The sequence below is a fragment of the Dokdonia ponticola genome, assembly GCF_042653865.1.
Taxonomy (GTDB): Bacteria; Bacteroidota; Bacteroidia; order Flavobacteriales; family Flavobacteriaceae; genus Dokdonia; species Dokdonia ponticola.
Genome location: NZ_JBHSFV010000020.1, coordinates 1 through 57,671, shown reverse-complemented (window position 1 = coordinate 57,671; position 57,671 = coordinate 1). Strand labels below are relative to the sequence as shown.

General features: G+C 33.2%; 44 protein-coding genes and 2 pseudogenes (1 of these 46 running past the window's edge). 23 read left to right on the top strand and 23 right to left on the bottom strand.

Annotated elements, in window-relative coordinates:
* The 3 genes in view from ACFO3O_RS21430 to ACFO3O_RS21420 are tightly spaced (at most 2 nt apart) and all read left to right on the top strand, a layout consistent with a single transcriptional unit that may run on beyond the window.
* Positions 1 to 151, top strand: the 3' end of a protein-coding gene (locus ACFO3O_RS21430) for a hypothetical protein (RefSeq protein ID WP_299213744.1). It extends 173 nt beyond the left edge of the window; 151 of the gene's 324 nt are visible here — the last part of the coding sequence; the start codon falls outside the window, past its left edge; the stop codon is at positions 149 to 151.
* On the top strand, positions 144 to 275 hold the full coding sequence (locus ACFO3O_RS21425) for a hypothetical protein (RefSeq protein WP_299213746.1): 132 nt from the start codon (positions 144 to 146) through the stop codon (positions 273 to 275). Before ACFO3O_RS21430 ends, ACFO3O_RS21425 begins: the two co-directional genes overlap by 8 nt.
* Positions 276 to 277: 2 nt before the next feature.
* A complete protein-coding gene (locus tag ACFO3O_RS21420) occupies positions 278 to 787 on the top strand; it encodes a D-Ala-D-Ala carboxypeptidase family metallohydrolase (RefSeq protein ID WP_379982718.1) in 510 nt (169 codons plus the stop codon).
* Between the two features lie 4 nt (positions 788 to 791).
* Here ACFO3O_RS21420 and ACFO3O_RS21415 read toward each other — a convergent pair whose 3' ends face one another.
* The 4 genes from ACFO3O_RS21415 to ACFO3O_RS21400 form a co-directional block, all read right to left on the bottom strand.
* Positions 792 to 1,289: a DinB family protein gene (locus ACFO3O_RS21415; RefSeq protein WP_379982716.1), complete on the bottom strand. Its 498-nt coding sequence runs from the start codon at positions 1,287 to 1,289 to the stop codon at positions 792 to 794.
* Between the two features lie 294 nt (positions 1,290 to 1,583).
* Complete coding sequence (locus ACFO3O_RS21410; RefSeq protein ID WP_379982714.1) at positions 1,584 to 2,363, bottom strand: response regulator; 780 nt, start codon at positions 2,361 to 2,363, stop codon at positions 1,584 to 1,586.
* A 25-nt stretch (positions 2,364 to 2,388) separates the two neighbouring features.
* Positions 2,389 to 3,093: a hypothetical protein gene (locus ACFO3O_RS21405; RefSeq protein WP_379982712.1), complete on the bottom strand. Its 705-nt coding sequence runs from the start codon at positions 3,091 to 3,093 to the stop codon at positions 2,389 to 2,391.
* Positions 3,094 to 3,115: 22 nt separating this feature from the next.
* A complete protein-coding gene (locus ACFO3O_RS21400) occupies positions 3,116 to 3,250 on the bottom strand; it encodes a hypothetical protein (protein ID WP_379982710.1) in 135 nt (44 codons plus the stop codon).
* Positions 3,251 to 3,815: 565 nt separating this feature from the next.
* Here ACFO3O_RS21400 and ACFO3O_RS21395 point away from each other — a divergent pair.
* The 6 genes and pseudogenes from ACFO3O_RS21395 to ACFO3O_RS21370 all read left to right on the top strand — a co-directional run bounded on the left by ACFO3O_RS21395 (position 3,816) and on the right by ACFO3O_RS21370 (position 14,550).
* Complete coding sequence (locus ACFO3O_RS21395) at positions 3,816 to 4,013, top strand: hypothetical protein (protein WP_379982708.1); 198 nt, start codon at positions 3,816 to 3,818, stop codon at positions 4,011 to 4,013.
* Between the two features lie 385 nt (positions 4,014 to 4,398).
* Positions 4,399 to 8,004: a hypothetical protein gene (locus ACFO3O_RS21390; RefSeq protein WP_379982706.1), complete on the top strand. Its 3,606-nt coding sequence runs from the start codon at positions 4,399 to 4,401 to the stop codon at positions 8,002 to 8,004.
* Between the two features lie 18 nt (positions 8,005 to 8,022).
* Positions 8,023 to 12,225 (top strand): DUF6443 domain-containing protein, encoded by a 4,203-nt coding sequence (locus tag ACFO3O_RS21385; RefSeq protein WP_379982704.1) that lies wholly within the window; start codon positions 8,023 to 8,025, stop codon positions 12,223 to 12,225.
* A 45-nt stretch (positions 12,226 to 12,270) separates the two neighbouring features.
* Positions 12,271 to 12,786 carry a hypothetical protein gene (locus ACFO3O_RS21380; RefSeq protein WP_379982702.1) on the top strand — a complete coding sequence of 172 codons (516 nt, stop codon included), beginning with the start codon at positions 12,271 to 12,273 and terminating at the stop codon, positions 12,784 to 12,786.
* A 279-nt stretch (positions 12,787 to 13,065) separates the two neighbouring features.
* Positions 13,066 to 14,013: pseudogene (locus ACFO3O_RS21375) on the top strand (RHS repeat-associated core domain-containing protein); the annotation flags it as partial.
* 42 nt (positions 14,014 to 14,055) lie between these two features.
* Complete coding sequence (locus ACFO3O_RS21370) at positions 14,056 to 14,550, top strand: hypothetical protein (RefSeq protein WP_379982700.1); 495 nt, start codon at positions 14,056 to 14,058, stop codon at positions 14,548 to 14,550.
* Between the two features lie 304 nt (positions 14,551 to 14,854).
* Here the strand turns inward: ACFO3O_RS21370 and ACFO3O_RS21365 are convergent, their stop codons facing one another.
* The gene (locus ACFO3O_RS21365; RefSeq protein WP_379982698.1) at positions 14,855 to 15,595 is read right to left on the bottom strand and encodes a hypothetical protein; all 741 of its coding nucleotides are present in this window, start codon (positions 15,593 to 15,595) and stop codon (positions 14,855 to 14,857) included.
* On the bottom strand, positions 15,549 to 16,157 hold the full coding sequence (locus tag ACFO3O_RS21360) for a hypothetical protein (RefSeq protein ID WP_379982696.1): 609 nt from the start codon (positions 16,155 to 16,157) through the stop codon (positions 15,549 to 15,551). The genes ACFO3O_RS21365 and ACFO3O_RS21360 overlap by 47 nt, the downstream gene beginning before the upstream one ends.
* Positions 16,158 to 16,482: 325 nt before the next feature.
* Between ACFO3O_RS21360 and ACFO3O_RS21355 the strand changes: the two genes are divergently transcribed.
* The 13 genes from ACFO3O_RS21355 to ACFO3O_RS21295 are packed head-to-tail and all read left to right on the top strand — an operon-like array spanning position 16,483 to position 28,234.
* Positions 16,483 to 16,893 (top strand): hypothetical protein, encoded by a 411-nt coding sequence (locus tag ACFO3O_RS21355; protein WP_379982694.1) that lies wholly within the window; start codon positions 16,483 to 16,485, stop codon positions 16,891 to 16,893.
* Positions 16,894 to 16,922: 29 nt separating this feature from the next.
* On the top strand, positions 16,923 to 17,513 hold the full coding sequence (locus ACFO3O_RS21350; protein ID WP_379982692.1) for a hypothetical protein: 591 nt from the start codon (positions 16,923 to 16,925) through the stop codon (positions 17,511 to 17,513).
* On the top strand, positions 17,513 to 18,934 hold the full coding sequence (locus ACFO3O_RS21345) for a GspE/PulE family protein (protein ID WP_379982690.1): 1,422 nt from the start codon (positions 17,513 to 17,515) through the stop codon (positions 18,932 to 18,934). The genes ACFO3O_RS21350 and ACFO3O_RS21345 overlap by 1 nt, the downstream gene beginning before the upstream one ends.
* Positions 18,935 to 18,937: 3 nt before the next feature.
* Positions 18,938 to 21,112, top strand: a complete 2,175-nt coding sequence (locus ACFO3O_RS21340) for a type II secretion system protein GspD (protein ID WP_379982688.1) — start codon at positions 18,938 to 18,940, stop codon at positions 21,110 to 21,112.
* Positions 21,112 to 22,329, top strand: coding sequence for a hypothetical protein (locus ACFO3O_RS21335; RefSeq protein ID WP_379982686.1), 1,218 nt, complete (start codon positions 21,112 to 21,114; stop codon positions 22,327 to 22,329). The genes ACFO3O_RS21340 and ACFO3O_RS21335 overlap by 1 nt, the downstream gene beginning before the upstream one ends.
* Positions 22,330 to 22,842 carry a hypothetical protein gene (locus ACFO3O_RS21330; RefSeq protein WP_379982684.1) on the top strand — a complete coding sequence of 171 codons (513 nt, stop codon included), beginning with the start codon at positions 22,330 to 22,332 and terminating at the stop codon, positions 22,840 to 22,842.
* A gap of 13 nt (positions 22,843 to 22,855) precedes the next feature.
* Positions 22,856 to 23,593: a hypothetical protein gene (locus tag ACFO3O_RS21325; RefSeq protein ID WP_379982682.1), complete on the top strand. Its 738-nt coding sequence runs from the start codon at positions 22,856 to 22,858 to the stop codon at positions 23,591 to 23,593.
* 10 nt (positions 23,594 to 23,603) lie between these two features.
* Positions 23,604 to 24,560, top strand: coding sequence for a hypothetical protein (locus ACFO3O_RS21320; protein WP_379982680.1), 957 nt, complete (start codon positions 23,604 to 23,606; stop codon positions 24,558 to 24,560).
* 3 nt (positions 24,561 to 24,563) lie between these two features.
* On the top strand, positions 24,564 to 25,040 hold the full coding sequence (locus tag ACFO3O_RS21315; RefSeq protein WP_379982678.1) for a hypothetical protein: 477 nt from the start codon (positions 24,564 to 24,566) through the stop codon (positions 25,038 to 25,040).
* Positions 25,037 to 26,317 carry a hypothetical protein gene (locus ACFO3O_RS21310; protein ID WP_379982676.1) on the top strand — a complete coding sequence of 427 codons (1,281 nt, stop codon included), beginning with the start codon at positions 25,037 to 25,039 and terminating at the stop codon, positions 26,315 to 26,317. The genes ACFO3O_RS21315 and ACFO3O_RS21310 overlap by 4 nt, the downstream gene beginning before the upstream one ends.
* On the top strand, positions 26,305 to 26,637 hold the full coding sequence (locus ACFO3O_RS21305) for a hypothetical protein (RefSeq protein WP_379982674.1): 333 nt from the start codon (positions 26,305 to 26,307) through the stop codon (positions 26,635 to 26,637). The genes ACFO3O_RS21310 and ACFO3O_RS21305 overlap by 13 nt, the downstream gene beginning before the upstream one ends.
* The gene (locus tag ACFO3O_RS21300; RefSeq protein ID WP_379982672.1) at positions 26,634 to 27,110 is read left to right on the top strand and encodes a PulJ/GspJ family protein; all 477 of its coding nucleotides are present in this window, start codon (positions 26,634 to 26,636) and stop codon (positions 27,108 to 27,110) included. Before ACFO3O_RS21305 ends, ACFO3O_RS21300 begins: the two co-directional genes overlap by 4 nt.
* Positions 27,101 to 28,234: a type II secretion system F family protein gene (locus ACFO3O_RS21295; protein WP_379982670.1), complete on the top strand. Its 1,134-nt coding sequence runs from the start codon at positions 27,101 to 27,103 to the stop codon at positions 28,232 to 28,234. The genes ACFO3O_RS21300 and ACFO3O_RS21295 overlap by 10 nt, the downstream gene beginning before the upstream one ends.
* 527 nt (positions 28,235 to 28,761) lie before the next feature.
* Here the strand turns inward: ACFO3O_RS21295 and ACFO3O_RS21290 are convergent.
* The 4 genes and pseudogenes from ACFO3O_RS21290 to ACFO3O_RS21275 form a co-directional block, all read right to left on the bottom strand.
* Positions 28,762 to 29,220: a hypothetical protein gene (locus tag ACFO3O_RS21290; protein WP_379982668.1), complete on the bottom strand. Its 459-nt coding sequence runs from the start codon at positions 29,218 to 29,220 to the stop codon at positions 28,762 to 28,764.
* A gap of 12 nt (positions 29,221 to 29,232) precedes the next feature.
* Positions 29,233 to 30,321 (bottom strand): annotated as a pseudogene (locus ACFO3O_RS21285) (RHS repeat domain-containing protein); the annotation flags it as partial.
* Positions 30,322 to 30,460: 139 nt separating this feature from the next.
* On the bottom strand, positions 30,461 to 30,904 hold the full coding sequence (locus ACFO3O_RS21280) for a type II toxin-antitoxin system RelE/ParE family toxin (protein ID WP_379982666.1): 444 nt from the start codon (positions 30,902 to 30,904) through the stop codon (positions 30,461 to 30,463).
* Positions 30,905 to 31,078, bottom strand: coding sequence for a hypothetical protein (locus ACFO3O_RS21275; RefSeq protein ID WP_379982664.1), 174 nt, complete (start codon positions 31,076 to 31,078; stop codon positions 30,905 to 30,907).
* Between the two features lie 63 nt (positions 31,079 to 31,141).
* Here ACFO3O_RS21275 and ACFO3O_RS21270 point away from each other — a divergent pair, with 63 nt between their 5' ends.
* Positions 31,142 to 32,422 carry a transposase gene (locus ACFO3O_RS21270; RefSeq protein ID WP_379982662.1) on the top strand — a complete coding sequence of 427 codons (1,281 nt, stop codon included), beginning with the start codon at positions 31,142 to 31,144 and terminating at the stop codon, positions 32,420 to 32,422.
* Between the two features lie 341 nt (positions 32,423 to 32,763).
* Here the strand turns inward: ACFO3O_RS21270 and ACFO3O_RS21265 are convergent, their stop codons facing one another.
* The 13 genes from ACFO3O_RS21265 to ACFO3O_RS21205 form a co-directional block, all read right to left on the bottom strand.
* Entirely contained in the window at positions 32,764 to 33,258 is a 495-nt protein-coding gene (locus ACFO3O_RS21265) for a hypothetical protein (protein ID WP_379982660.1), read from the bottom strand.
* A 9-nt stretch (positions 33,259 to 33,267) separates the two neighbouring features.
* Complete coding sequence (locus ACFO3O_RS21260) at positions 33,268 to 37,548, bottom strand: DUF6443 domain-containing protein (RefSeq protein ID WP_379982659.1); 4,281 nt, start codon at positions 37,546 to 37,548, stop codon at positions 33,268 to 33,270.
* 8 nt (positions 37,549 to 37,556) lie between these two features.
* Complete coding sequence (locus ACFO3O_RS21255; protein WP_379982657.1) at positions 37,557 to 41,204, bottom strand: hypothetical protein; 3,648 nt, start codon at positions 41,202 to 41,204, stop codon at positions 37,557 to 37,559.
* Positions 41,205 to 42,146: 942 nt separating this feature from the next.
* A complete protein-coding gene (locus ACFO3O_RS21250) occupies positions 42,147 to 43,469 on the bottom strand; it encodes a hypothetical protein (protein ID WP_379982655.1) in 1,323 nt (440 codons plus the stop codon).
* A gap of 27 nt (positions 43,470 to 43,496) precedes the next feature.
* Positions 43,497 to 46,904: a hypothetical protein gene (locus ACFO3O_RS21245; protein WP_379982653.1), complete on the bottom strand. Its 3,408-nt coding sequence runs from the start codon at positions 46,902 to 46,904 to the stop codon at positions 43,497 to 43,499.
* 834 nt (positions 46,905 to 47,738) lie between these two features.
* A complete protein-coding gene (locus ACFO3O_RS21240; RefSeq protein WP_379982651.1) occupies positions 47,739 to 48,443 on the bottom strand; it encodes a M48 family metallopeptidase in 705 nt (234 codons plus the stop codon).
* A gap of 5 nt (positions 48,444 to 48,448) precedes the next feature.
* Complete coding sequence (locus ACFO3O_RS21235) at positions 48,449 to 51,709, bottom strand: type I restriction endonuclease subunit R (RefSeq protein WP_379982649.1); 3,261 nt, start codon at positions 51,707 to 51,709, stop codon at positions 48,449 to 48,451.
* 2 nt (positions 51,710 to 51,711) lie between these two features.
* Complete coding sequence (locus ACFO3O_RS21230) at positions 51,712 to 52,233, bottom strand: Pycsar system effector family protein (RefSeq protein WP_379982647.1); 522 nt, start codon at positions 52,231 to 52,233, stop codon at positions 51,712 to 51,714.
* Positions 52,234 to 52,238: 5 nt separating this feature from the next.
* Positions 52,239 to 53,255: an adenylate/guanylate cyclase domain-containing protein gene (locus tag ACFO3O_RS21225; protein ID WP_379982645.1), complete on the bottom strand. Its 1,017-nt coding sequence runs from the start codon at positions 53,253 to 53,255 to the stop codon at positions 52,239 to 52,241.
* Positions 53,255 to 54,478: a restriction endonuclease subunit S gene (locus ACFO3O_RS21220; RefSeq protein ID WP_379982643.1), complete on the bottom strand. Its 1,224-nt coding sequence runs from the start codon at positions 54,476 to 54,478 to the stop codon at positions 53,255 to 53,257. Before ACFO3O_RS21220 ends, ACFO3O_RS21225 begins: the two co-directional genes overlap by 1 nt.
* A 1-nt stretch (position 54,479) precedes the next feature.
* Entirely contained in the window at positions 54,480 to 55,982 is a 1,503-nt protein-coding gene (locus ACFO3O_RS21215) for a type I restriction-modification system subunit M (protein ID WP_379982641.1), read from the bottom strand.
* Positions 55,983 to 56,042: 60 nt separating this feature from the next.
* Entirely contained in the window at positions 56,043 to 56,267 is a 225-nt protein-coding gene (locus tag ACFO3O_RS21210) for a DUF2188 domain-containing protein (RefSeq protein WP_379982639.1), read from the bottom strand.
* 214 nt (positions 56,268 to 56,481) lie between these two features.
* Positions 56,482 to 57,054: a restriction endonuclease subunit S gene (locus ACFO3O_RS21205; protein ID WP_379982637.1), complete on the bottom strand. Its 573-nt coding sequence runs from the start codon at positions 57,052 to 57,054 to the stop codon at positions 56,482 to 56,484.
* Between the last annotated feature and the right edge of the window lie 617 nt (positions 57,055 to 57,671).

Below are 57,671 nucleotides of genomic sequence, written 5' to 3'. Positions count from 1 at the left end.
CATGGAAAAGCGTTTAAAAGAGCTAGAAGATAAGAATACAGAAATGACTGAAATAATTACAGAACAGCGAAAAAAAATTGAAAAACTAGAAAAATATGTAGATCAATTAGAAGAAGAAATCAAACCTTATAGAACCACTACAGATGAATGATAAAAAAGGAAACACTTTTCTTAATGCCATTTTTGGGCTTTTTATGATTGCTAGTATTGTAAAGGTAAGTATGGATGTATGTGAGAAATTTAAAAAGCGTAATGACGGTCTAAAGAAAGAATAAATATGATATCTTCTTATAAACATATTTATGTAGGTATTGGAACAGCAGTACTCCTAGTGGGTGGTGCTGTTTTAGTACGTTATCTAACTAGATCAAAAACAAAGAGAGTGACAAGAACAGTTGACTTTTCTGTTTTTGACAGCAAGGATATCATTGGCTCTGGGCGCTGCATTGATAGGTCACTTTTGAAGCGATTACAACTCCTAGAAAAGAGAACAGGCTATGCAGTGCTTAAAAATATCAACTCGGCAGTGCGTAGTCATTTTTGGAATAAAAAAGTGGGCGGAGTGAGTAATTCCGCCCACTTGATTACGAAATGTAAAGCTGTTGATATTCACGCCCCCACGCGAGCCATCCGTAATCTACTAGTGGTTCAAGCATACAATCTTGGTTTTACCCGTATTGGGGTTGGTAAAACATTTGTACATCTGGATGTAGATATGTCCAAACCGCAATATGTGGCTTGGGGATATCCTTCAGGGACAGCCCCTGAGATTAATCCTTTCACTTGACTCTTTAAGTTACATGAAGCTCTTTTTTAATAAGAAGCTTGATGGTAATACCGATCTGTCCTAAATGATACATCGTGTGATGAATTACACCCTCTAAAGCAAATTCAAAAGGGTAGATGCTTTTATGGTTTTCTTCTCTATATGTCTTTTCTAACAGAGAATCATCCTTATCTCCAATAAGAACAAGGATAGATAGAATACTTTTCTCATAATCTTCTTTTAATTGCTTCCACCCAATGGTTTTGAGTTCTTCATTAGATCGCCAATGCTCAGGTTGATATCTTAGTTGTAAATTAAAATGTACCCTTAGTTTATTAATAACATCTATTTGTAAAGCAATCAAATGCCCTAAAATCTCTGCGACACTATGAAGCTCTGGTATAGGCCGTATAAATGCAGTATGTTTTGAAATACCATCTATTTTTTCCATCATATTTTGACCTACCCACAGTGCTTTATAATTAATGGCTTCTAATTGTTGTGCGTAAAACTGTATTGTCATGTTTCTTTTTCTTTCTTTAAAATATCATAGAACTATACCCAAAACTCCAAATGAAAATGTGGTGCAATGACTTTGGAAGAGATGGGCAGATAGTTCTACTTTTCGGGGTGAAAAACTCGATAAAAACTATATCCAATAAGCGCTTTTTCTTCCCCTAAAAAGACAGACTTAAAGGACATAGTATCAACTACTGAATTGAGTGTTTAAACTACTAATCAATAACAAAACTATATATATAAATTTAAAATATGATAGTTAAAAACCTCATTTTTAGAGGGGTTTTTGAATGAATTTTCAGATAAAACCTCGTCGTTTAGCTTCAGCTAAAAGTTCTTTTAAATTGTTGTTTTCAACTTCTAAAAGCTCAAAGAGACCTTTTTTCCTTTTTTCAATGCTGGTTTTACCATAGGGTAATTCTTCTGTCAAATTTTTTGTAGTTGCTCCCAATGATAGTTCGTATAATATTCTTCGATCTATATCATCTAATGTTTGCTTTTTTGAGAAATTTCTTCTAACCATATTTAGTACAGTATTACTATAATAAGGAGGGGATTCAAGTACTGTTACTATTGCATCTAGTAATGAACTTGAATCTGCTTCAAGTTTGGTTAGAAATCCGTCTGGATTAATATTTTTATATAAATTATAAAGCCTATAATCATCATGGAACGTCGTGTTTATTATTATTTTAGGTCGATAAGAAAGATTTTTATCAATCCATAAGATAATATCTTCTCCAGAATAAATATTGGCTTCGGAAAATGAAGGTAAACGTATATCTAAAAAAATAATATCGTATGTGATTTTGCTTTTCAATTTAAATATAGCTTCCTCACAAGAAGTTGCTAAATCTAACACAAAATCATAGTTAGATATTTTTTCTGAAACCATTCCAAATATTAAAGCATAAGATTCAGCAATTTGTATATGATCTTCTATGATCAATACATTCATTTGGTCTATGTCTAATTCAGAGTCTATCTTATCCTCAATAAGTTTTAGACTCTCAGTATTATTAATAAAACCTAATAATTGTATTTTTTTTAAAAATAAGTAAGCCCCTTTTTTTTTCATTTTCCCCTTTATACACCTTAACTAATTAAGATATGATTTGATCGACACTTTCGATAGTTTCTTCTAGATGTCTTTTTTTGTTTTTTTTCCTTTCAATATACTTGTCGTTAGTTAACACTAAGACAATAAGTTTTTCAATTATTAGGGAAGATTTTAATTGAAAAGCTTTCTTATATGATATAAAATAAACAGTCGCTATTGAAGATATTATAGAGAATAAAACAAAAATCCATCTATAGGTTTTTAGAGGGAAATCCTGTGAAGTCCAAAAAACCCAAAACATGAAGTAAAAGCTTATTGAATAACAAGATATTTGTAGCCAGAAAAAATATCTTTTAAGACTTTTTTCTTTGGTATTAATCTTGAAAATTAAGAAGCTTACTATGAAAGATAATAGTAAATATGGAAGTCTTACTCCAAGACCTAGAATAAAATCTCTAGTTGTTCTCCAACCAAAAACTCTATTTTTATCTATAAAGAGATTTAGAGCTACCTCATTTTGCTCAATGATATTTTTCTTTTGGGTGTTTAATGAATCTAAATTATATAAATAACGATCTTTTTTTATTATGTTATTCTCTAAATCACAACGGTTATCTGTTATTTTATTATCTACATCTAAAACTGCTAGTACTAATTCTTTTTTATAAGAGTCTACTTTAGGATTTGTCTTTGAGAAAATCATGTGTGATAAAGGCGCTGTAAATATCAACACAGCGCCTAGAATCATTATTCCTGTTAAGAAATATTTTTTAGTCTTTATCTTCTTTTTCTTCGTCTTTGTCTGATAATGATAATTCTTGTTCTTCATCCAGTGATACAGGTGTGCATGAATTAAATAAAGGTGTAAGTACGGTTAATACAGATACTACGAATGCTACTTTCAATGCTTTTTTCATGATTCTACTTATTTTAAGATTAAACATCTTAGAAGATAAATGAATGATGATTTACTTACATAAATATAGTATGCGTAGTTATCAAATTTTATTAACCGATTCTTATCGTGAAAGCAACCTTAAATTTACATTTTTAATTTTACTTTTTATTATGGTATAACCGTAAAAATTTTATGGTTATATATTTAATTATCTTTAAGTTACAATATTTTTATTTTACAATTTTACAAAAAAACAATGTATTATGTGTGGTCGAAAACCTCTCATTTTTTACGGTTTTTAACCGCCTCTAATAATTTATTTTGACATAATTTTGAACCTACATAAAAGAAAATTCTAATTTGAAAAATGAATTTTAGTAGTTAGGATTGACTTCTAAACTAATCTAATGTCTAATTTCATTTTTTTTTAAATTAAGTAAAATCATTCTAATCCCTAATTGGATCAGTCACTTCACTCATTTACATGATATTGTATTCGTTTTGGGTCTATATTTGAACTTTCTTGAATTTTTTTAAACAGCATTTTATTGAGTATTAATTAAAAACCACAAATGAAAAAAATGATTAAGAATGTAGGATTATGGAGGGCTAGAATATTTCTAGTGCTCACAGCAATGACACTTTTTATATGTTGTCAAAAAGATAATGAAACTCCAACACAGCTATTGGGAGATTTACATGAACAATTACAAACAACCACTATACGTGTTTCTTTAGATAAAATTCCCAAAGTGGCTGAGTATACCTAAAAATCAGGGGATCATATAGAACATTTTACTATTGAAAAATCTATCATTACAAACAATGCTGTGTATTATAATTTATCTTAACAAAAAGATAACAATATATAGTTTGTTTTAAATCAATAATTTAAGGAATTTAGACATTAGTTTTTTAGTAATTTCAATATTTAACTGTTAAAAAAACTTTGTAATTATCTATTTTTGAAGTTGTAAAATGAAAACAATAGCTTAGCTACCTTTTATTTGATTTTTACAAAAAGCACCACACCCTCTATTTATCGAATAACAGATTCGTCTGCGAATACCTTTATTATGCAACTCTTATAAGTTGTATGGTATAGATATTTATATACGTTTCGAAAAAAAAATTAGTAACCATCATACAATTATTATGAGTAGAAAATCATTGTTTTTATTTATTTATTTCACATTAGGAGTAGGGTTTTATTCCTTGCAGTCACAGATAGGAAATGACGGCCCTAATAACTCTTCTGAATATCAAGCTCCTGATATCACTCCCATTAATCCACAGACCGCAAGTTTGGGACGTTATGGGAATGTACCCATTAATAATGCCACTGGAAAGATGGGCTTTAGTGTCCCTATCTACAACATATCTGTTGATGGGGAGAATATGCCAGTGAGTTTGGAATACAGTTATGGTGGACTTATCCTAGAAGCTGCTCCTTCATTGTGGGGTCTCGGTTGGAACTTAAATGCGTATGGATCTATAACCAAAGAAGTAAGAGGACTCCCTGACGGGCATCCTGATGGATATTATGGAGCTAATAATAGAAAAGGAACCATATTAGAACCTTTCTTTGCTTCTTGGAATGATCATGCTACCGCTACTTTAGGAGATATAGGCATTTATGATTTTATTGCCATTCTAAATAATGAATATGATTCTGAGGTCGATAAATACACCGTGAATGTAGGAGGAATGCAATTCTCATTTAAACTTCGTTATGAAGGAAATACCGTAGTTCCCTATTACCTATCACAACATAACTATACTGTTGACGTCACTATGAGCACTGTCGAATACTTTTCAGTAGCTTCTTTTGTAGTTACAAGTGACAAAGGTGTGAAATATTATTTCGATAGTGATAATACAGAATCTGTATACACTGAACCCGTAGGACTTACTAAATATACTGAAGATAAAAATACATCATGGGTATTAAGTCGTGTTTTGTACCCTAATGGAGAAGAGATTGAATATACATATAATGAAGAGTTATATGACTTATGGGGATATGCTGCTTGGGGAACAACACTTATCACAAATTTTGAAGAGATTCCTCCTGGTCAAGTAGAATCTTTTGTGACGGGTTATGGAGAACGCATCAGTAAAACGGTGATGCGTCGTATGAACTTAAGTCGAATAGATTTTCCAGAAGGTTCTTTAGATTTTGGAATGACCACTAATGCTGATGGTCGTAAACTTTACAATAGTATTACTCTCCGAAATTTACAAAACTCGATAGTTAATCAATATGATATCAATTATTTAGGAGTTAGAGATGGGCTTGTGAATATTCAAAAAAATAATGAATTATTATATGGCTTTGAATACTATGGTGTTCAGGCAGTTGGGGGTATGCCTAACTTCTTTCAAAGTGAAAATGATCTGCCCTTAGATCAAGATTTCTGGAAATATTATAACGATGCTAATAATGAGTATGCTATTAATCTAGAACAAGGAGGTTATATTGCTGATAAATCTCCAAAGTTCACAAGTACTCGATTAGGAGCGATGCATCGTATTATATATCCTACAGGTGGATATTCTAAGATTGAGTATGAACAAAATCAAATTGTCGATGATTATAACGAAGCCGTTGGTAATAACAACACTCCTTTTAATAGACAATTACTAGTTCAGTTAAACCCATCGATAGATAATAATGAGCGAGAAGTTACTTTTCAATATACCTTTAGCCAGCCTACCGAAGCCTATATCTCTCATAAGTTAGAAGGAGATGCTTTTGGAAATTTCTTAGAAGCAAAAATTTCAAAAGTAAGTGGCGGAGCTTGTCCTACATATAATTGTTATAGTGGTGGGTATGATCAATCAGGTTACTATTATCAGCAAGCCCCAAGTATGCGTCAAGTGCTTAAAACTGATTGTTCATTTTATCCACTACCTGTATTATGTCCTACACTAGTCACTTCTATAGGTCCTGATGACACACCAAGCGGATATGGTTATAAAGAAGAGAATTCGGCTGGACGAGTAGTGATTGCTCCAGGAACCTATGAATTTAAAATAACGACTCGTCCTAATAACGGACAATCACCACCGCTATTTAATACAGGCTCTATGCATGGAGAAATTAGAATAGGGTTTTATGAACCTCCGACCGATCAAAATAACGAACCTCCTTTATATGCCAATGTAAATATTGGAGGGATTCGAGTAGCAAAAATAAGTCATTATACAGATGGTGCTTTATCAAATCAAACTATCTATGATTACAATAATGATCAAGGATTTTCAACAGGACGAAGTAACCATATTCCTGAAGAAACATTTAGTCAGTACCTAACACGATTAAATTATAATGGTGGGAATTATTATCAGGAACAACGAGTACATGATTTAAAAGCATTTAGTTTTTTAAATGAAGCTAATGGTGTGCCTGTCTACTATTCTCGAGTTCGTACTTATTCAAGAGAATCCGAAATATTTACTCCTGTTTCTGGGGAAGAAGCACTCTCTGTCTCTTCTATTCCATTAGATACAAATCCAAATGGCTCTAGAATCATAACAGTAAGTGGTCCAGTTCCTAATGCCGTTCTACTTGTAGACGGTGTATATGGAAGATATATAGATGTTTACCCCGAGGGATATACTACACAGGAATTTACATTTCCTCAGAATTATAACTATTATATATATCCAGGAATTCCTAAGCAAGAAGATCTTACTAAAGCAATGCCTAAAGCAAGCGAATCTAAAGCTTACAATTTAGAAAATTTTGAGTATGCAACGGTTTCTTCAAAAGAAACACAATATGAGCTTTTTAAAAAACCAAGTGCTAATCTTGAATATTTTAATAATGGACGAGTCTATAGTTATGATACTAATACTGATCACCCTTGGAGTTTCAAAATTGCTATTAAGCCACATCGTATCTTAGACTATAGTGAGCATTGTTATTGTTTTGAATATCCTTCAGACCCTGATGAAGCTCAGGCCCTCAAAGACCTTCATGATGTACACCCTTATAGAGAACTACCAATTAGTAGACGTCCAATAGAAACAGTGACGTATACTCAGGGGATCACTACAACACAGGAAATAGAATATGATAGCCATACACAAGTTAAAAACCAAACCACCACTACAAGTGAAGGAGAAGTTATTTTACAAGAATTATTCTACCCTTACAGTAGTGAGGTAGCTTCTGAATCACAATATCAAAGTATGGTAAATAGTAATATTATTACTACTCCTGTGATGACAAAAACATTACAGGATGGAGTGTTGTTAGCCACCAAAAAAACAAATTTCATCAATGTTCAAAATGGATTTAAACCAAGAGCTATTCACAGCGCCAAAGGGAGTGAAGCTATAGAGGAGCGTGTTTCTTTCGATCGTTACAGCAACAAAGGAAACATACAAGAGGTCAGACAGTCCAACGGACAATATATTTCTTATATCTGGGGATATAACGGTAAATATGTAGTAGCTAAAATAGAAAATGCACGTTACTCATCGGCTAGTTCTGGGCTTAATTTTTTTATACTTGATAATCCAAGTTCTGATGTAGACTTACGTTTGGAAATAGAGAAAGTTAGAACTAATGTTCCAAATGCTCTAGTAACTACCTACACCTATAAACCACTGGTAGGGGTCACGTCTGTGACCGATCCTAGAGGATATACGATGTTCTATGAGTATGACGCTCAAAATAGATTAAAACTCGTCAAAGATCAAGATGGAAAAGTCTATTCTAAAAACGAATATAACTATAGCACTTCTAACTAATATAAACCGGAAAAACAGATGAAAAAATATATAATAACCATCGCATTACTCCTTCCGATGTTTGTAATTGGACAGAGTCAAGATAAAAACTACGTAAAAACAACTTCTTATCAACAAGCAGTAGATGAAGGGCAAGAAGATAACCTTGATCCCTCTCAAAAAATAGAAGCAATAAGTTATGTCGACGGACTCGGACGACCTATTCAATCCATTGCTATAGGAGCAGGAGGCCAAGGACAAAACATCATTTCTTACACAGAATATGACGAAGTAGGAAGAACACCTAAACAATATCTCCCTTTTGCTACAGCTTCAGGAGTCCCAAATCCATTGGATTTTGTAGACCCTTTAACTCTAAAAGCAGACATCCATACCTTTTATAATACACCCAAGTATGAGGACACCCAGAATCCGTACTCAGAAATGGTGTATGAAGCCTCTCCTCTAAACAGAGTTCTAAAGCAAGGGGCACCAGGAAATTCATGGGCTGTGGGTCAAGATGATACAGATCATACCATTAAGTTTGACTATACAAGTAATCAAGCAGATGAAGTACGGTTTTTTGATATTACATACGCAGGAGGCAATACCATAGACCCCTCCCTTTCAGTATCTGGGTATTATCCAATAAATCAACTGTATAAAAACATCACTAAAGATGAAAATTGGACGCCTACTTCTGGAAACAATCACACAACAGAGGAGTTTACAAATAAAAGCGGACAAGTACTCTTAAAAAGAACTTACAATAATGGTCAAGCTCATGATACCTATTATATCTATGACGATTATGGAAACCTGTCATTTGTGCTTTCTCCAGAAGCTAGTGATCAAATTATAGATGCTAATGATAATCTTGTAACTAATTATCAGGATATTCTTGATAAACTAGGATATCAATATAAATACGACTATCGCAATCGTCTTATTGAAAAGAAAATTCCAGCTAAAGGATGGGAGTACATTGTATATAACAAGCTTGATCAACCTGTATTAACACAAGATGCCCGCTTACGCGAAAATAACCAATGGCTCTTAACCAAATATGATGCTTTAGGAAGAGTTGCCTACACAGGAATTGCTGTATCATCAGAATCAAGACAGTGGCAACAAAATACAGCAAATAATCTTCCTGCGTACAGCGGTAATGTATATGAGCAAAGATCAGCTAATACACAAAATATAGCAGGAACGTTGGTAAATTATAGTAATCAGAGTTTTCCTGTTACAAACATTACAGAGGTTTTAACCGTAAACTATTACGATTCCTATGTAGATCACAGTGGCATTACACTGCCTAGTTCAGTGTATAACCAAAATATCACAAGCGCTACTCAAGGACTCCCTACGGTGTCTAAAGTACGTGTATTAGGAACGGGTGATTGGATCACTAGCGTGACTGGATATGATGAGAAAGCACGTCCTATTTTTGGAGCAACGATAAATAATTACTTAAGCACAGAAGACACTTCTGAATCATTATTAGATTTTACAGGAAAAGTACTAGAGAGTAGAACCACTCACCAAAAATCGGGACATCAGGAAGTAGTAACTAAAGACTACTTCACCTATGATCATCAAAATAGATTGATCACTCATATGCAACAAATAGATAACGAGCCTGTGCAATTGATTGCTAGTAATAGCTATGATGAATTAGGTCAATTAGAATCTAAGCGTGTGGGAGGACAGCTTTTTGAATCTGGATATACGGATCTTGTGAATGTTACTGTTTCTAATGATGGTCATTTAATCACAAAAGCAGATCCTTCTGACTCATACAACGCTGGGCTTGCTACAATTGGTAAATTAGAAGATAATGGTGGAATTTCTTTTACTATAGAGACCATAGGTTCAGAACTACGTGTGGGGTTAAATAATATTAATACGGATCCTAGCGCAGGAGGAATGAATTACTACTACCTCTTCACAACGAGTTCTAATGCCAATGGCTATTTATACCGCGTGTATACTCGTGCTATAGCAGGAGGAGGTTCTACATTGATATATTCAGGACGTTACCTATCTGATACCAATAATTTTAACATAGAAATAGAGCAAGGCATTGCATACTTTAAACAAAATGGAATTACTAAAGTATCTACACCACTAGAAGATTCTGAAATTCCTCTTATCGGCGATATTAGTCTTAAAACACCAAATTCACAAATAAGCAATCTTAATCTCTATGCTACTACAATTGATAAAAGCCTTCAAAAAGTAGACTATCAGTATAATGTACGTGGATGGCTAACCGATATCAATGATGTTAATGATAATTCAACAGAACGTGACCTTTTTAATTTTCATATCAACTATGATACTAAAGAAGGTATGACTTCTACTGGAAGTATTACGCCTCTGTACAATGGAAACATTTCTCAAACGATGTGGAGTACGGCTAATACGGATTCTCAGATAAGAGCTTACGGATATGCCTATGATGATTTAAATAGAATCAATGGAGGTTTTAGTAGAAAAGGAACAAATTATAACACTGTAGATAGTTACACACTGTTTAATATAAACTATGACAGAAACGGAAATATAGAAACCTTAAAACGTAATGGATATATACCAACAAGTCCAGGGTATCAATTAATGGATGATCTCTCCTATACGTATAATGGAAATCAATTACTCAATGTTACAGAAGGAAGCACTTCAAGTATTAAGAAACAGGGATTCTATGATGGAAACACATCAGCAACTTTGAATGATTATGAGTATGATGTGAATGGAAATATGATCAAAGATCGTAATAAAGGGATTACTGATAACATTGAATATAATCACTTAAATCTTCCTGAAACTGTTAGAATTAATACTGTTGATGCTCAAGGTGATACTCAGCAAGGAACGATTTCGTATATTTACGATGCCACAGGAATAAAACTTGCTAAAATAATGAATGATGAAGTTCAAAATAGCACCATTACTACCTATTATGCAGGAGGATATATCTATGAAAACAACAATAATAACGTTGAATCTCTAAAGATGTTTCCGCATCCTGAAGGCTATGTAGAGCCTGTATATGGTACGTCTAAGTCTATTGGAAAATTTAGTACACAAACGCAAACAGCAAGTTTTTCTAACTATCAGTACGCCTTTAATTATACCGATCACTTAGGAAATGTAAGGCTTACCTATGCAGACAGTGACGGAGATGGCGCTATTGAAATAGGTACAGAAATCATTTCAGAAAAGCATTACTATCCCTTTGGTCTTCAACAAAAAGGGTATAATGACGTAATAACCAGTAATTCTAACTCCGTTGCAAACCGATTTGGATACAATGGGAAAGAATTTGATCCATCACTAGGATTGAATACATACGATTTTGGAGCTAGAAATTATAGTCCTGATCTTGGGCGTTGGATGAATATTGATCCTTTGGCTGATAGTTACCCTACAACGAGTCCTTATACCTATGCACTGAATAATCCAATAAGTTTTGTTGATTTTGATGGACGATCCCCTGACCCTATCTTATCAAAAGTAGTTCAAGCTGCTATACATAATACGGCAGCCTCAAGAGCTCTTCAGATAATAAACGGGGCTCATTATAAAGTGTTCAGAAAATCAGCTTTTGATTCAAATCCTGTACTAGCGAGTATTCCAATTAAAGATAAATATCTGTTTAAGTCAGGAGTTTGGAATTCTATGTTAGGTAGGAATGAACTTAATTTCACAGCTGACTTTAGTGCTTTTGGTCGAGATTTTGATGCAGATGGTTACTTTAGTAAAAAACGAAGAGGCAGTCAATTTGTAATTACTGGTCTTGAAGTCGTAACTGGTTCGACTACTGGTTCACGTTATACATCAGATATTCATGGGCAAGGAGGTTATTCCGTAGATTTAACCAACGGAAGTTCTACAATTATTAGATTGTCATTACCTGATGAACAAACTCATGTAGCTTTTGAAAACTTACTTAATGATGCAACAGAAGCTTTTCTTCAAGATTTAATTGACAATAATGGTCAAATAAAAGATTTATTAGAGCTTTCGGAGTTAAATGAAAAAGTTTATGATGCTTATAGTGCTTTTGGTAGTGATAACCCTTACGATGAAAATTCTAAAGAGGGAAAAGAATATTTGAAACTTAGAGATCAATATTCAAGAAAACTAAATGATTATAAGAAAAATTATGAAGATAGTTTTTGGCAAAATATACACCAACAAACAATAGATCGCTTTGAAAACTCCCCAAAATAATATAATTAATATTTTAATAAATTTGTTCAACAAAGATAAGGGCCTATGAAAAAGATGATAATATTAATAGTAACTATAATAGCATTAGGGGTTTTAATAAATTTCTTATTTGAGAATTATAAAACAAATGAAGAGATTAAAGCAGATAATTCTCTATTTGTTTTTTCAGATGATAATTTTCGTTTTTTAATGAACGTTAATAATGATAATGATTTTGATCTTGGTAATAAGATTTTAAGAGAAATGAAGGAAGAGAAGGAAAAAATAATACAATCTTTTTTGACAAATTCTAAAGAGAAAATTGTTTTTAATCCTTCTAATATAGATACTCTAAAATTAATTATAGATAATAATAATTATAAATATTCCTCTACTCTTGATAAAGGAATAATAGACAAGAGTTATAATGATCTATTGGCAAGAAAAATTTTCAATTACATTAATGAGAGAATGATTACCAAAATAGATATTTATACAGTGACTCCAACAGAAGCTGGAAATATTCCCTTACCTCCTGGGATTTTAAGTAATATTGAAGTAGATAGTGATGATAATAGATGATGTAAGGCTCCCTCTATTGGGTAGTATAATAAACTGGTTCTTTTGAAAATGGAATATTTTGATAATTGATTATCAGTATAATAAATAAAGAATGAGTCTCTGAATTGAGACTCATTCTTGTTCATTGAAATATAAATACCCAAACGAAAGAATAGTAATTGTGAATTAAGGATTCGCAATAAAACCTTATGTTATTTGATAATAAAATATTAAAAATCAATTAATTACATTATATTTTACATTATTTTAAAAATGTAAAAGCTAGATTATTATCCCTTCGGATTGGAACACTCTGGTTACAATGACGTAATAACTTCAAACAAAAATGACGTCGCGGAACGTGTTAAGTACAACGGGAAAGAAAATAATCCAGAGCTTGGATTGGAATGGTATGATTTTGGTGCAAGAAATTACGAAGCTTCTTTAGGGAGATGGATGAATATTGATCCACTTGCGGAAAAATATATGAACCTTTCTTCTTATAACTTTGCTATGAATAACCCTATGTTCTTTATTGATCCTGATGGAAAAGAGGTTGATGTAAGTACTTTAGTTCAAAGTAATAAAAATGAAGATAAATGGATATTATTAAACTTATTGATTGATTTAGCAGACATTTCGGGTCAAACGATAAAAATAGACACCGATAATATTGGTAAGTCTACATTAGTAGGTACAGGTTGTTCAGAAGGAGGTAATTGTAGTGATGAAATAAGCTCTTATGTTGATCATCTTTTAACTAGTGAAGAGTCTGTAAAAGTTTTTAGGTCAAATAACTCTACTAGTACTTTTTCAAAGGGTGGAGTTACATATATAGGTATAAATGGTAAACAAATTCATGGAGCTCAACAAGCTTTAGAAGAAAATGGGATTGATTCAAAAACTTTCGGTACTGGTATGGTTTTCCTTCACGAAACCTTACATACAAAACTAGGAGGTAGTTATTTTAATAGTTCATTTGATGAATCAGAAAAAATAGATTCTGGATTTTTCCCAGATCCTATAGGTAAAGATAGAGAAACACAGACTGGTCCAACAGTTGATCGTGTTAATCAATTTAGAGAAAGTTTAGGGTTACCGCAAAGATATATTTATGGGAATGTACAAGGAACTCTATACTTTGAAGTTGATGGAACCCGAAGACAGATTCAATACGAATATATCACAGTTCCTAATGTGTCTGAAGCTGATTATAGTAAAACGAAATTAGTAAACGATAATAATTAAACTATGAGAATAAGTTTGTTTTTAATGATAACTCTTCTAATAATGAGTTGTAAATCTAATGAAACTTGTATAGAAGAATTAGAAAAGAATGATTATTTGATAATTCAAAAATGTATAAATAAGGTTTTAGAAACTAAAGAAGGAAAATCTATAAATTCTTATTTAGTAAATCCTTATTTAGATCAATTATCATTCACGCCTTATTCAAAAGAGGAAATTGAAAAAACTTTTAAAGGACTTGAAATGAGTTTTGATAAGGTTATTTCAATGAATGAAGAATCTTCTAACTGTAAAAAACGATATTATAAAAATTTGTCTTCTTTATCTAGTGCTAATAGCGATGCTGTAGTTTTTAGTACTACAAGATTATATGGTGATTTAATTCAAATTAAATTAACGAGTTATTATGGAGAAGTAGATAAGGATAAAATCAAAAATGATGAGAAGCTAAATATAAATCAAATGTATGAGTACCTTTTTAAGGTAGAAGATGAAAATGTTAAGATACTTTTACAAAGTAGTACTTTTTATGACTAGAAAATCAAAATTTAGATAGCTATATTAATATAAAACGCCCACTCAACGTGGGCGTTTTGCATATTCAGTGGCACTAATCGTTAGAAACGCGATAAATGTGTTCCAATATTCGAACAGACACTAATCGTTAAAAACGCGATAAAAGTGCTCCAAAGATGGAATATGATTGAAATAGAATGAGTTAGAGTTAAGGCAGTTTTTATAAAGCTGTCTTAATTCTTTTTTAAGTTCATTGATATATTGAAAATTGATTTTTACATCTAGTTTGTTTGAAATTCAAATTTTAAGAACTTGGATTGAATGGTTATGATCTATTACATCCGATTTTGACAATACATTGATTAAAGTTTCTATTGACTTCTAGCCTATTGACTTTGGCGTTTTTGAGTATTTCAGAAAACATAGTTTTATCGATGTTTTCTCCATTGATAATTTCCATAGGGGTTCTTCCATATAATCGGCAGGGATATCTGTGATGGTTGTAATATTCCATAAAGGCATCAAGACTTTTTAGATGTGAGGCTTGATCTTCGGAATGTTTCCCTCCCATAAATTCAGATTTATAAATACTATGGGTAATTTCAGAAATAGCATTGGAGAATGGAAATTCATCTGTCATGGCTGTTATTTTCTTAACGATTGGAGGTGCATTAATATGTTTTACCCAAGAGAGTACTTCTCCTTTGTTTTCAGAACCGCCATCAGAAAGAATATGAATGTCTTTTATCTGGTTATAAAGATTGTACTTTTCAAAAGTCTCTTGAAGGAGTTCTTTAATAAATTGGCTTCCTGCTTTTTTAGAAGTAGATTTATAATGTAATAACCCTGATGAGAAGTTATCCTTTACAAAAGCTACTTTTTGAATACCGTCTTTGACAGTTTCTACATTGGTAATATCAATATGTAACCATTCAAAAACATAGGACGCTTTAAAACCTTCTTTAGCTTTAGCTCGAATAGGTTTAGATTTTACATGCCCTAGTACTTTGGCATATTTTCTAAAGGTAGTAAGTCCACAAGCGATAAGATTTTTTAAGAATAGCATTGTAGTAAATAGTAGTGATTGGTTTTTTAGTGTTTTCAGAACCTTTAACTAAAAACTCAATATTAGTTACTTCTTTTAACGTTAATTGATTTGGATATTGACGATAACATTGTTTGAATAAACTAGTGGAACAACTAACTTTTCTTTTCTGAGCATAATACCAATCTTTAGAAATACCATAGAATTTACATGCTTTTATAATGGTAACCTCAGAGAATTTCGCCATGTCTTCTATAGAAGTCACAATACTATTTGCGTGTTGCTTGAGTAGATTTTTATGATGTACTAACTCACCAAGCATATTGTAAAACCCTCTTCTAGTTTTCAAAATGGTTTTAATTGCACGAGCGGTAAACTTACTTTGAAAGACATCTTTGATATCATCAAACTGTTTGATGTATGAAGATGCCCATTGATGACCATAATAATTATCGTGTTGAAATTGCTTCCAGTTATGTTTTGTTGTTCTAGGAATTTTATTCAACTCATCAACTGATAGCATTCCACTAGTAAAAAGAATGATGATAAGAGGGTGATAGTTTCTTTTGGATTGATGATTCAAAATAATTCGTGGTATATTTAAAGTATGAGTACAACCTATTATAATTATGGATAGGTTATACGTAAAGTATATTTTGATAAAGAACGCTAATGTATTTTCAAAAAATGAATAAAAGAATATAAAAAACAGATTGTTATATTATAAAAGTATAGTAAAGTCGTTTATTATTTTTCTAAATATCTTTAAAATTCCAACTAAATTGAAACAATTTAATTAGTGTTGAACGTTCTAAAATTGGAGATAAATAGAACTCTTTTTAGTTGCAATTTTAAGCTATCTTTTTGGTCAATTTTCAGTATATTTAAAGGCTATTAATATTTTCATTTTGAAACAAACATCTAAACATAAAATTCCAGCATTCAATTTACAAGAAACACTTATTGTATTAGCGATTATTGGGATATTACTTTTGCTATCCATGCCTAGACTAATGCCTTTAATTTCCAAAGCCAAGAGTATAGAAGCGCAAGCACAATTAAAGCAAATCCATAATATGCAGACGTTGTATAGTTATTCCTATTCTAAATTTTCTGGGGATTTTAATGAGATTGATTTTGAAGCTCCAAAAACAGTAAAAGAAGGCGGCACAGCAAATTATGAATATGCCATCATCTCCGTTGATGGCGACGGCTTTAAGGCAAGAGCTACTGCGATTACAGATTTTGATAGAGATGGTATCTTTAATGTATGGGAAATTGATGAAAATGGAAACCCTAAACAAATCATTAAAGATTGATCATTTCCATGCTCATAAAAATAATTTTAATGACTAGTTTACTAGTCATTTTTTATCAAGATCAAAAAGAGCGTATGGTCTATTGGTGGCTATTTCTCATAGCAATCACGGGATTTTCCTCATTACACATCGTTGAAGTCGGTTGGTTACAATTTGGAATTCATAGCGCTTTTAATATAGGTCTTGTAGGGCTTATGTTATTGATTTTAGTTGGATACGTGAAGCTACGCTTTCAAACATATAACTTACAAAGTGTATTTGGTATTGGAGATGTTCTTTTTTTAGTAGCATTATCCGTAGGATTTGCAACAGTGTCTTTCATTACCTTGTTAGTATTTGGACTTTTATTTTCTTTAACCATACATTTTGTATTAAAGAAGATGAAATCTAAAGTCACCATTCAAAATTCTGAGTATACGCTACTTCGACAAGCTCAGCATGACATTTCGCGAAAGCGTATAAATTTGCAATCCAGCTTGCCGAGAAGGCAGGAGCGTACCCAAAACGAATCAAAGTACATGTCAGCGACCATACCCCTAGCTGGTTATTTGTCGCTATTTTTTGCAGGGGTATTACTAGTGCATTGGTTAGGTTTTTATGATGAGTTATATCGTATGTAATGATAAGAGACACAAGAACGTATATCATCTCTGTTGCATTACAACAACGCATTAGTGCAGAACAAGCCTATCAATATCGTATTGTACCTATTGAAGAGCAAGGGACTACAGTTGTATTTTATTCCGACACCACTACACCTGAGACCTTAGCGCAAGAACTCTTTATTTTTTTAGGGTATGCTGTAGAAGTAAAACAGATAGATACAGAAACCCTTGATATTTATTTAAGCACCAATTTTAGAAAAGCGTTTGGCGCAGAAAAGCAGCTCCTCACCTATACCCAAGACTTTTTAGAAAAAATCCTATTAACGGCTAAATCCATAGGCAGTAGTGACATCCACTTTGAGCCTTTTGAAAACACCTGTCGTATTCGTTTTCGATTGGATGGAAAATTAAAAGAACAATACAGCATCCCAAAAGAAGAATATCCTGTCATTATTAATAAAATTAAGAATCAAGCAGGATTAGATATCTCTCAAAACCGTTTGCCACAAGATGGTCGGATTACTGTGAAAACACAAACAGAAGAATTTGATATTCGTGTTTCTACACTACCTACAATGGATGGCGAAAGCATTGTCCTTCGTATTCTGAGCAAAGACACCTCAAACATACAGCTGGATCAATTAGGGTTTACAGAAAAAGAATTGCAGATTTATAAAGAGGGGGTGCGTAACCCTAATGGCATTGTACTGATATCTGGACCCACAGGATCAGGAAAAACTACTACACTATACGCTACCCTTAAACTATTAAATAAAATAGACACCAAAATCTTAACCATTGAAGATCCCATTGAATACACCTTGGAAGGGGTCATGCAAATGCAATTAAGGGAAGATATAGGACTAGATTTTGAGACAGCACTCAAAACTTTTTTACGTCAAGACCCTGATATTATTATGGTAGGAGAAATACGCGATGTAAAAACAGCTAATATGGCGATACGTGCGGCATTAACGGGACATTTGGTATTATCCACCATTCATACTAATTCGGCTTGGGGAACGATTTCTAGACTTATCGATATGGGAGTGCCTGCACATTTAATTGCAAGTACTTTAAACTTGAGTGTAGCACAACGATTAGTGCGTAAACTTTGTGTACACTGTAAGAAAGAAGTTCCCATAGAGAAAGATACTTTTTCCATACAGTATAATGTCCCTAAAGAGCTGAAAAAACATTACATTGCGCAAGGCTGTTCTCATTGTTATCACACGGGATATTCAGGGAGAAAAGCCATCTATGAACTATTACCTATAACTAAGGAATTATCGGTTCATATCAAGAATAATGAAACACAGATTGATACATATCTAGAAAAAGGAAACATAAAAAAATTAAGCGATCAGGCGATACATTTAATTCAAGCAGGAGAAACATCTGTAGATGATGTATTTGCATTATTAGCAAATCAATAATTCATGATAAAAAAGATAATATTTGTATGGATGTGTGTCTTTATGACACAAAGCATCATAGCACAGGAGTATGATGAAGAGCGCATACGACAATTAGAAAATAAATTAACCGCTATTTCCACCGATGTCCCCGGTCTTTTAGAAAAAATAGACATCACCATACAACAAGCCAATCTGCCTACATTTCTTTTGGCGATATCAGAGGTGCATCAGATTAATATTGAGGTAAATCCTGAGTTAAGTGCTATACAAATTTTCAATAATTTTAAAGATGTATCCGTTTCTGATGTCCTCTTGTACGTTTGTAAAACGCATAACACAACCATTGATTTTACAGGAACTATTTTATACATAAAACCGTATCAAAAAGAAGTTGTCCCTGAAGAACGCACTATTGATATTACTTATGACCCAAGTGACCAGAAACTCTCCATTGATTTAAAAAATGATTTGCTATCAGAAGCTTTCACATTGATTTCAGACCAAACAGGAAAAGGTATTTTTTATAGCCAAGGTTTGAGTACAAATAAAATCTCCGCTTTCATCAAAGAACTCCCTTTTGATATTGCGATGGAGAAAATAGCGTTTTCAAATAATCTTGTGGTATCTAAAACAAAAGATGGCTCTTTTGAGTTTGAACCTGCCATTTCACAGGATGCTAGTCAACCTGATGGACAAACTACGGTGGTGCGACCTATTAGATCAAGAAGTACTAATTTCTTTTTTAAAGTATTAGATCAAGAATCAAAATTACTTGATGTTGATATTCAAAACGTAGCTATCTCAGATATTATCTATGATATTGGGAATGAACTTCAACTAGATATTTTTACCGCTTCTCCATTAGAAAGCGCTGGCTATGCCACAGTGACTGCCAAAAATATTTCTTTTGATCAACTGCTTACGAAGATTTTTGAGAATACAACCTTTGCAAGCCCCGTTATTGACCCTAACAACGGATCTTCAAGATCAACGAGAGGTCAAAGTCAAGATATTGCATTCACAAATCCATCAGATCGTTTTACGTTTAAAAAAGAAGAGGGTGTTTATTATTTTGGAACTTTTAAGCAACTTACACTTCGTTCAGCAGAAATAGTCGCCTTACGATATCGATCTATAGGTATTTTAGAAGACCCCCAGCGCTCAGGTAGAAGTGCAGGGAGATCAAATATTAGTTTTGGGAGTAGTACAAGTTCTAGGTCAAATTCAAATTTTAGGAATTCCGGAGGTAATGACACTCAAAGTCAACAAATAAGCCAACCTATACAAAGAGATAAAGATGACAAAAGGACTGATTTAAGCACCCTTATTCCAGATGACATCAAACAAGACCTAAATATCATAGCAGACAAAGAACTTAATAGTTTCATCGTCAGTGGTGCTAGTTCTGATATTGAACGTTTCAAACAATTTATACAAGAAATTGATAAAAAAGTACCTATTGTGATCATTGAAGTAATGATCTTAGAAGTAAGCAAAAACTCAACGCTGGATGCAGGGATTGAATGGGGTATTGCTTCAGAACCCACGACAACACAAGGGGCTATATTTCCTGAAACGAATATAAATTTGGGAGCCACAACCATCAACCGAATTTTAGGACGCATCGACGGATCAAGTTTTTTTAATATTGGACAGGTAGGCCCTAATTTCTTTGCCAATATTAGAGCCTCTGAATCTAATGGAAATTTTGAAATAAAATCATCCCCTCGTATTACCACTTTAAATGGACATCGCGCCTACTTTTCAAATGGACAAACGAGTTATTTTCAAATCACTAATAATGAATTTGTAGGTACACAAAATCCTATCGTAAGCCAGAGTATTAATTTCATTCCTATTGACGCAGAACTTTCTTTAGAGGTACTACCCTTTGTATCCGCCGACGGAGAAATCACAATGGATATTAAAGTAATTCAGTCAACTTTTAATGGAGAACGTATTTCTGAAAATGGTCCTCCAGAAATCAGTTCTCGAGAGTTTAGTTCCATCATCAAATCACGTAACAATGATATTGTCGTATTAGGAGGATTGGAAGAAAATCGGAAGAGCAATTCAGGATCAGGTGTCCCCTTCTTAGCACGTGTCCCTATTATTAAATGGCTTTTTAGTAAACGGGTTCGTAACGCTTCAAAATCGAAACTAACGGTGTTAATAAAACCTACAGTTATTTACTAATGTTAGACACGCTTTCGCGAAATATCATCTACGGTAACACCTATTGTTCGCTCGAACATACAGGAACAGATACGCATGGCAAAATCATTATTCTTATTTGCAAACAACAAAAAGGAGAACTCAAATTAATAAGTAAAGAAAGTGTATCCTCCATAGAAGGTGTTAAAGAATTTCAACCGAAACTAAGATATGCCCACTTGGTGATTAACAACAATCAAGTACTCCAAAAAACAATAGAAACTATAAATACGCTCTCTGATACTGTTCTTTTAAACCAAACATTTCCCAATATTGATTTAGAGGCTTTTTACCATGAGATCATTCGCTCTAAAGAGAAAGCCTACGTCTATATCTGTAGAAAAAGCTATATCGATAGCCTTCACAAAGAGTATGAATCACAATCTATTTTTATTACCCATTGGAGTTTAGGAAGTACCCCTTTGGTATCATTACTTCCTTTTCTAAAAAGAGAATCTCAAATACAAAGCCCTACCACTACCCTAAAGCTTAAAGAGGGAGAGATTACTTCTATAGATCGCATGGCATCAGAAAACTATCCAAATGAGACGTATGATGTAACAGGATTGCAAATAGATGGAGAATATATAAACGGCTTAGGAAGTATTATTAAAACAATCGCAGGGGTAGATGAAAAGTATGTGTCAAATAATTTTGAGACCAAAGAAAAAGAACAACAATCCTATTTTAAACAACACAGATTATTTACCATTGGATTACCCCTTGCCATAGGCGTATTGTTCACGATCTTTTTAGTCAACTTTTTATTCTATAGTTACTATTATGATGAAGTGGCTGTTTTACAAGAAATAGGCAGCACCAATACATTACAAAAAAAGCTATTGGTAAAAAAAGATTCTATTGTTGACCAAAAGCAAAAACTCTTTGAAGATGTGATTGCATCAGCATCCTCTTCTGCTTCCTATTGTATAGATGAAATCATCCAAGAAATGCCAGAAACCATTCTTTTGGAAGGACTTCAATATCATCCTTTACAAAAGAAAATTCGCAAAAATAAAATCGTTGAAATTGAAGAAAATACGATTGTCATTACAGGGGAAACCTCTGAAAATGCTGATCTATCCTCTTGGATTTCATCCCTAGAAAATTTAGAATTTACAGATAGCGTATCTATTGACAACCTAGAAGAAAAAGGGAAAAATATACGTTTTAGTATCGCACTTTTAATCAAAGCATAAATGACCATAAAACAAAAAAATACCACCTTAGTGATTAGCTTCTTTGGAGTGCTACTCTTGGGGTATTTTTTGTCTATTTCTGTGACGCTTTCGCTAAAAAAGAATTACGATACCCTAAAAACACAAGAACAAATCTATTCCAATATCCCGAAACGATTACAGATATTAAGTCAAAAGGAGAGATATTATGATTCCCTTTTGCAACATTATCAGATTACAGAAACCTCTTTGCAGAACAATCTGCTAAAGACCATAGATCGATATGCTATTAATCATAACATTAAAATTATTTCCTTTGATGAGCCACATTCGGTAATCCAAAATGGAAAGAAAACTAATTCCTATGCCTTTAGAGTATCAGGAGATTTTAATGCTATTTTAGGGCTAGCCTATCAATTAGAACAACGCAGTAAATTTGGGATGATTGCCTCCCTAGAATTTGAGAAACTAAAAAACTACCGTACAGGACAAACAACCTTAGAGGGTGCATTTGTATTACAGTTAGTTCAATAATTTATTAGCTACTATGAAGTATATAAAACAATCTTTACATAAAGTACACTCCAAGGTGTTGTTTGTCGTTGCTGTAGCACTCTTTTTAGGCTGTAGTTCGACAAAACAATTCCAATTGAGCAAAGAAAATACCAATGCGATCACCTTAGGTGCGATTGTAAAAAAAGAGGGTACCCTTAAAAATAATATAGAAATAAAAGGGATGCCTGTGCTGGATCAAAAGTTACGTGTCTCTCTTGTTGAAAAAGAATTTACAAAAGCATCCTTTGCTCAATACAAAAAGGTGTTTAACCTTGAAAAACCCACAGTCTCTTACAACGATACTATTGCCAAAAAGCCAATCTACCTTGAAGTAGAATTGATAGATGATATTGGATATGCTTCTGCTATTAATCAAGATAAATCCACTAGTGAATATATCAGAAACTCAAAAAAAGCGGGTGTCATTAGTAAAATTGCTGTGATACCCCAAAAAGCGATTGATATGACCACAATGACGGCTGCCTTTTTAGAGCCGATAGGCAATCAAACCTACGCCCTTACACTCTATAACGAGAAAGAACGTTTAACGACCATTCCTTTTTCTGACATGGTGATCTTTGATTATCAAACCTCATTTTTCTGCTATGGGAAAAATCAGCGGAATCAAGTGGTGGTCATGGATATCACCGAAGAAGGGAAAGCCTGTAAACGACCTTTAGAGCGAAAAGTAAAAAAGCTAGAAAAGATTAAAAAATTAGTGGATTATTAAAATGGATGTTATGAAAAAGCTAATCATACTTATTTTCGCCGTAGTGCTTATCTATAGTTGTGAGGAGATTATAAGTGTACCCGATATATCTGAGGACTTTATTGTGTTAATTGCTCCGGCAGATGACACGGTTTTGGAGGATACAAACGTTACATTTTCTTGGGAAGAAATAGAATTTGCAGATCAGTATCAAATTCAGGTGGCACAACCAAACTTTGCAAATGCCAATCAAGTGGTGCTCGATACGATTTTAGGCGATTCTGTACAGAGTTTTAGGAGTTTTAGCACAGTATTACCACCCAATATGTATCAATGGCGTGTAAGAGGGTTGAATGATAATTTTCAAACAGACTATACCACGCAAAGTTTTAAGGTAGATACGCTACAAAGCGATATAGATATCTCAGATCAAGTAGTAACAACCATCGCACCGGTTAACAATGCTGAGATCACCGCAGGCACTATCAGCTTTAATTGGGAAGCGCTTACAAATGCTACGATGTATCAACTACAAATTGCCTATCCAGATTTTCAAGCGCCTATTCAGATCGTAAGAGACACTTTAATCACAACACCTTTATACACCACTACCCTAGAAAGTAATGACTATCAGTGGCGTGTAAAAGCGATCAATATGTCTTCTGAAACAGCCTACACTACACAAAGCCTCTCTGTTATAGACGATATGATGGATCTATCAGATCAGACAGTCGAAATCATAGCCCCAGAAGATGGTTTTGAAACCTCAGAAACCATGGTAAATTTATCATGGCAAGGGATAGAAGAAGCGACACTCTACAGAATCATCATTACCGATCTATCAGATAATAGTGTCTTTTTAGAGCAAACGGTAACCACCACAGACATCACCATTGAGTTTGTCTCAGGAATGTACTCTTGGGCAGTACGCGCAGAAAACGATACGCAAAACACACCCTATACAGAACAAACCATTACCATTCTATAAACGATGAATAAAAAGAAGCGAACCAAATACTTACTACTAGCCGTTATATTGATATACGGCGCTGTCATTGTTCGTTTCTTTATGCTCAGTGATGACGGAGTAAATACCGTGGTTATCTCAGAGCCCATTGGCTCGTTTAAACCCACTAGCTATACCGTTAAAGAAAGTTTTACCATTGATAATAACTATAGAGATCCTTTTTTAGGAACACTTACTAAAAGAAATCAAGCATCTATAAAAAATACATCAAGGAAAAAGGAAGCTAAAGAAGAAGATACGTATTATCCGACCATTCGATATTTAGGGCTTATTTCTGATGCGGGTTCAGGTAAAAAAGTACTCTCCCTTGAAATCAACGCAAAAGAATATATTGCCAAAGAAGGAAGTGTGGTTGATAGCGTTCAAATTATTTCAGGAAATCTAAAAAGCATTTCCGTTTCTTATAAAGGAAAACGAAAAACCATCAATATTTCAGGTTGATGTTAGTAGTAAATACAAAAATAAAAGCAGGAGCCTTACAATTTGCTATTTTGATAAGCGTAGTGATCGCTGTGATATTAAGTGCTTTTATACTCATTAGTTATTCCCATTTACAATTTGCAAAACAACTAGAGCGCTCTTCCAACACCATAAAACTGAGTCATGATGGTATTGGGTATGCAAAACAAAAGCCGATTGCTTATGGAGATAGTATTAGCATCAACCTAGAGGAGGGAATTCAAGAAGAAGTGATCATTTTCAAAACACATTGGGGCATCTTTGACAAAGTGGTTTCTATAGGAAAAAGCAAGAATTTTAAAACGCAAAAAATAGCCTTATTAGGAGGTCAAACTTCAGAAGAAGAACGACCTACTATCTTTTTAGAGGATACTAACTCCCCTTTGGTCGTGGTAGGGGAAACGAGTATTTATGGCGATGTATCACTACCACGACAAGGCATCAAGCCAGGAAACATTGCAGGGAATTATTATCAAGGAAAAACACTGGTGAACGGAAAGATCAATCAAAACAATGCTGCAAAGCCCCAGCTATCAAATAAGAAAAAGGAATATATAAAAACCTTACTCTTCGGCAATCTGCCACAAGAAGACTCTTTGTTTATTCGTTCGTTTGCTTCAGAGATTTCTTCTACGTTTAAAACAGCTCCTAAGTGGATGTATAGCCCAGATGTGATAGAGATCGATGATCAGTCAATCTCTCAAAATATTATTGTAAAATCGGATACGCTTATTCGTGTGTCCGCTTTCGCGAAAGCGGAAAATATCATACTCATAGCACCATATATTGAAATAGCTGATAACGCGAGAGGAGCTTTCCAAGCATTTGCCTCAAAAAGTATTACCGTAGGGAAGAATGCACGGCTGACCTATCCCTCTGCTTTGGTCTTTCAAGAAAAAGAAAATCAACTACAAACCTCCAATAGGGAACTACGAAGAGGTATTACTTTGGAGGAGGGAAGTATCGTTTCAGGGAGTGTGATACATCTAGAAAATCCTAATGATAATTATCAAAAAGCGCTGATCACGATTAAAGAAAATGCCATGGTACAAGGCGAGGTCTATAGCGATCATATTGTCCAATTAGAAGGGGTCGTCAAAGGCTCAATATATACCCGTCAGTTTGCTATAGAAACCAAAGGCTCAATCTATAAAAACCATCTTTTTGATGCGGTCATAGATACGAGAGATTTTCCAGTAGCCTTTTGTGGTATAGAAACCAACCAAACTCAAACCAATCTCGTGCAATGGGTGTATTAAAAAAGAAAGTATCCGCATCGACTCTCATGGAAACCCTTGTGGCGACTAGCATCATTCTCATTGTGTTTGTTGTAGCTTCTTTGATTTTATTGAATACCTTCAAGTCCGTTGTACAAAGGGATACCTTCTCCGTACAAAATAGATTGGAAGTCTTGCAATACTTAAACGCACATCAAAAAATTACCCTTCCCTATGATGAAACCTTTGAAGCCTATGAAATAACGATAGAAACCGTAGAAGAAGAGGGCATACAGTACACGATCTACGAGGCAAAAAAAGCAGATCAGAAAACACCTTTAATTTTGCGAGAAATCCAATGACACAAAAACACAAAATACCCGCTTTCACATTGAGCGAAATCTTAGTGGTTTTGGCCATTACGAGCATTGTGATTGCCATTGCATTTACAGTGTTACGTCTGGTAACCAAACAATTTACAACCATGCGTGCGCGTTACGAAGAGCGTACGGAAGTAACTAAATTTAAACAGCAGTTACTTTTTGATTTTGAAAAAGGGTCTATTGCCTTTTGGGATGAAAAACAACAAGAGTTAGATATTATCGTTCAAGACGAAACGATTCAATATCAGATAGCACCCGATTATGTTCTACGAGATCGTGATACGATTCCTTTTACAATTCAAAATACACGTTTTTATTATAAAGGAGATCAAATAGAAGAGGGAGTCACCGATGGGCTTGAACTAACTCTGATGATCTCAAATAGTCCTATTGTCTTTTTTGTGTCTAGGAAAGTAGATGCTCAACAAACAATACAAGAGGTATGGGACTAAAGATAAACGATCTTAAAAAAGGAAAGGAGCGTAAAGAAGAGCCGTCCTCGCTTGATAGTATTCTAAAAAAGGAAATAACCCTTTTTGGCAGCTCTTTTGGCTCTAAAAAGAAAGAACAGTTTTATACAGAATTAAGTGTATTACTCACTTCGGGCATTCGTCTGAAAGATGCGCTATTTCTTATTGCTGAATCCCAGAAAAAGAAAGAAGACATTGAATTCTTTCAAAAAATTGGAGATCGTATCGTAGCAGGGGATGATTTTTCTAAAATCTTAAAAGAACATAAACACTTTACTACCTATGAAGAGCATTCTGTAAGAATTGGAGAAGAAAGTGGGGCACTAGAGAGAGTCTCAAAATCATTAGCCGAATTTTACAGACGTAAAAATGAACAACGACGTAATATTGTCAATGCGCTTACCTATCCCGTTATCTTATTAATTACTGCCCTCTTAGCCGTTACCTTTATGCTTAGATTTGTGGTGCCGATGTTTCAAGATATGTTTAGGCAAAATGATATAGATTTACCTATCATTACCCAATCTGTGATTGGAGTATCTAATTGGTTAGGAAGCTATGGTTGGCTCATTTTAGCCTCCTTACTCCTATTTATCATTTTTCAAAAACAACTCAATAAAAGGAAATGGTATAGAGCTAGAAAGGATGTTTTTTTACTAAAGCTCCCACTGATAGGTTCTTTTATTAAAACATCTAACATTGCACGTTTTACACAAGCGGTTTCTCTGCTAGTAAGTACTAAGGTATCGATTGTTCAGAGTATTCATTTAGCTAAGGAGATGATTGACTTTTATCCCTTAGAAACCGTATTAGAAAAAGTAGAAGCGGATATTCAACAAGGAAAAAGTCTAAGCGAAAGTTTAAAGGAGCATTCTTTTTTTGATCGTAAGATGATTGCACTTGTTCGCGTTGCAGAAGAAACCAATAAAACGGAATATGTCTTTGAGAGACTGAGCGAACAATACAATCAAGAGGTTTTACAAAAATCAAAAACGTTCTCTACGATTTTAGAACCCTTCATTATTTTGGTTGTAGGGATTATGATAGGTGTTATTTTAATAGCCATGTACTTGCCGATGTTTGAAATAGGGAGTGTCTTAAAATAACAAAAAAAGGGTCAATCACTGCGTATGTGACTAACCCTTAATTAAAAAATAGCTAGTTAGTTCTTCAGAAACCTTCATGAGTAAAAAGAACTTCTATTATGAAAGAAAGTACAATAGTAATTTTTAGTACCTTATCCCACAACATATTTTGTGTGATGTTTCAGTAGTTTCAGTTTATTAGAAATGGCTTTAATCAGGTAATGATAATCTTAAAACTTACCCCCAGAAATAGCTTTGATTGGTCTTTTTGATTTTAAATGATTGGTTTAGTCTTTTGATAAGATCAATTTATTGTTCAAGAACTTCATTTATACGGCTCAATTTAATCCAGCACAGGTGGCTCGCTTTACCCAAATTTTGCACTAAAGTTCTTAAAAAGTAACTTTCAAGTTAACTTTATGTAAAAATCAATTTTCAATATGCCAATGAACTTAAAAAAAAGAGCAAGACAGTCTTTTCAAACTGTCTTGACTTTAGCTTGCTCTATTTCGGTCGCGTTTCATCTTTGGAACACATCTGTAGCGTTTCTAACGATTAGTGCTAGGTGATGTATCAATTCCAAGATATTGATTAATTATTAATGCTAATTCTTTATTTCTATATAATCCACCTTTAAAGAAAAATACATAACCTCCATCAATCTTACTCATTTTAATTAGGTATTTGTCTTCATGATAATTATCAAAATTGATATAAACACTATAATCTCTTACTCCTCTATGTGGAGCATTAATATCAAACTCTAGTTTTTGAATTAGATTGTGGAAATCTTTAATTTCTTTTTGATTTTTGACTTCTATTTTATTTACTGTTGTGGAGTAATTAATATTTCCTCCTTCTTTAAATTCAATAAAAATATTACTTTCCGTATGTTTATCAGAAAAATATGTACGAGGTGAAATAAAATTGTTAGGAAAATATAAATAGATTGACATTATCGTAAACAAAACGATTATTAAGGGAATCCATTTTTTTGGTAGTTTCATTTTTTTATTTTTTTAATTATCTGATCTATATAAAAAATCAGAGACTCCTATATAGCCTGAAAAAGTAACTGGTGATGGTACTGGACCGAATGAAACACCAAAAGAGACACCTTCATATAATGTCCTAGTTAGACCTCGCCATTTTCCGTCTTTAATAGGCCATTGGAATTCAGTTCCTTGATGATACGCTCCAGCTATAGAAGCTAAGTACGGAGTCCTTACATCTCCTTGTAAACCTAATTCCACTCCCCTAAATAAGTCTAAATCAGGATTAGGTTGAGTAGAATGAAATCCTGTTATGGTTGCTGTTATTCCTCCTTCAAGACCAATCAGACCATTTCCTTGTAAGGTTATTCCAAAATCTCCCTTATTTACTCCGTTTAATATTACTATAATTGATAGTTCTACTTGTAATCCAGCTTTAAATGCAGCTTCAGCGCTAACATTCACAGAAAAAGCGTCTGGCAACAATTTGTTATCTATTAATTCTAAGTATTCTTGTATATTATCATCAAAATAAATGTGAGTTGTTTCATCCTTATTATAAACTGCATTTACATCCAAAGAAATCTCTTCCTCTAACAAATCAGTATGAATTCTATATGCTTCAACAGATTCACCATCTTCATTTTTCATATTAATAACTATATCTTTTGAAGTATTACTAGAACTTGATGCTGTATTTCCAGCACCACCATCAACTTTCGTCAAATCATTAACAAGTACTGCCCCAGTTTCTCCACTTATTAAGGAAGGTGCTCCGCCTGAAATTTGGTTACCACCAAATGCACTATTTTGAACATCAGCTTGTGATATTGATCCTCCATTCATAAGCGTCACTGCAGGGCTAAGTCCATCTGGATCAACAAAATATACGGGATTGTCAAAAGCATAGTTATATGGACTATGACGTCTCATTTGCTCTGCCAGCGGGTCAATATTCATCCATCTCCCTAATGCAGGGTCATAATTCCTTGCTGAAATATCATACCAATCTAATCCTAATTCTTCTCCTAGCTCTTTCCCACCAAAGGCAAACTTCTCTGCCATACTATTAGAGTTAGAGGTAACCGTGTTATTATACCCCTTGTGTTGCAATCCGAATGGATAATAGTCTCGCTTTTACATATTTTGGATAATGCAAAAATAATCGTATCATATTGATATTAAGTGAGTTGTTCTTAAGTAATTGATTGTTTTATTACGAATTTTCAATTTCATATTAGTATCCCTTTCTATTTCAACGTTCAAAACCTCTATCTCTAGTACGCTCAATTTCTTGCTCTAATTCGTTTCTCTTACGAATATTTCCAAGTTGCTTTACTCGCTGTTGTAGTTTTTGATCTTCCTTTTGTTTAATTTGATGTACTTGTTCCATTTTAAGTCGCTCTTTGATTACTTCAGGATACATACTTTGATGTAACACTCCGATAATTTTAACGGTTTTAGTTTTCTCATTAATTAAATAATGAACGATATATGGAAAAGAAGAACTTAAAACAGCTCTTCTATGATTAATTTCTATTTCTTTAAATATTTCAGGATTCTCTTTTAAATTAAGACGTACTGTACCGAAAGCACTTTTAAATCTCTGTCCTAATTCTAATTCTTTAGACCTATACCAGAGAAATGCTTTATTCAACTCTGCAATAGCTTCCTTCGTATATTTAATTTTGTAATCCACTTAGTCTGCCATTTTTTCTAATTCAGCTAAATAATAATCCAAATCTTCATCATCAATTAAATCTTCATCATTTTCAGCTTCTTTAATACGTTTTGCTAGTATAAGTTTGCGCTCTTTATCAAACTCATCTTTACTAACGAGTTCACCTTTTATGTTATAGTAGCCTTCTTTCATAAATCAAGTCTAACATGGTACTTATCAGTATAAAAGTAATTCTATTTTTGTTCGCTAAAAAACATGAATGAATTTTCTTGTCGAAAGAATTGGGATACCGCTATTAAACACTTGGTAAGAAATGAATTATTGAACGATATATTAACTCCTGAACAAATAGCTCTCATTCCAAGTTCTAATATCTCTCGTTGGAAAAACGAATCTGATGATAAGTATCACTATTGTGAAATTAATCAGATTGTTAAAGAAGAGATAGCATTTATCAAGCGTTTTAATTCATCTTCTCGTATTAAGAAAATTAATCAAAGCTATTTTGATCTTGCCGATACCTTCCACGAAGTGATCTCAAAAGTAAAAGGAGTGAAATCACTTATTAAACAACAGAAAGAAATTATCGTTGACACCATTGAAAAAGTAAAAGATTCCATTCCTATCAATAAAGCACTCAAAGTCTTTAATATCTCTAGAAGCACTTTTGAAAATTATAAATCTATTCTGATCTACAAATGTGAATCTTCTTATTTCAATTGGTGTACAAAACGTTTTCCAAATCAGTTATTGCCAAAAGAAGTACAAACTATCAAAACTTATATGCAAGATCAAGATTATAAATTCTGGTCAAAATCTTCGGTCTACTTGAAAGCACTTCGTGATAAAAACCTACAATGCGGTATTTCTACATTCTATAAATATTGTCGCCTGCTTGGCTTTAAAAATAAACCTAGACGAAAGAAATCTGATGACTATCATCCTGTAAGAACTTCAAAACCTAATGAGATTTGGTGTGCAGATGTGACTATTTTTAAAACAGTTGATAACGTAAAACACTACATTCATTTTCTGATTGATCATTATTCTAAAATGATTCTTGGATATCGTATAGAAAAAAGCGCATCTGCCATTGCTATCAAATCTTTAATCCAAAATGCGTGTATAGAACACCAACCTGAAAAATTACAGTTTCTTACCGATGGCGGGAGTGAAAACGTGAATGCTACGGTAGCTAACTTTATCAATTCTCCAGATATTCCTATTAAACATATCATTGCTCAAAATGATGTGGTGTTCTCCAATTCTATGATTGAAGCTATCAATAAAATTATCAAACATCAATTCTTACATCACAAAGAAATTAATAATGGAAATCAGCTTATACGTGTAATGGCAGATACGATCTCCATATATAATACGATACGTCCACAAATGAGTCTTGGTGGAAATACACCCGAAGAAACTTTTAGTGGATTATCTATTGATATTTCTAAGTATACTCACAATTTCAAAGAACTAAAACAACTAAGATTAACTCAAAACAAGAAAAACGCTTGCAAGGTATGTTTCTAAAATCAATCAAGTTGTAAAAACATTAAAAGCAAAGCTGATAAAACAACTTTACTTTCAATGTAAATTCTAGTTTTCAAAAACTATTTGCAACCATCTCATTTTACAATAATGTATCCCATAAATGGGACACATTATTGTAAAATGGCCATAGAGGTTGCGCGGCTTCTAAGAAATCTTCACTATGTCAATGAACAGAAATAAGCCCTCTTTCGAGAGCTCATTTCTTTTATAACTAACTGATATTCAAAATCAAAATTAACTTCGTTTTTCAAAAGCACAATTCTGACTCATTACCATCATGACCTAATTTGATACATCACCGTTTTAACGATTAGTGCCCCTTACAATATTTCATATACTATTTTTTTTATTTCATTAAACTCATAACTATCTTGTTTATAAGTATTAGAGTATAAAAAGTATATATAATTACCTCTAACTATCCATTCCCAATTTTGAGGTCTTATGTAATGAATTGTTGTCTCTGGTATTTTTATTAACTTTTTATAAGAATCCATTGCTATACTTTCATTAGATGCTTTTAATTCCGTTATGTAAATACAATCTAAATATCCCTCTTCCTTATATTTATTATTGCAAAAAGAAAAAGATATTTGTCTGTTATAATTTAAAGAATCAAAAACTTGAGTCTTTAAATCCTTTCCTAATATATTTAATAAAGGCTTTATTTCGTCATTAGAATATTTGTCTAAACAAGGTCTACAAATATTTGTTTCTCTTTTTATTTTTTCTTCTAATATTTTCCAATTATCATTTTGAGCACAACTAGATGTTATTGCTGATAATACTATAATAAGTATAAATATATTTTTCATTTTATGAATCTAATTATGGTTATTATTTCTTCTCCTTCTTCTTAATGCTGGACTTTGAGCAGATTGATAAGTAACTGTAAGAGTTCCAGAGTTACCAATTGTACTTAAACTGTTACTTCCTGAAAGAGTTCTAATGGCATTGTTAAAGTTATCCCAAGCATTGAGACCGCATACTTCTATACAGCCAATTGCTCCCCAAGCTTGAGTAGTTGGGTCAGCAGCTCCTCTGTGGATTAACCAATTTCCAGTAACTCTCCAAGATCCTTCACCTCCCATAGTTCCAGGATCCCAAATAATTGAATAGGATTGCGCATCTGACAAGCCTACGACTCTTGGACCACTATTTCTAGATTCATTTCGTTCAACTCCATATCTTAAGACATCAAAATTATATGATTGCGTTTGCCCATTTTCATCCTCACCAGTTACGGTCATCCTATACAAAGGTACTACATATTCTTCTCCATCACTATCAGGGTATGGTTTAACTATACCTTCTCCTACTATTGTATTTGTAATAGTTATTTCAACTGGTCTAATTTCATTTTGATTGTCATCATCCCTATCACTTTCTAAAGATTCAGCAGTTTCATTAAAAAACTTTTCAAAATTTGCAGCAGAAGTCCCACTACTATTACCTGTAGAACTAGCACTTGATGATGCACTTCCAGAACCGCCACTAGCCTGTGTTAAATCATTGACAAGTACTGCTCCTGTTTCACCACTTATTAAAGATGGTGCTCCACCTGAAATTTGATTACCACCAAATGCACTATTTTGCACATCTGCTTGTGATATTGTCCCTCCATTCATTAGTGTTCCTGTAGGACTGAGTCCATCAGGGTCTATAAAATACACGGGATTATCAAAAGCATAATTGTACGGAGAATGTCTACGCATTTGCTCAGCCAATGGATCAATATTCATCCACCTTCCTAATGCAGGATCATAATTCCTTGCGGATATATCGTACCAATCAAGTCCGAGTTCTTCTCCTAATTCCTTTCCTCCAAAAGCAAACTTCTCTGCCATACTATTAGAGTTAGAAGTAACAGTGTTATTATATCCTTTATGTTTTAAGCCAAATGGATAATAATGTTTTTCTGAAATCACTTCAGTTTTAGGTTCTATGGCTCCATTACCATCACTATCTGCATACGTAAGTCGTACATTACCTAAATGATCCGTATAATTAAACACATATTGATAACTTGAGTAACTACTTGTACCACTTTGAGTATTAAATTTCTCAATAGATTTAGTCGTATTTGCAACAGGTTCTACATACCCTTCAGGATGTGCGAACATTTTCAACTCTTCTGCACCATTCGCTAGCTCGTAGATATACCCACCAGCGTAACGTGTAAATACAATGGGTTGTGATTGTTTTGTCACTTGTTTCTCTAATTTAACTCCTGTGGCGTCATATACGTATTGTATAGACCCTTGTTGCGTTTGCCCTTGTCCGTCGTCAGGGGTGTTTATCGTCACAACTATAGGTAAATTTAAGTGATTATACGTAATATTACTAATTCCTTTATTACGATCTATGATCATATTTCCATTTACATCGTATTCATAATCATCATTCTGCGTGGTATTCCCATCATAAAAGCCTTCATTTTCTATAGAATCTGTACTCAAATCAGTTACATTTTGTAATTGATTCCCAAGGTAATTATAAACAAGCTGATCCATCACTTCGGTAGTATTTGCCGTATATCCATAACGTAAAAGCGTATTGATATTTCCATTTTTGTCATAATCAATCCCTTGAAGTCCGTATTTATCTAGCTGCGTAAGCGTAGCTCCTTTATAACTATACGCAGCTTCCAAACGGTTTAATGCATCATACTGATATCCATAACTGCGTTTTTGTGTGTCCGGATCGGCACTCAGTGTTTTCCAAGTGGTTTGAGAGATATTTCCGTTGTAGAGTGGCGTAACTCCTTGACCAGATGAAGATCCTTCTATAGCTTGATTATAGTTGATTCTAAAATTAAAGAGTTTAGTATCCCTAGATTGGTCATTTATATTATTAATATCAGTCATCCAACCACGAATATTATATGTATAATCTACTTTTTGAAGACGTTTATTAATGGTAGTTGCATATAAATTAAGGTTACTAATTTCTCCTCCAACGTCTCGCATCGACACATCTCCCACCAGCGAAGAATAATTTTCTGTCATGGTATAAGTAGCCACCTCTGCTCCATTATGGATGAAGTGTAATACATCATCTTCTCGTTCAATGGCAAAAGTATCTCCAGCACTATATATAATAGGGCTCGTAATTGGATTTGTAGTACCCCCATTTTCTCTTACTTCCACTCGATATCTTGGAGGGTTATTCCAGTAAAATCCAATCCTATAGTCAATATCTCCACTGCCCCCAGTAGTATTTAAGTTATTAAGGCCTACTAAATGGCGTGTATTTTCTGTTTTAGTTTTAAAAGATATACCTCCATTACCTTCAATCTTCCCAATAGTAGCTAATCCTGCATCATAAGCATCTCCTCCAGCGATTTTCTTAATAACTCCATCGCCAGATATATCTATCCGATTTGGTGTTATATCTGTATATCCGCTTTCAAAAAGTTGCCCCCCTACATCCTTAGTCACTAATTGTCCAATTTCATCATATATATTATTAGAAATAAGCTGTACAGGTTCATCATCAATCTGTTGCATGTGGGTAAGTAAACGCTGTTGATGGTCATAGGTAAAATAATCTTTAGTAACAATGGTAGGCTGATTTGTTTTTTGATGAATCGTTCTACTTTCCAACACTTTTCCAGTAAAATCTAATAAGGATTCGGAGGTGTCATTGGTATTGAGATACGTATTTTCGGTAACTCCAAAAATAGGGCGTCGTTTATAATCGTATCCTGTTACCGTGGTGATCCAATCCGTAGTACCTAATACACGCACTTTAGATTCTGTAGGTAAACTTTTAACAGTTGTGATGATATTCTCGTTGTAGACAGATGACGGTAATATAGTTAGAGCTTCAGTAGTATACGCATCAAAATAACTCACCGAATGAAGTGTAATATCATTCGTAGGAAATACAACATTCGTATAATACACACTCCCACCACCAGTGGTACTGGAAAAAGAGGTACGTGATTCATTCAAATTTGATTGTGCGTTCACTGTATTCTGAACACTAGTGAGATCGGACCCTCCTGCACTGGGTTCATACAATCCTGTATAAATAGGGCGTCCAAAAACGTCATATTTTGTAAATAACCACTGATCATTGAGACGCATACGTGCATCTTGAACCATAACTGGTCTATCTAATTTGTCATACACAATGTATTCCCAACCTTTGCCAGGCACTCTCTTTTTGATAGGACGGTTACGGTAATCGTAAATATACTGATAACACCACTGTTCTAATTTTTGTGAAGTAATTGTTACGGTACTTCCATTCAATATAGCCGCACTACCTTCTGGTGATAATACGTATGAAAGATTATTAAAACGATCATACACATAATACGTGTCTAAAGAAACGCCGTCAGTATAATTTCGTTTTAGAACAAGCTGTCCTCTATCATTTGTAAACGTTTCTGTCGTGTGATCTTTTCCGCTCGTTGGAATCCAATTTTCATCTTTTACAATACTCTTTCGCAAAAGATTGGCTTCGAACACACCTCCATAAACCAATGAAGGATTTAAGAGGTCATTGCCTGTATAATCAACGTTAAAAATCGCTACATCATCTCCTGTTTCATTAGCATTTGACTTTGTATTGGCACCATATTCGGTTTTTATCGTATGATCGGTATCCGCAGTAGGATTTATAAGCCAATCAGCTCCTGGTGATCCCTGTTCTATAGGGCGACTATCCCAGGAATTTTCAAATCTTGTTTCACTATATGCATTAATAACTCCCGCACTAATAGCATCCTGAGGATATTTTGCGCTGTAGTAGGTATTGATTTCATTTTGAATGTTACCTGTTCTATACGCTCCGTTTGCACTTGGAATAGGAAGTGGTAAATATTGTTTTGGACTTCTTCCAAATCCATCATATTCTTGGATCGTGATAATATCTTGAGTATCACTTCCTGCTCTTTGGGCAACACTTTGGGTGGGTCTTCCTAAACCGTCAAAATAAGAAACATTTTCTATTTTTTGAAGTGTTTGCACATTTGCTTGTTCGCCATCTTGAACAGGAACAAGGTAAGTTGTATTTTTTACATAATTTTCTGTAGTGGTTTGTCCTACTAAAATTGCTGGTAGTGCTAATAGCACTGTGATGATAAACTTTTTCATGGGTGCTATTAGTTTTTATAGTTATACTCGTTCTGACTCAGTACATTTCCTTGTTGATCTTCCACCCGCTCAAGTCGTTGGAGATCATCATAGAAGTACTGCATACGATAGCCTGTTTCATTAGTCATTGTTGTGACACCTATATTAGGAATATAGGTGTAATAGGTCATCATACTATTTGCTAATGCCGCATCGTTTTGAAGCGTTTCAAGACTAGTCAAAAGTGCTGATTGATTTAAGTTGTCAGAATTGTTTTTAATTGCTGTTATTAATGTTGGAGGAATACTGTTGTAATCTATATTACTAATTTTTGCTACTACATACCGATTATTGTATCCCCATATAAAAGAAACGGGTGTTCCATCTTCCTGACGCGCTTGTATTAGATTATTATTTTCATATTGTTCAAACGACATTCTAGGTTCAAAATCTTCATCTACTGTTTTTGAAGTAAAAATTGTTTGAGGTAAGAGACCTTGATACTCTGTGAGTACTCTTGAAGTTAGTTTTTCTGCAGATCCTATACCGTCATATTGCTGGATAAGAACAGGTTGATTAATCATATTGGCATTTACCAATTGAGGATAGGTATATGTACCATTGGGGTTACCACTTTGATCACAAATGTAGATAATTGTACCGTTTATTATGACATAGCATTCCTCTTCATTAGGATCTACTGAGGTCACTTCAAGGACTTCAAAAGGATAGGTATACACCGTCTTTTGTGTTGGACTTGAAGTAGCAGAGGTAATCATCGTTTTTGGATATCTTGTATCTCCTTCAGTGTAGGTATATTCAGTTGATGTAATTACTCCATCTACAGTTGTTGTGGTTTGAGATACTTCTCCTCCGTGATAGCCATAAACATTTGTTTTATGCAATTTTAGTCGAGCTAATTCTGGTCTGCAATTTTCTTCTCCGTTACATTCATCAGGTGTAACTGGTGTAGGTGGCCCACCTATAGTGGTTACAAATTTCGCAGGAGCCATGATAATTTTCCATCCACCTTGATTAGTATTAGGATTAGGAGCTACAGTGGGATATAAAACGCTATTACTACCTATAGGTGCTACTGCTAATCCAAAAGTTTGATAATGTAATCTTGGACTACTAAATTCACTTGATGATTGCGAAGTAGTTGTGCTTTCACTTTTAACACTACCAAAGGATGGAAGCTTACTATAATGTGAAGATGAAAAGTACCCACCAGTTCCAGAAACTACTAACTGATAGTTCCCCTTACCATAAACCGCTTGTGAAGAGTTGGGTGTATTGAAACTATAGCTCTTTGAAAGACTATTAGATGGATCGTTAATATCTATTATATGTTCAGTAACCGACTTACCTACAATATGTTCAATATCTCCATTAATAGGCTGTGCCATTACATGTAGTAATTGATAGTCTTCTGGAGCTGGGCTAGGATCGCTTAAATCTGTATCTGGATGACGTTTTTCACTGGTGATATACTCAAATATTGGATTGGATATTTGAACAGTATGGTTATAAGTATACTCTTTTTGTTTAACTAGCGTAGTTGCATCTATATAGTCCTTAATTCTTTTTACACGAATTCCAGCTTTAGGTTCTTCAACGTAAGTAGTTACTTGTATTGGATCTGGTCCATCAATGGTAATCATTTTAGAAAATCCTGTATCATAAACAGGAATTAGTACTTGATAATGACCAACACCCAGAGAAAAAGAAACATTTTGTATTCCTATTTCATTAGTTGCTTCCCATATTAAAAAAGACGGATTAATTAAAATTTCACAATTTGAATCAAAGACATCACTCCAAGTATAAGTTATGGTTGGGTCTTCTTTCTTTATTAAAACAGCCTGTCTTGGAACACTAAATAAAGAAGTAGTATTAGGAGTGCCGGATTTAGAGTATTCTAAGAAATGAGTACCATCTTCTCCATTTGCTATTTCAAAACTTTGAGTAGTAACATTAGCAGTAATAGCGGTACTATTATTTTGCATATTACATTGATTAGCATTATAAGGAGGCAAGCTACTTGGGGAATGTATTAGATTAATCTTATTAATGGTTTGTGTTTGCTCATTAACCTCTGGGTACCTTAGTTGTGCTTGTTCATACTCAAAAATTGTATGCCCACCCGTAGGATATGTTATTTTATTGAGAAGTCCTTTTTTAGCAAATATGAAATTAGCACCTCTATAAGCATTATCTCCTGCATTATTGTTTAATGACGAGCCTGGAATTAAACTAGAATTATTAACATTACCATTGTAATAGCCTAAATAATCTTGATTTAAAGAACTAAGACTAGGCATTAAAAAGGGATCTATATAATCAAATGTATAATCATAAACTTCTTGGAGATTATCATCTTTTACTATGACGCGATCTAGTTTTAAACGTAAGTTGAGTTCTTGTGTGGTGTTTATTGGGACACTTGTGCTTGTTTTAAAATAGCTGTATTCTAACTGATAATTTTTCAGGAGACCAAAACCTGTGTTAGTATCTCCGTCTGCATAAGTAGAAATACTTGTAATTGCGACATCTGGTCCACCATCAAATTGAGGAGTAGCATCTACCCTAACGATTACTTTATCATTATGTATGATTTTATTTATTGTTTTTCTATCAAAGAACCTAGTAGAGGTATTAGCCCTACTATATTGAGAAGTATTATCCTCAGGTGGGCCCGTAATAATTGTAGTTTTTTCAGTCATCACATTGGAAATTCCAGTATTCCTATAATCTACGTAAGGAATATATTCAAATTCATAAGTGTCCTTACCTAAAGGAGAAATAATTTTAGTCAGATACCAAGAAGAAGTGAAACGAACTCTAGCACTATTTTGAAAATGTGATTCTGTATCATTATCTTTTGTTGTTTCTGTTTGCTCTACAGCATCAAAAAAATATTGAGTGCCATTGTCTGTTATTACCTTGAAAGTAGTAACTCCTCCAGCATTTGTAAGAGTAAGGTTGCCAGAAACAACTTGAATTATTGTATTAGGATTATTTAAAGCGTAAGGTGTTTGAGAAGTAAGATCAAAAACAAAGGTTTCACTGAGTCCAGGTGCATTAACCATGAACATATCAGGCTGAGTATCATATTCTTGTTTGTGCAATTTATCCAAAAACTCTATATAGTTTTTGGCAGCCTGTTCACTTGGATATGTTTTAGATCCACCAAATGCATCTCCAAAAGAATATGAGATGTCAGAGTAAGTCATCATATTACTTCTTACAATACCGTCGTACCAAGACTTATAATTAGCAATAGAAGTTGCAGAAAAATAATCATCTGGAAGCCCATTGACAACTCTCGAAATACGCCCACCAACATCAAAATTCCAACCAAGCCCAACAGGAGTAGGAAGTTGGTTTACCCTTATTCCTGAAGCATCATAAGTAAGTCCCATTGATAGATCAAATTCTCTACCTTTATGGGTATAAATAGGCACCGCTATATTAGGAGTTCCTGAATACATATTTACAGCTACATCTCCATAGCGCCCGAAAGCTGCCGCTTCTGGAGATTGAGGAATACCTGCACGTTGAGAAAGTTCATTCGCGTAGTTGAAGCTTCCTCCTCCCCCATCTTGGGCATTTAGAGGGTAAATACTTATTAAAAAAACAAGCAGTAATGTTCGTATAAAGAATGTACGATTCATAAAATGATGATTAGAAAATTAAAAAATTGGTGTTTTGATTCAAACCTAATGAGTTATCTGTTCTATAAAAACAATGAATTAGGCTGTGATACTTTAGAATGCGTAAACAAGACGCTAAAATGAGTAAAAGAATGAAGATAGTTCCACATATGTACTATTGTTTAAGTTTATTTTGACAAATATGTAACTACTCTAATTATCAATTACTGATATTAAAGGTAAACTACAGATTTGTGTCTGTTATTTCAATAATAGGGGGTGTGGTGCTTATTTTAATAAAATTAAAATAATGAATTATACTACCATTTTAATTTTATGTTACAAACATAAATAATTATTACAAGTAATTTACCCTAAAGTACTGATCATACACAAAATAACAATGTCAATATTTCTTAAGTAATTGATTAAAAATATTTTAACCTATGTTATCTTTTTGTTAAAGTTGATTTATCATAATTACTTGTTATCCATCATATAATACATCCTGAACAATTATTCTTTATATAAAAATAATAACCCGCCTAATTTTCTACTTACGCACTTTATTGGACACTACCTTTTACAAAAATCAAAAACGTTCTCTACGATTTTAGAACCCTTTATCATTCTCGTTGTAGGGATTATGATTGGTATTATTTTAATCGCGATGTATCTTCCAATGTTTGAAATAGGGAGTGTGTTAAAATAGCAAAAAGGGTCAATCACAGCGTATGTGACTAACCCTTAATTAAAAATAGCTAGTTAGTTCTTCAGAAACCTTCATAAATAAAAAGAACTACTATTATGAAAGAAAGTACAATGATAATCTTAAAAGTTAGGTCTAACAAAATTGTAGGTTTGGGTTTTCAGTAGTTTCAGCTTCTTTCTCCGAATGTTTAACAAGTTAGTATTGAAATTCATAGTAACTTTTAGTGATGGGACACAAAGTGTCAATTAATTTTAAACACCACAAATTTCACCAAAATGGTCTGTTTTTAATTCACAAAACTCATACACAGCCCACCATTCCTCACGTGATATAGGGACTGCTATTTTCAATTTAGTAATTACTGATTGTAGGTTAATGTCATCATGCTCAAAATAGGTGTCATTACAAATAATATACGGAAGGTCTTTGTCTTTCATCTTAGAGTAGCTTTCAGTTTCTATTCGCTGTTGGGCAATGCCTACAGCATTTCTCGAAGCACTGCCCGTAGCTACCTTAGTCGTAAATAGATTAAAAAAAGTATTTTGCTCTAAACCTAATTCTTTTGAAATATTGAGAATTTCATTATTAACGTCTGTTTCTAGTTTTTCAGCATTAGGAAGCCCAGAGGCTTCTAGCACACGTTCTATATTAAAGGTTTTTAGATTATAAGCTCCATATTTCTCGGCATAATTCATTAAAAGGCAAACAAATGCAAATCCACGATCTTTTAACTCCATTAACTTTATAGGTCTATCTTCCCATTCTTTCACTTTGAAGGATTTAGGAATAATAATTTTTTTAAAAGATTCGGTAGTTAAATTAAGTGATAACGTAGCAAACTGTGAGGCTATTTCATACCCTTTAATGGCATCTTTAATGTTTAATATGTTTGTTGTGGTATGGACACCTACTGTGTATAATGACAAATCAGAATTATATAGTTTTTTGAAGATTTTGTCCCCAAATAATTTTAACTCAATTTTGAAAGAAAACTCATCTAAAGAATGAATATCAGTTAAACGTGAAGCTATTTCTGCAAAAGTAGCTGTTGTTTCTAATAATGAGGCAGTAGAAAGTGGTACTCTAGCGACAGGAAGATCATTATGTGAGTTGAATTTTGCAAAAAAAATCGGCTTACTTTTATCTATGTGTCCTAAACTATCATAACGTAATCCCATAGAGAAGCTATATCTCCAAGGTTCTCTTGCGCTTCCTTGTATCTTATTATATATTTCAGAGTAATAAACAGCAAATTTATCTCCTTTAAAACTATCGTGTAATTCTTTAACCTTAAACATTTCTGATTCATCTCCGTGAAAAATACTATCAAAGGCTCTGTAAATCTTTGCTAGTTTTTGCACTCCCCATAGTGTTCCTATATGGTCTAACCAATGTTGCATTTCGTGAACAATGATACTTTGATGTTCTGAAAATTTACTTGGATTTTTATATACTTCAGCAAATTGATCTTTACTTATTTTATTAAATGAAATAAAATTTCCTAAAGGATGATAATATGCTACAGTATCTACACTTGGAAAAATCTTCCAAAAATTACTATTCCCTAAATACATACTATTGTTAAGCCTTTTTTAGGTTATTTATTGTAGTTCAACTTTAATTTTGAAAGTAATATTTGATGTTTCATTTCCATAATAATGGTAAATTCTAACCCTTTCGGTATAACCATTATTACCGCTATATGTTGTAAAGGTTTCCGACCCACCATAACCATTATCATTAGCGACAAAAGAATTAGAATTAGATTGTTCATAGTAAATACCATTACAACTTAATTTTGTTCCTATTACTGGGTCAAAATTTGCGCTTACATCATAGACTTGAATTTCTATATCTCCTATATATCCACTAGGTTGATTAAACTCAATCCAAAAACCTCTAACATCGTTTCCATTATCGCTTTCTCCATCAATAGGCTCTCCGAATCCATACATGCTAGTATTTACATTTACAATATATTCAGTCCCAACTTCGAGAGTAGGAGCGTCATAACAAGAATCTGTTGGAGTAATTGGAATAGGGTCATTTCCATCTTGACCTTGGATATCAATGGAAAAATTATCAGACCAAGAACCTTCATCTGAGGTAAAAGTAATTGTAAAATTAACTGTCTTTGTTGGACAATTTGGTGAAACCTGAAAATCTAAATTTCCGCTATTCCATTCATAAGCCCCTTGTGACACATCTCCATAGCCTTGACTATTGTCAGATATATTAATGTCAGTATCATTTGTGTCAATGTAAACTTCTACATTATTAGCAGTAGCGTTCCCAATATTTCTTACTTGAATATCTAAATCTATATCTTCTCCAGCTTCAACTATTTCATTATTATTGTCATCATTATCAATTCTAAAATCATTAAAGATTAGGTTTGGTTGACTAGAATCAGTTAATGTTGTAAATACTTGTTGATCACCATAAGCGACACCTTCATTATTTATAGCATACGCTTTAATATAATAAGTTGTACTAGGGTTTAAATTATTTATATTGCTAGTGAAATTTCCTGTTCCACCGCCATTATTTGTTATATTATCATTTATAGTGGGATTGGGGTTATTACTCCAACAAATCCCTCTTAAAGTAACGTTGTTACCTCCATCACTAGTTACATTTCCACCACTAGTAGCAGAAGTTTCGGTAATATTTGAGGTAGGGTTGGTTGTAAGTGTTGGAATTGAATTATTATTAGAATCTGTTGTGAAAACTTGTTGATTACCATAAGCAATACCTTCGCCATTTATAGCATAAGCTTTAATATAATAGGTAGTGTTAGGATTCAAGTTATTTATATTACTGGTGAAATTTCCTGTGCCTCCACCATTATTTGTTGTATTATCATTTATAGTGGGATTGGGGTTGTTACTCCAGCAAACTCCTCTTAAGGTAACATCATTTCCTCCATCACTAGTTATATTTCCACCACTAGTAGCAGAAGTTTGAGTAATATTTGAGGTCGGATTAGTTGTTAGTGTTGGCGTTGTGTTACTATCAGGATTTGTTGTGAAAACTTGCTGATTACCATAAGCAACACCTTCATTGTTTATAGCATAAGCCTTTATATAATAAGTTGTGTTAGTATTTAGATTATTTATAATACTAGTGAAATTTCCTGCACCTTCACCATTATTTGTGGTGTTGTCATTTATCGTTGGATTTGGATTGACACTCCAGCAAATACCCCTTAAAGTAATATCATTCCCGCCATCACTTGTTATGTTTCCACCACTAGTAGCAGATGTCTGAGTTATATTTGAAGTTGGGTTAGTCGTCAGTGTTGGAATTGAATTACCGTTAGAATCTGTTGTGAAAACTCGTTGATTTCCATAGGCTATGCCTGAACTGTTTATTGCGTATGCTTTAACATAATATGTGGTGTTAGGATTTAAGTTATTTATATTACTTGTAAAACTACCACTTCCAGTACCGTCATTAGTTATATTATCATTTATAATAGGATCGGGGCTATTACTCCAACAAATACCTCTAGAAGTAATATCACTGCCCCCGCTATCAGTTATATTACCTCCACTAATAGCTGATGTTTGAGTGATATTAGATATGGGCTCAGTAGTTAAAGTTGGAATTGAGTTACTTGTAAAACAGAAATCAGGAACACTAAAGTTATTATCTGTTGTATAAGATTCAGAGTATAATACTAAATCTATATCAATACTTTCATTATTATTAAATAAAGTTGAGATTTGAGCTTCAAAAGTTGCTTCCCATTTATTTTGTTGAATAATATCTGTTTCAAAACATTGGGTAGAAGAATTATAATCTATAGTCGCATTAACTTTTTGTGTCCACGGATAAATAAAGACACCTACAAATGATGGATTATTACCCTGTAATAAAAATTGTGGGAAAGCTATAATAGGTCCCACAGCAAAAGGGGTCGCTTCTAGTTCTATTTCAGCTGTAGCACCATAATCAAAATTCCAACTATCGTCTAGTACCTCTTCAAATGTATTATCCCAACCATTGCCTGTTGTAGCACCTAGATAAGATATGTTATAATTATATCTAAATGTCTTACTGAATTCAATACTTATTTTTCCAGTAATATCTACTTGAAATCTTGCAAAGATTATAATTTCAGGTTGTGTTATTATATCACTAGGAGTGTATAGACCTGTTAGCGGAATACTAATTAATTCAAAACTTCTATCTATTTCTAATGGTTGATTAGTATTTGCATTGACAAAATCATCTTCTATAAATTCATAAGATTTTTTCCCACCGTAAGTTATTTCTCCTCCAAGAGTAATATCTGTTAATCCTGTCAAGGATAAGACATTATTACTAGGGTTGAATAAATCAAAATTATAAATTAAAGACGGGTTAACAATATGGGATATTTCTACAAAACCAGAGAGATCTAGCTGATCAGCTTTTGTTTGAAAATTATTATCATAATCAAACTTTAAAGTAATATCTACTCTTTCATTATTTACATTAAAATCAACGTCAACTGATGGGCTTTGATTATTTCTTAGATCAACATTATCATTTCCTAAAAGGTTTTTAATATTATCAAAATCTAAACTTAAATCTTCTTTATATCTTACTTTTTCGAATACATCCTCAGCATTGGCTTGTGATGTAATAATTCTTACAGTTTGATCGTTTTTTTCTACCAATAAAATTTTTCTAGCAAAACCATTAGGAGCAAGTTCAGTTTTCCCTGAAAATAAAACATCACCTTGTTTTAATAATTCAAAAGAACTAGAATAATTAAAAATTAAATAGTTTTGACTAACTTCTAATAAGTTATTTTTTAATTGATTATTTAAGACTACAGTTTTGTCCTGATAAATAATTTCCCCGTAATTATCGTTCTTTATTTCACCAAAAACGATGTTAAGAGGGTTATCAGGTGTTAAATCAGTTTTTTCACTATTCTCACAACTAACTGTAAATAAAATAATTATTAAGAGTAAGTAACTATTTAAATTTATAATGACTTTAGTTTTTTCTTTCATTTTTGGTTGGTTTTATCACACACAAAAATCTAGTATATATAATATTATATAATTAAGAGAAGTTTGTTTTTAGATTAGTGTATAGTTGAATTTTTAAATCTTAATACAATTAGGTTGCTAAAAATTAAAACTCATGTAAAAGTGTAAATGTACTTAAATGTTAATTAACTATTTGATATTCAGTATTTTTATTTATTCGTGATGTAAAAAATGGCTACTGGTAAGCGAGCATAAATAATGTAGAATATCTATTTTTCAAATACTTAATGTTGTTTTTATAACTTGGAATTAATTGGAATTTAAGTAATTAAAATAAATTCTAAATACGGTTTTCCGTAAATCATTAAAATATTTGTGCCTTCTAATAAAATTAACCTGTATTTTTAGGCTTCCTTGCTATCGCCCTATCTCTAGGTCATTTTACAATAATGTACCCCAAATTAAGGTATATTTTTGAAAGTGAGATAGTTAAATAATTAGCTGAAATCAGAGCTATTTGTTCTTCAGTGAGTATATCTTGTAAAAGTCCGTGGCGAGTAATACCAATTTAATCGATGTATCATAGGAAACTCTTTTCATTTTTTAGCGTTTGAAAGAACAAAACTTTGATAATTTAGAATTATACAAAGACCATACTTTGAGTAACTTCCCTTTTAAGGGCTGCTTCATTTCAAAAGTGTCGTAGAAATAGCAGGTCTGCCGTAATTCAGCCATATCAGCACTATAAATAAAGTGAAAGCCGAGATAAATCTCGGCTTTTTATATAAAGTACAGCGTATAAACTACCAATTTGAGCTTTCTTAAGCGTAAATAAATTTGATGTATTTCATAAATTTACACCATTATTCGCTCAAGCCTATCCTTAGTGGCTTTCCAGTCTGGATACGTATTGTTTAGTAAATTGTAAAAAGAATTACTATGATTTAAGTATTTTAAGTGGCAAATTTCGTGTACAATTACGTATTCTATACATTTTTTAGGTGCTTTTATAAGTTCCAAGTTCAATAGAATTTTGCCATCTTTAGAACAAGAACCCCATCTTTTCTTCATCCATCTTAATGATAACTTAGGTTCTTCGTTATGCAAGCTTTTCGCGAAAGCTAGATTTTCCTTAAATAATTGTTCAAAGTGATACGTTGCTTTTTCTCTGTACCAGTTATTTAATAGTTTTTCAATTCTTGCCTTATCTTCAATATTATCAATGTATACGTTAATAAAGCCCCCCGCAAGCTTCACTGACGATTGTAGATCTGTATGTAACTTTAATCTGTATTGCTTTCCAAGATAGAGGTGAGTTTCGCCACTTATAAATTTTCTAGCAGGAGTTAATGGGTGAAAAGACAGGAAAAAGTCTTGCTGTCTTACTATCCAAGGAGCTTTCTTCCTAACTTTTTCTCTAACTTTTTGAATGGAGCTACCTTTAGGAGCAATTACATTAACACTTTTATCAGGATGCACTTTTATAGCTAGAGACTTACGCTCTACAAAATCAAGTTGGTAATTAATTAGTGTATTTCCATATTTAATTTGATCTTTCATATGGTTTACTTGTACTTGAGGATAGCTACTTTCATACACTCTTCTATTAGGTGGTCTATCTTATCCCAATTTGTATCTAAATCAAACTTCTTTAAAAGCTCATATAATACATCTCCTAATGCTATATTTATTTTACCTGTAATATCTTCATTTCTGTGCCATTCAATAATTTTATTTTCGTTCAGATATATATTATCCTTCACAGTCCTGTCTATTGCTAAACTGGTTTCAATATGAAATGCTACTTTTAATAATTCTGAATCATCATATACAGATTTACTAAAATTATAAAAAGCAAGTGCCGCATCGTTATCTGCAAGCTCTGGAGGAGCGTCATTAGATCTGCCATTAAGGAAACTATCTTCTTGAGCTTTGGCTCTTTTAAGGAATTCGGCTTCTGTAATGCGCTTCAGGTAATATAGTTCAATTGTTTCCTTGATAAGGTCTGCCAGTTTTTTATAATAGACTGGGTCTTCTTGCATCTTAACGTTTATAGCCTTGATAGTTCTACTTGCTATATGGTCGGCTTGAGCTGCTTTACCTGTAATCTTTTCTATCTCAGCTTCACGCTCTTCTTTGTCAAAAATGTTTACTAAGTCCGTAACTTTCATGATCTCTCCTTCTGTTGAGATATGGTTATTGATTAACTTTTGTATTTGAGGTTCAAACTCTTGATAGGAAAGGTCATCATTATATCTTCTTTTGACATCTACACGGAGTTTTAAAAAGAATTTAGCATCTCTTTTGTACATATCTACTTTTTTCTCTTCAGTATCGGTAATAAAATCAAGAGATGATAGTGCCATTTTCAAAAGGCGTGCGAAGTGACTTAGTTTCTCGTAAAACTTATTCCTAACATCTTCAGGAGACAAAAGTTCTTCATAAGCTGTAGGTTCTAAGTTTTTATCTTTAAGTGTTCTAAAAATATCCCAAAGTTCAGAATGTGCTTGTGGAAGTTTTTTAACCTCATCATTTATTTTTATAAGTGATGACTCCAGATCTTCTTCATTAAAATCTGCAAGGCCAGAATATGTACTTAGCGCATCATCAAGATTTTCAAGATTACCATAATAATCAATGATATATCCATAATCTTTACCTGGGTAAACTCGATTTACTCTAGCAACCGCTTGCAGTAAAGTGTGTTCTCTTAAAGATCTACATAAATATAGAACGGTATTGTTTGGGGCGTCAAACCCTGTTAATAATTTAGCAACAACAATCAGTATTTCTGGATGCTCACGTTTTTTAAATTGGGTAATAACACTTTTTTCAAAACGTTTTAAATCTCCATATTTATCAATCATTGCTCCAAAGTAAGCGTCTTCTCTTTCTTTCTCCTCATTTACATTATAAAACCCGTCTTCAATTCCTTCTCTTGGGTCAGATTGGGTTACAACGACCTCAGAGGTTACAATTCCTATATCATCAAGAAACTCTTTATAAAGTAATGCTGTTTTAATCGTTGGAGCAACTAGTTGCGCTTTTGGTTTATACTTATCTTGATGCGTTTGAAAAAAGTCTCTGTAATGCTCTGAAATGTCCCAAGCTCTTTCATAAACTACTTTTTTAGCTTTATTTAGTTCATTAATCGTATTGAATTTCCTTTTCAAATTTGCTTTCCCATAATCCGACAATGGTTCTGAAACTTTATCAAAGAACCGATTTATTGGTTTTTCGTCAACTGTAATTAAATTATGCCTTCCTTCATAAAGTAAAGGAACTACAGCCCCATCATCAACTGCATCTTTTACAGTATACGGAAGCCCTATATAGCCTCCAAACTTATTTGCGGTACTCTTCTCTTTTTTCATCAAAGGAGTTCCTGTAAATGCAAGAAAACAGGCGTTAGGAAACACTCGTCTCATACTAACGTTGAAACTCCCATATTGGGTTCTATGCCCTTCATCAATCATTACAAATATGTCAGATGATAGAAAAGGTGTTTTACACTGTTTTACTGCTGCTTCAAATTTATTAATTATCGTGGTTATGATAGCATCACTTTTATCAACCAAAAGGTCAGAAAGATGAGCTCCCGTTTTTGCCTGTACAACTTCTTTCTGGCATTTTTTAAACGTATCTGATATCTGGTCATCTAAATCTATCCTATCAGTAACCAATAAGATTTTAGGATTCTTTATGTTATCGCTTGATGCTATCATTTGAGCAAGCATCACCATTGTTAAGGATTTACCACTTCCTTGCGTGTGCCATATGACACCTCCTTGTCTTTTACCCGTATTATCAAAACGCGAAACACGACTTAATGTATCATTTACCGCAAAGAATTGTTGGTATCTCGCTACTTTTTTAATTCCCTCATCATAAATTGTAAAATTTCTAATGATATCTAGTATGCGCTTTGGTCTGCACAAACTGTACAATAGTTCATCTTGCTTGGTAAGCGTCCTTTCTTCCTTTTCTATACCATCAAAATAGCGTCTAACATAATTGAACCCAAAGGTCCGTTCTCCGAATAATTTATCTTTTTGGGATTCAGTAAGTGGTGTGTTTTTTAAGCTAATAAGATCACCGTAGTATGCATCTTGCTCTTTTTGAGTAGGAAACTGCTCTTTCCATTTAGCCCAAAACTCTTTACTAGTTCCAGTTGTTCCATAGCTTCCATCATTCGTAGCGATACTTAGTAATAATTGCGAATACACATATAACGAGCGTATTCCTGTTTTACTGAAATTTCTGATATGTTGTTCTATAGCAAGATCTGTTGGAGACTTCGTACCACCAAGAGAAGGACTTTTGCACTCAATAATAACAGTTGGTATACCATTAATAAATAACACGATATCTGGTCTATATGTATCTGTCCGCCCTGTGCGTAGCACACTATATTCTTCACTTACGTGAAATACATTGTTCTCAGAAACCTCCCAGTCTATATATTGAAGCGTATGACTCTTTTTGTCTCCGTCTATACTTTGCTCCATTGCTTTACCTAAAGTAATAAGGTCGTACAAAGCTGCATTTGCATTTAAGAAACCTTCATTTATAGGTAAATCCTTCAATGCAATTACTGCTGCATTTATATTAGAATCTGAAAACTCATATTCCTCACCTTTACGATGAATGGTATTAATGGTCTTAAGTTGTTTTTTAACTATAGAATCTAGTAATACGTGAGACTTTTTACCTCCTCTTAATTCTAATGCTTCCTCTGGAGAGAGATAGTTATAACCTAAGCTTATGAGCAACTGAATTGCAGGGATCTGTGATATGTGATCTTCTAAAAATGATGGTGTACTCATACCTATTTTTTATAAATATATCCAGCAAAAATCGCAGCTATGATAAGTGATACATAAGCTGATACAGTTATCCAAATAGCAATAGTAAATAAGCCATATTTCCTTCTAGCTACATTTGCAAGTGAATGTATTTGAACAGCAATATCAGTATCTATCTCGGAGAATTCATCTTTTACTCCTTTTTCTTTTAAGGATTTTAAAATCTGTTTTGGAGTACTTTCTCCAAGATGTTCAAAGAAGAAAATATTATTCTCTTCTTTAGAGTTCGTAATGCTTAAATACATAAACTTAAGACGAGGTACAAAGGATATTAAACAAGTAGCGGTAGAGAGCACTAATAAAATGGTTACAAATGAAAAATAGCCATCTATAAAATTTATCCCTTCAATTTTATTCAAAAAAGAGAGTTTAGAAATTCCATAAATAGAGCCTGCATTAAAAGCTAATAGCATAGCATTTTTTGCTTCTGCAAATTTTAGCCATTCTTTTGTTTCGTCTAATATTTTCACCAATACTTCATTCATATTTCCTAATTTATATTCCAAGTTAAATTTGAACCATATACCTCATCGGTAACGTCCTTAACGTTGTATTTTTCTTTTTCCCACCATTTATTGACAACATCGTTTGCCTTTGGCTTTTCTTTTTTATATCCATTGTAAACTGTCTTAGATATGAGTATGGCTGGATATTCTGTTTTTCTAGTCTTCTTTAGAAAGCTAATGAATCTACCTCCCGAAATGTAAACACTACCTGTAGTTGATGTTTTTATAGAATCTGCAAATTTTTCTGGTGTCATTTCGACGGTTTCTATTTTGTCTAAATACGTAGGTTGTTCAGCTCTGTTTATTGGTGTTCCTCCTAATGGGCTTATGTCGAGTAATCCCACTCCTCCAAATCCCATTCCTCCAAAAAATTTAGCGTGATTAAAAGGATTCCTCTTTACTTCATAGTAATCTTCTTCGACAATTTTATTAGCAGTATCTGTGAGTCTAGAGGCAAGATTCGCGGGATATCCTGTCCAAACAAGACCTCTGTTTTCATTCGCCTCTCTACCTTGTTTTGGAGTTCCTACCTTTATAACTTTTAACTCTCCATAATCTACACCAATACCACACTTAAAATCCATTCCAGTAAATTGTTTATCTATTATATTAGCGCATACGTGGTTAATGGTTATAGCGCAGTTTACGGCATTTAAGTAACAATTGAATGAAGGAAATACAACCATCACACGATCACCTATAATATTACGTACATAGCCACTATGGTGATGTGCTGCTTTTAATACTGCTTTCGCGAAAGCGGAATACAACCTTCCCATTGTTTTGGTATGATGTTTTTTAGTCAAAGCCACCGAACCTCTTATGTCTACAAACAGAACACAAGTATTTATGACTTTAGCTTTCTTTTCTTCTGTATTACCAAAGGTGAGTGCACTATCATCTAAATTAGGAACATACTTAGTATTAGTATATGAAAACTCAGTATTCAAAATATCTTTAATCTCTCCGTCTATTTCTTCTATGATCTTCTTCACTGCCATTATAATTTAGTTCTAATCTGTCCAGTCAACAATTGTTGCATTAATCCTTTTTTTTGAGTTTGTAATTGCTCTAGTCGCTTTTCTTGATATGCAATTTCTAAATCTATTTTGTCAAACAAACTTGCTATTTCTTTTTGCTCTTTGATAGATGGAATATTCACAACTAGAGTCTCAAATACATTCCATCGTAAACCACCTCGTCTTGCAATAGAGCCAGACATATTACTTTGATATTGATAAAGCATTCTATCAGTCTTGAGTAATCTGAAGAAAAATGAATCGTCTATTTCTTCGCTTGTTTTAAATACTGTGTACATAGGACTAACTAAACCTCGGTTCATAAGATTTTGATATCCTATTGAGCCTTCTTCAATGTGGTTTGTGGCATATGCAAAATATCCTTTGGGGACTAATTTGTATTTTGACAAATCATCACCGAACACTTTTCTTCCGAAATAATCCAAAGACCTAACTAATCCATCATACTTAGTACAGGATAAAACTTCTATGACTTCATCAGCTTTATTTTTATCTGTAAATTGAGTTGCTATTTGTCCTATGTTGACCTTTTTCCATTTATCTTCAAACCCATCTAATCGCAACTTTCCAGTTAATAATTGCTGCATTAATCCTTTCTTACGGGTTTCTAATTTATTAATTAGCGTTTGGGTCGTTTCAATAGCATTATCCCAACTAGAAAGGATAGAGGCTATTTTTTGTTGTTCAGGAATCGATGGTATAGGAAAAGGATATTTTTTCAAAGCATCCATTTCTATCCCTGTCTGTCCTCCAGATCGTTGTGATAGAGATTCTAGGAAAGCTCTTAAATCTCGTCTATTCAGAAAATACCAAGCATAATCTCTAATCACTTTATTTTCGTTAGGGATAGCCTTAATTAGTGCGACATTATATGCACCTTCCAATCCTTTAAAAAGTTGAAAAATTGGAGGTCCATATCTACCAATCATAATGTCATCTTTGTTGCAAACCTTTTTTACAACACTCTCTTTTACATATGTTTTGTATTTATTAGTGCGATAATCCCTAGTTTGTATTAATCGAATATAACCTTCACTTTCTTTAAATTTAAAGGTGCTTCTAGGTGGTTGACTTCCTCCTGAAAATTTAATCAAATCACCAATAAAATAATTAGCCCAATCCTTGGGAATCCAACCTAATTTAGTCTTCTTATATCCATCTTTTTTTTGTTCGACTATTCCCATATTAAAACCCTAATTCAGTTAAGTGTTTCGTTAATTCACTCTCAACCTCATCAATTTGTTGTTTCAAGATTTTAATCTCTTCTTGTGTTTCTTTAATATCTATAGGTTCTTCCTCCTCAAATGTATCTACATAACGTGGTATATTAAGGTTATAATCATTCTCTTCTATTTCACTATGTTGTGCGACATAGCTATATTTATCAATAGTCTTCCAACTGGTATACGTTTTTAGTATCTTTTTAATATGGGTGTCTTCATCTAACTTGTTTTGATTTTTCGTACTGTCAAACTCATTACTCGCATCAATAAAAAGGACTTCTTTTTCTTGTTCTGTTTTTGGGTGCTGTCTGTTCTTATCAAAAATTAAAATGGTAGCAGGGATTCCTGTCCCAAAAAACAAATTAGGAGGCAATCCAATGACTGCTTTTAATAGATTCTCCTTGATAAGCTGCGTTCTAATTTTCCCTTCACTACTTCCCCTAAATAATACACCATGAGGTAATACTACGCCTGCTTTTCCAGTCTCGTTCAAAGTCTCTAGCATATGGGTTATAAAAGCATAATCACCTTTACTTTTAGGCGGTACTCCTCTATGAAAACGATTATATCTGTCTGCACCAGCATTATCCGCTCCCCATTTATCTAGAGAGAAAGGAGGATTTGCTACTACAATATCAAATTTCATTAGGGCATCGTTTTCCTTTAATAATGGGTTATTTAATGTATCACCCCATTCTATAGTAGCGTTGTCCATTTCATGCAGAAACATATTCATGCGAGCCAATGCCCATGTACTACCATTTACCTCTTGTCCATTAAGAGAAACGTTTTTGCTTCCTATCTCATTAGCTACTTTTAATAGTAGTGAGCCAGAACCACAAGTTGGGTCACACACACGGTCGCCAGCTTTTGCTTGCACCAACTTAGCAAGTAATACAGATACATTTTTAGGAGTATAAAACTCTCCTGCTTTTTTACCAGCGTCAGATGCAAACCTATCTATTAAGAATTCATAGGCGTCACCAATAATGTCATTACCTTCCAGATTAGATGGTCGCATATCTAGATCTACAAAATCCCCTAGAAGGTTTTTTAACCTACGATTACGGTCTTTGGTTTGTCCTAAGTTAGGCTCTGAGTTGTAATCAATATTTCTAAATACCTTTTCAAGCTTAGAGCGGTTAGCATCTTCTATGTTTTCTAATGCAATATTGATGAGCTCCCCAAGGTTATCTGCGTTTCGCTTTTCATAGAGAAATTCAAAAGAGCTTTCTTCAGGAATTTTAAAGCGTTCGTGCTTCATGGCTCGTACTACACGTTCTTGATCTCCATCATATTTTAAGAGATAATCTTCTCGCTTCTCTTTATTCACATCACTGATGTATTTAATGAAGAGCATTGTAAGGATGTAATCTTTGTATTGTGTAGCATCTATAGTACCTCGAAAAGTATCACAGGCTGCCCATACTTTATTATTGATTTCTTCTTGTGTTAGTTTACCCATTCGTATTTTTTAATAGGAAGAGCGTAATTGTTTTTACGCTCTTCCATTTTTAATTAATAATTAGCCTCTAGGAGGGAACTTGTCGTTTCCGTGAGAGTCCTTTCTTTGAATTTTACCATCCTTACCATGGATGAATAACTCAGAGCCTTCGCTTCTTGATAAATCTCTACTGTACTTTTCAGCATCAGCTTTTTTTTCAAAATGTTTTGAAGCTCTACTAGCTCCTCCTTTTTTTGAGTCCCAACCACCATTAGGGTTAGGCACTACATGTCTTGTATCTGCCATTGCGTATACGTTTAAAAAATGTTCAATCTTTTTACGGAGTAGAACAGACTTGCCGAGTCTAGACAAACCACTGTTTTGATTTGTCATTAATAAGGCATACATTCGTTTTGTCACAAACGTTGTTGACTTCAGTTCGGTGACAAGCCACTGAGAGAAAACAATACCTTATTACAAGTCTTAAAAAGCGACTAACTTTTTAAGACTTTTTTCTGTCCTACACTTTCATTTGGTTATTAATTAATATATTCACTACACCTTTCTTTAAAGCTGTTTGCTTCTTTAATAGTTCTTGTATTAATATCACTTCTTTATCCATAAGCTCTATGAGATTAACGATACGTTGCTGTTCTTCTAGTGAAGGAATAGCAATCGTTATTTGCTCTAATTCTTTTTTTGGAATAGAAGTAATCGTAGCCCCAGCTCCTATGAGTTTTAAATTATATTGTACTTTTTCTGAATTGAGATACTGAGCTAAATAAGTATTCAAAATCTCTTGAGAATTTATTCTGATAATAAAAAATAGAGATGATGGGATTATTTTTCCAAAAGATATATCATATGCCCACGCAAATGTGCGATGTCCTTTACCAGCAAGGATAACATCATTTTCCTGTAATAAGAATTTCTCATTCTTATCATCAAGTTCAATAAAGCTTTCTTTAAACTTAGTGGGATTAAGAAGTTTATCAAAATGACTAGCATGGAGATATTTCACCTCACCTATACTGGTAGGTTTGTCATACGAGCCAAACTGGATGTCTGCAATATCTCTAAGTTTTCTATTCATAAAAGCATATCAATTCTTTTGTTAATTGATTGCAAATATACGAATAATTTATTGTAGATCGTTTCAGATTTATGAAACTATTGAATATTATTTTATTGTAGAGTGTTTCAAATGTGGTAAATAATCTTCAGTGTATTGCCTTTATTGGCTTCTTTCTATTCTTTAACTTATTGATATTTTATAAAATATTTAAAATATTTAAAAATAAAAATTAACCAACGTAGGGTTTTACATGCTATTAGATGTAGGGATATGCTATTATTTGCAGTTTAAATACATTCTAAGGTACTGAAAATCAATATATTTAAAAATACAAGTTACAGTTCATAACCCGGAGGTCACGAGTTCAATTCTCGTTCTCGCTACTTAAAAACAGACAGTTACATTTATTTGTAACTGTCTGTTTTGTTTTGGGTAAAACACAAGTGAAATACACATAAAAATCTAATAACAACTAGTTAAAACACTTTCCTTATAATTTAAAAGGTCTTCGGATCAAGACCAATTGTTGTGTTTATGCAAATATTCTAGTTAATCTAAATAGGAAGAATTCTACATTTTTGACACCTCTGAATTGTGCTCTAAATGCTTTGATTTTTGCATTAAAGGATTCTGCT

What these genes read in the sequence shown, in the direction of transcription:
- ACFO3O_RS21240 (WP_379982651.1), bottom strand. Translation starts at nt 48,443, where the DNA reads ATGAAAGATCAAATTAAATATGGAAATACACTAATTAATTACCAACTT.
- ACFO3O_RS21235 (WP_379982649.1), bottom strand. Translation starts at nt 51,709, where the DNA reads ATGAGTACACCATCATTTTTAGAAGATCACATATCACAGATCCCTGCA.
- ACFO3O_RS21255 (WP_379982657.1), bottom strand. Translation starts at nt 41,204, where the DNA reads ATGAATCGTACATTCTTTATACGAACATTACTGCTTGTTTTTTTAATA.
- ACFO3O_RS21265 (WP_379982660.1), bottom strand. Translation starts at nt 33,258, where the DNA reads ATGAAAAATATATTTATACTTATTATAGTATTATCAGCAATAACATCT.
- ACFO3O_RS21345 (WP_379982690.1), top strand. Translation starts at nt 17,513, where the DNA reads ATGATAAGAGACACAAGAACGTATATCATCTCTGTTGCATTACAACAA.
- ACFO3O_RS21380 (WP_379982702.1), top strand. Translation starts at nt 12,271, where the DNA reads ATGAAAAAGATGATAATATTAATAGTAACTATAATAGCATTAGGGGTT.
- ACFO3O_RS21305 (WP_379982674.1), top strand. Translation starts at nt 26,305, where the DNA reads ATGGGTGTATTAAAAAAGAAAGTATCCGCATCGACTCTCATGGAAACC.
- ACFO3O_RS21340 (WP_379982688.1), top strand. Translation starts at nt 18,938, where the DNA reads ATGATAAAAAAGATAATATTTGTATGGATGTGTGTCTTTATGACACAA.
- ACFO3O_RS21315 (WP_379982678.1), top strand. Translation starts at nt 24,564, where the DNA reads ATGAATAAAAAGAAGCGAACCAAATACTTACTACTAGCCGTTATATTG.
- ACFO3O_RS21220 (WP_379982643.1), bottom strand. Translation starts at nt 54,478, where the DNA reads ATGGGAATAGTCGAACAAAAAAAAGATGGATATAAGAAGACTAAATTA.
- ACFO3O_RS21210 (WP_379982639.1), bottom strand. Translation starts at nt 56,267, where the DNA reads ATGGCAGATACAAGACATGTAGTGCCTAACCCTAATGGTGGTTGGGAC.
- ACFO3O_RS21390 (WP_379982706.1), top strand. Translation starts at nt 4,399, where the DNA reads ATGAGTAGAAAATCATTGTTTTTATTTATTTATTTCACATTAGGAGTA.
- ACFO3O_RS21225 (WP_379982645.1), bottom strand. Translation starts at nt 53,255, where the DNA reads ATGGCAGTGAAGAAGATCATAGAAGAAATAGACGGAGAGATTAAAGAT.
- ACFO3O_RS21385 (WP_379982704.1), top strand. Translation starts at nt 8,023, where the DNA reads ATGAAAAAATATATAATAACCATCGCATTACTCCTTCCGATGTTTGTA.
- ACFO3O_RS21300 (WP_379982672.1), top strand. Translation starts at nt 26,634, where the DNA reads ATGACACAAAAACACAAAATACCCGCTTTCACATTGAGCGAAATCTTA.
- ACFO3O_RS21290 (WP_379982668.1), bottom strand. Translation starts at nt 29,220, where the DNA reads ATGAAACTACCAAAAAAATGGATTCCCTTAATAATCGTTTTGTTTACG.
- ACFO3O_RS21330 (WP_379982684.1), top strand. Translation starts at nt 22,330, where the DNA reads ATGACCATAAAACAAAAAAATACCACCTTAGTGATTAGCTTCTTTGGA.
- ACFO3O_RS21250 (WP_379982655.1), bottom strand. Translation starts at nt 43,469, where the DNA reads ATGTATTTAGGGAATAGTAATTTTTGGAAGATTTTTCCAAGTGTAGAT.
- ACFO3O_RS21215 (WP_379982641.1), bottom strand. Translation starts at nt 55,982, where the DNA reads ATGGGTAAACTAACACAAGAAGAAATCAATAATAAAGTATGGGCAGCC.
- ACFO3O_RS21365 (WP_379982698.1), bottom strand. Translation starts at nt 15,595, where the DNA reads ATGCTATTCTTAAAAAATCTTATCGCTTGTGGACTTACTACCTTTAGA.
- ACFO3O_RS21420 (WP_379982718.1), top strand. Translation starts at nt 278, where the DNA reads ATGATATCTTCTTATAAACATATTTATGTAGGTATTGGAACAGCAGTA.
- ACFO3O_RS21350 (WP_379982692.1), top strand. Translation starts at nt 16,923, where the DNA reads ATGACTAGTTTACTAGTCATTTTTTATCAAGATCAAAAAGAGCGTATG.
- ACFO3O_RS21205 (WP_379982637.1), bottom strand. Translation starts at nt 57,054, where the DNA reads ATGAATAGAAAACTTAGAGATATTGCAGACATCCAGTTTGGCTCGTAT.
- ACFO3O_RS21230 (WP_379982647.1), bottom strand. Translation starts at nt 52,233, where the DNA reads ATGAATGAAGTATTGGTGAAAATATTAGACGAAACAAAAGAATGGCTA.
- ACFO3O_RS21405 (WP_379982712.1), bottom strand. Translation starts at nt 3,093, where the DNA reads ATGATTCTAGGCGCTGTGTTGATATTTACAGCGCCTTTATCACACATG.
- ACFO3O_RS21325 (WP_379982682.1), top strand. Translation starts at nt 22,856, where the DNA reads ATGAAGTATATAAAACAATCTTTACATAAAGTACACTCCAAGGTGTTG.
- ACFO3O_RS21425 (WP_299213746.1), top strand. Translation starts at nt 144, where the DNA reads ATGAATGATAAAAAAGGAAACACTTTTCTTAATGCCATTTTTGGGCTT.
- ACFO3O_RS21295 (WP_379982670.1), top strand. Translation starts at nt 27,101, where the DNA reads ATGGGACTAAAGATAAACGATCTTAAAAAAGGAAAGGAGCGTAAAGAA.
- ACFO3O_RS21320 (WP_379982680.1), top strand. Translation starts at nt 23,604, where the DNA reads ATGAAAAAGCTAATCATACTTATTTTCGCCGTAGTGCTTATCTATAGT.
- ACFO3O_RS21410 (WP_379982714.1), bottom strand. Translation starts at nt 2,363, where the DNA reads ATGAAAAAAAAAGGGGCTTACTTATTTTTAAAAAAAATACAATTATTA.
- ACFO3O_RS21415 (WP_379982716.1), bottom strand. Translation starts at nt 1,289, where the DNA reads ATGACAATACAGTTTTACGCACAACAATTAGAAGCCATTAATTATAAA.
- ACFO3O_RS21245 (WP_379982653.1), bottom strand. Translation starts at nt 46,904, where the DNA reads ATGAAAGAAAAAACTAAAGTCATTATAAATTTAAATAGTTACTTACTC.
- ACFO3O_RS21395 (WP_379982708.1), top strand. Translation starts at nt 3,816, where the DNA reads ATGAAAAAAATGATTAAGAATGTAGGATTATGGAGGGCTAGAATATTT.
- ACFO3O_RS21275 (WP_379982664.1), bottom strand. Translation starts at nt 31,078, where the DNA reads ATGAAAGAAGGCTACTATAACATAAAAGGTGAACTCGTTAGTAAAGAT.
- ACFO3O_RS21260 (WP_379982659.1), bottom strand. Translation starts at nt 37,548, where the DNA reads ATGAAAAAGTTTATCATCACAGTGCTATTAGCACTACCAGCAATTTTA.
- ACFO3O_RS21370 (WP_379982700.1), top strand. Translation starts at nt 14,056, where the DNA reads ATGAGTTGTAAATCTAATGAAACTTGTATAGAAGAATTAGAAAAGAAT.
- ACFO3O_RS21335 (WP_379982686.1), top strand. Translation starts at nt 21,112, where the DNA reads ATGTTAGACACGCTTTCGCGAAATATCATCTACGGTAACACCTATTGT.
- ACFO3O_RS21270 (WP_379982662.1), top strand. Translation starts at nt 31,142, where the DNA reads ATGAATGAATTTTCTTGTCGAAAGAATTGGGATACCGCTATTAAACAC.